General features: G+C 54.7%; 54 protein-coding genes, 1 tRNA gene and 1 riboswitch (1 of these 56 running past the window's edge). Of the genes, 38 read left to right on the top strand and 17 right to left on the bottom strand.

Annotation, left to right across the window (positions count from 1 at the left end; all coding sequences use genetic code 11):
- Positions 1 to 982, top strand: the 3' portion of a protein-coding gene (locus tag AC01ZF_RS01160; protein ID WP_428110999.1) for a hybrid sensor histidine kinase/response regulator. Its footprint begins 197 nt before the window's first position; the window shows 982 of its 1,179 coding nt (coding positions 198-1,179); its start codon lies off the left edge, out of view; its stop codon occupies positions 980 to 982.
- Positions 983 to 992: 10 nt separating this feature from the next.
- Here AC01ZF_RS01160 and AC01ZF_RS01155 read toward each other — a convergent pair whose 3' ends face one another.
- On the bottom strand, positions 993 to 2,771 hold the full coding sequence (locus AC01ZF_RS01155) for an ABC transporter ATP-binding protein (protein ID WP_428111001.1): 1,779 nt from the start codon (positions 2,769 to 2,771) through the stop codon (positions 993 to 995).
- A gap of 47 nt (positions 2,772 to 2,818) precedes the next feature.
- The gene (locus tag AC01ZF_RS01150) at positions 2,819 to 4,570 is read right to left on the bottom strand and encodes an ABC transporter ATP-binding protein (RefSeq protein WP_428111003.1); all 1,752 of its coding nucleotides are present in this window, start codon (positions 4,568 to 4,570) and stop codon (positions 2,819 to 2,821) included.
- A 302-nt stretch (positions 4,571 to 4,872) separates the two neighbouring features.
- On the opposite strand from AC01ZF_RS01150, the gene pufB reads away from it, so the two are divergent.
- The 5 genes from pufB (at position 4,873) to AC01ZF_RS01125 (ending at position 9,114) form a co-directional block, all read left to right on the top strand.
- The gene (gene pufB, locus AC01ZF_RS01145; RefSeq protein WP_012257957.1) at positions 4,873 to 5,034 is read left to right on the top strand and encodes a light-harvesting antenna LH1, beta subunit; all 162 of its coding nucleotides are present in this window, start codon (positions 4,873 to 4,875) and stop codon (positions 5,032 to 5,034) included.
- A 27-nt stretch (positions 5,035 to 5,061) separates the two neighbouring features.
- Positions 5,062 to 5,232, top strand: coding sequence for a light-harvesting protein (gene pufA / locus AC01ZF_RS01140; protein WP_015941356.1), 171 nt, complete (start codon positions 5,062 to 5,064; stop codon positions 5,230 to 5,232).
- 249 nt (positions 5,233 to 5,481) lie between these two features.
- Positions 5,482 to 6,726 carry a cytochrome c-554 Puf2C gene (gene puf2C, locus AC01ZF_RS01135; protein ID WP_476575045.1) on the top strand — a complete coding sequence of 415 codons (1,245 nt, stop codon included), beginning with the start codon at positions 5,482 to 5,484 and terminating at the stop codon, positions 6,724 to 6,726.
- 159 nt (positions 6,727 to 6,885) lie between these two features.
- Positions 6,886 to 7,818 (top strand): chlorophyll synthase ChlG, encoded by a 933-nt coding sequence (gene chlG, locus AC01ZF_RS01130; protein ID WP_428111008.1) that lies wholly within the window; start codon positions 6,886 to 6,888, stop codon positions 7,816 to 7,818.
- Between the two features lie 30 nt (positions 7,819 to 7,848).
- A complete protein-coding gene (locus AC01ZF_RS01125; RefSeq protein ID WP_476575044.1) occupies positions 7,849 to 9,114 on the top strand; it encodes a geranylgeranyl diphosphate reductase in 1,266 nt (421 codons plus the stop codon).
- 408 nt (positions 9,115 to 9,522) lie between these two features.
- Here the strand turns inward: AC01ZF_RS01125 and AC01ZF_RS01120 are convergent, their stop codons facing one another.
- The 3 genes from AC01ZF_RS01120 to nifJ form a co-directional block, all read right to left on the bottom strand.
- Positions 9,523 to 9,945: a cupredoxin domain-containing protein gene (locus AC01ZF_RS01120; protein WP_424675794.1), complete on the bottom strand. Its 423-nt coding sequence runs from the start codon at positions 9,943 to 9,945 to the stop codon at positions 9,523 to 9,525.
- A 325-nt stretch (positions 9,946 to 10,270) separates the two neighbouring features.
- On the bottom strand, positions 10,271 to 11,338 hold the full coding sequence (locus AC01ZF_RS01115; protein ID WP_424675795.1) for a dihydroorotate dehydrogenase-like protein: 1,068 nt from the start codon (positions 11,336 to 11,338) through the stop codon (positions 10,271 to 10,273).
- Complete coding sequence (nifJ, locus tag AC01ZF_RS01110; RefSeq protein ID WP_476575043.1) at positions 11,335 to 14,913, bottom strand: pyruvate:ferredoxin (flavodoxin) oxidoreductase; 3,579 nt, start codon at positions 14,911 to 14,913, stop codon at positions 11,335 to 11,337. The genes AC01ZF_RS01115 and nifJ overlap by 4 nt, the downstream gene beginning before the upstream one ends.
- 239 nt (positions 14,914 to 15,152) lie before the next feature.
- Between nifJ and AC01ZF_RS01105 the strand changes: the two genes are divergently transcribed.
- Complete coding sequence (locus AC01ZF_RS01105; protein ID WP_424675797.1) at positions 15,153 to 15,704, top strand: DUF2064 domain-containing protein; 552 nt, start codon at positions 15,153 to 15,155, stop codon at positions 15,702 to 15,704.
- Between the two features lie 8 nt (positions 15,705 to 15,712).
- On the opposite strand, the gene AC01ZF_RS01100 is transcribed toward AC01ZF_RS01105, so the two are convergent.
- Positions 15,713 to 16,816, bottom strand: coding sequence for a glycosyltransferase (locus AC01ZF_RS01100; protein ID WP_428111017.1), 1,104 nt, complete (start codon positions 16,814 to 16,816; stop codon positions 15,713 to 15,715).
- Between the two features lie 68 nt (positions 16,817 to 16,884).
- Positions 16,885 to 17,047, top strand: a riboswitch (FMN riboswitch).
- A gap of 173 nt (positions 17,048 to 17,220) precedes the next feature.
- On the opposite strand from AC01ZF_RS01100, the gene ribD reads away from it, so the two are divergent.
- The 6 genes from ribD to AC01ZF_RS01070 all read left to right on the top strand — a co-directional run bounded on the left by ribD (position 17,221) and on the right by AC01ZF_RS01070 (position 22,459).
- Entirely contained in the window at positions 17,221 to 18,450 is a 1,230-nt protein-coding gene (gene ribD / locus AC01ZF_RS01095; protein WP_424675799.1) for a bifunctional diaminohydroxyphosphoribosylaminopyrimidine deaminase/5-amino-6-(5-phosphoribosylamino)uracil reductase RibD, read from the top strand.
- Positions 18,378 to 18,989: a riboflavin synthase gene (locus AC01ZF_RS01090; RefSeq protein WP_424675800.1), complete on the top strand. Its 612-nt coding sequence runs from the start codon at positions 18,378 to 18,380 to the stop codon at positions 18,987 to 18,989. The genes ribD and AC01ZF_RS01090 overlap by 73 nt, the downstream gene beginning before the upstream one ends.
- Positions 18,970 to 19,614, top strand: a complete 645-nt coding sequence (gene ribB / locus AC01ZF_RS01085; RefSeq protein WP_424675801.1) for a 3,4-dihydroxy-2-butanone-4-phosphate synthase — start codon at positions 18,970 to 18,972, stop codon at positions 19,612 to 19,614. The genes AC01ZF_RS01090 and ribB overlap by 20 nt, the downstream gene beginning before the upstream one ends.
- Positions 19,615 to 19,623: 9 nt before the next feature.
- Positions 19,624 to 20,121 (top strand): 6,7-dimethyl-8-ribityllumazine synthase, encoded by a 498-nt coding sequence (gene ribH / locus AC01ZF_RS01080; RefSeq protein ID WP_424675802.1) that lies wholly within the window; start codon positions 19,624 to 19,626, stop codon positions 20,119 to 20,121.
- Positions 20,122 to 20,257: 136 nt separating this feature from the next.
- Positions 20,258 to 21,382, top strand: coding sequence for a glutamine-hydrolyzing carbamoyl-phosphate synthase small subunit (carA, locus tag AC01ZF_RS01075; RefSeq protein WP_424675803.1), 1,125 nt, complete (start codon positions 20,258 to 20,260; stop codon positions 21,380 to 21,382).
- Between the two features lie 363 nt (positions 21,383 to 21,745).
- Positions 21,746 to 22,459: a hypothetical protein gene (locus AC01ZF_RS01070; RefSeq protein ID WP_424675804.1), complete on the top strand. Its 714-nt coding sequence runs from the start codon at positions 21,746 to 21,748 to the stop codon at positions 22,457 to 22,459.
- Positions 22,460 to 22,548: 89 nt separating this feature from the next.
- Here the strand turns inward: AC01ZF_RS01070 and menC are convergent, their stop codons facing one another.
- The 3 genes from menC to AC01ZF_RS01055 form a co-directional block, all read right to left on the bottom strand.
- Positions 22,549 to 23,658, bottom strand: coding sequence for an o-succinylbenzoate synthase (menC, locus tag AC01ZF_RS01065; protein WP_424675823.1), 1,110 nt, complete (start codon positions 23,656 to 23,658; stop codon positions 22,549 to 22,551).
- Complete coding sequence (locus AC01ZF_RS01060; protein ID WP_424675805.1) at positions 23,658 to 24,371, bottom strand: FKBP-type peptidyl-prolyl cis-trans isomerase; 714 nt, start codon at positions 24,369 to 24,371, stop codon at positions 23,658 to 23,660. The genes menC and AC01ZF_RS01060 overlap by 1 nt, the downstream gene beginning before the upstream one ends.
- A 115-nt stretch (positions 24,372 to 24,486) precedes the next feature.
- Positions 24,487 to 25,464 (bottom strand): glutaminyl-peptide cyclotransferase, encoded by a 978-nt coding sequence (locus tag AC01ZF_RS01055; RefSeq protein ID WP_424675806.1) that lies wholly within the window; start codon positions 25,462 to 25,464, stop codon positions 24,487 to 24,489.
- Positions 25,465 to 25,742: 278 nt separating this feature from the next.
- Here AC01ZF_RS01055 and AC01ZF_RS01050 point away from each other — a divergent pair, with 278 nt between their 5' ends.
- The 8 genes from AC01ZF_RS01050 (at position 25,743) to AC01ZF_RS01015 (ending at position 33,755) form a co-directional block, all read left to right on the top strand.
- Entirely contained in the window at positions 25,743 to 26,207 is a 465-nt protein-coding gene (locus tag AC01ZF_RS01050) for a CBS domain-containing protein (protein ID WP_424675807.1), read from the top strand.
- Positions 26,208 to 26,569: 362 nt separating this feature from the next.
- Entirely contained in the window at positions 26,570 to 28,531 is a 1,962-nt protein-coding gene (locus AC01ZF_RS01045; RefSeq protein ID WP_476575042.1) for a PAS domain S-box protein, read from the top strand.
- Between the two features lie 327 nt (positions 28,532 to 28,858).
- Complete coding sequence (locus AC01ZF_RS01040) at positions 28,859 to 29,866, top strand: CheR family methyltransferase (protein WP_424675810.1); 1,008 nt, start codon at positions 28,859 to 28,861, stop codon at positions 29,864 to 29,866.
- Positions 29,867 to 30,036: 170 nt separating this feature from the next.
- Positions 30,037 to 30,411, top strand: a complete 375-nt coding sequence (locus AC01ZF_RS01035) for a 2Fe-2S iron-sulfur cluster-binding protein (protein ID WP_424675811.1) — start codon at positions 30,037 to 30,039, stop codon at positions 30,409 to 30,411.
- Positions 30,412 to 30,529: 118 nt separating this feature from the next.
- Positions 30,530 to 31,099 (top strand): hypothetical protein, encoded by a 570-nt coding sequence (locus AC01ZF_RS01030; protein WP_424675812.1) that lies wholly within the window; start codon positions 30,530 to 30,532, stop codon positions 31,097 to 31,099.
- A 104-nt stretch (positions 31,100 to 31,203) separates the two neighbouring features.
- Positions 31,204 to 31,638, top strand: a complete 435-nt coding sequence (locus AC01ZF_RS01025; RefSeq protein WP_476575041.1) for a c-type cytochrome — start codon at positions 31,204 to 31,206, stop codon at positions 31,636 to 31,638.
- A gap of 66 nt (positions 31,639 to 31,704) precedes the next feature.
- On the top strand, positions 31,705 to 32,136 hold the full coding sequence (locus AC01ZF_RS01020; protein WP_428132495.1) for a hypothetical protein: 432 nt from the start codon (positions 31,705 to 31,707) through the stop codon (positions 32,134 to 32,136).
- A 194-nt stretch (positions 32,137 to 32,330) separates the two neighbouring features.
- A complete protein-coding gene (locus AC01ZF_RS01015) occupies positions 32,331 to 33,755 on the top strand; it encodes a glutamine synthetase family protein (protein ID WP_424675815.1) in 1,425 nt (474 codons plus the stop codon).
- Positions 33,756 to 33,866: 111 nt separating this feature from the next.
- On the opposite strand, the gene AC01ZF_RS01010 is transcribed toward AC01ZF_RS01015, so the two are convergent.
- Positions 33,867 to 34,247 carry a UbiA family prenyltransferase gene (locus tag AC01ZF_RS01010; RefSeq protein WP_476575055.1) on the bottom strand — a complete coding sequence of 127 codons (381 nt, stop codon included), beginning with the start codon at positions 34,245 to 34,247 and terminating at the stop codon, positions 33,867 to 33,869.
- Between the two features lie 3 nt (positions 34,248 to 34,250).
- Positions 34,251 to 34,718: a UbiA family prenyltransferase gene (locus AC01ZF_RS01005; protein WP_476575040.1), complete on the bottom strand. Its 468-nt coding sequence runs from the start codon at positions 34,716 to 34,718 to the stop codon at positions 34,251 to 34,253.
- Between the two features lie 399 nt (positions 34,719 to 35,117).
- Between AC01ZF_RS01005 and AC01ZF_RS01000 the strand changes: the two genes are divergently transcribed.
- From AC01ZF_RS01000 to ftsH, 7 genes are all read left to right on the top strand, one after another.
- Entirely contained in the window at positions 35,118 to 36,146 is a 1,029-nt protein-coding gene (locus AC01ZF_RS01000; RefSeq protein ID WP_428111027.1) for an STAS domain-containing protein, read from the top strand.
- 67 nt (positions 36,147 to 36,213) lie between these two features.
- Positions 36,214 to 37,293, top strand: coding sequence for an STAS domain-containing protein (locus AC01ZF_RS00995; protein WP_476575039.1), 1,080 nt, complete (start codon positions 36,214 to 36,216; stop codon positions 37,291 to 37,293).
- 44 nt (positions 37,294 to 37,337) lie between these two features.
- The gene (locus tag AC01ZF_RS00990) at positions 37,338 to 38,879 is read left to right on the top strand and encodes a hypothetical protein (protein ID WP_424675819.1); all 1,542 of its coding nucleotides are present in this window, start codon (positions 37,338 to 37,340) and stop codon (positions 38,877 to 38,879) included.
- 35 nt (positions 38,880 to 38,914) lie between these two features.
- Positions 38,915 to 38,989: transfer RNA gene (locus AC01ZF_RS00985), tRNA-Met, on the top strand.
- A gap of 59 nt (positions 38,990 to 39,048) precedes the next feature.
- Entirely contained in the window at positions 39,049 to 40,464 is a 1,416-nt protein-coding gene (tilS, locus tag AC01ZF_RS00980; protein WP_476575038.1) for a tRNA lysidine(34) synthetase TilS, read from the top strand.
- 12 nt (positions 40,465 to 40,476) lie between these two features.
- Positions 40,477 to 41,019 carry a hypoxanthine phosphoribosyltransferase gene (gene hpt, locus AC01ZF_RS00975; RefSeq protein WP_424675821.1) on the top strand — a complete coding sequence of 181 codons (543 nt, stop codon included), beginning with the start codon at positions 40,477 to 40,479 and terminating at the stop codon, positions 41,017 to 41,019.
- A gap of 353 nt (positions 41,020 to 41,372) precedes the next feature.
- Complete coding sequence (gene ftsH / locus AC01ZF_RS00970; protein WP_428111030.1) at positions 41,373 to 43,343, top strand: ATP-dependent zinc metalloprotease FtsH; 1,971 nt, start codon at positions 41,373 to 41,375, stop codon at positions 43,341 to 43,343.
- 71 nt (positions 43,344 to 43,414) lie between these two features.
- Here the strand turns inward: ftsH and AC01ZF_RS00965 are convergent, their stop codons facing one another.
- Genes AC01ZF_RS00965 through AC01ZF_RS00955 form a run of 3 tightly spaced genes read right to left on the bottom strand, consistent with a single transcriptional unit; the run spans position 43,415 to position 48,429 of the window.
- On the bottom strand, positions 43,415 to 43,954 hold the full coding sequence (locus AC01ZF_RS00965) for a hypothetical protein (protein WP_424677298.1): 540 nt from the start codon (positions 43,952 to 43,954) through the stop codon (positions 43,415 to 43,417).
- Between the two features lie 27 nt (positions 43,955 to 43,981).
- On the bottom strand, positions 43,982 to 46,429 hold the full coding sequence (locus AC01ZF_RS00960; RefSeq protein ID WP_424677299.1) for a hypothetical protein: 2,448 nt from the start codon (positions 46,427 to 46,429) through the stop codon (positions 43,982 to 43,984).
- 38 nt (positions 46,430 to 46,467) lie between these two features.
- Positions 46,468 to 48,429: a PAS domain S-box protein gene (locus AC01ZF_RS00955; RefSeq protein WP_476575037.1), complete on the bottom strand. Its 1,962-nt coding sequence runs from the start codon at positions 48,427 to 48,429 to the stop codon at positions 46,468 to 46,470.
- Between the two features lie 615 nt (positions 48,430 to 49,044).
- On the opposite strand from AC01ZF_RS00955, the gene AC01ZF_RS00950 reads away from it, so the two are divergent.
- The 10 genes from AC01ZF_RS00950 to rimM all read left to right on the top strand — a co-directional run bounded on the left by AC01ZF_RS00950 (position 49,045) and on the right by rimM (position 54,792).
- Positions 49,045 to 49,251: a helix-turn-helix domain-containing protein gene (locus AC01ZF_RS00950; protein ID WP_424677301.1), complete on the top strand. Its 207-nt coding sequence runs from the start codon at positions 49,045 to 49,047 to the stop codon at positions 49,249 to 49,251.
- Positions 49,252 to 49,460: 209 nt separating this feature from the next.
- Positions 49,461 to 49,823 (top strand): hypothetical protein, encoded by a 363-nt coding sequence (locus AC01ZF_RS00945; protein WP_424677302.1) that lies wholly within the window; start codon positions 49,461 to 49,463, stop codon positions 49,821 to 49,823.
- On the top strand, positions 49,792 to 50,505 hold the full coding sequence (locus tag AC01ZF_RS00940) for a hypothetical protein (RefSeq protein ID WP_476575036.1): 714 nt from the start codon (positions 49,792 to 49,794) through the stop codon (positions 50,503 to 50,505). Before AC01ZF_RS00945 ends, AC01ZF_RS00940 begins: the two co-directional genes overlap by 32 nt.
- On the top strand, positions 50,471 to 50,854 hold the full coding sequence (locus tag AC01ZF_RS00935; protein WP_428111039.1) for a hypothetical protein: 384 nt from the start codon (positions 50,471 to 50,473) through the stop codon (positions 50,852 to 50,854). The genes AC01ZF_RS00940 and AC01ZF_RS00935 overlap by 35 nt, the downstream gene beginning before the upstream one ends.
- Before the next feature lie 97 nt (positions 50,855 to 50,951).
- A complete protein-coding gene (locus tag AC01ZF_RS00930; RefSeq protein ID WP_424677303.1) occupies positions 50,952 to 51,749 on the top strand; it encodes a hypothetical protein in 798 nt (265 codons plus the stop codon).
- Positions 51,750 to 51,761: 12 nt separating this feature from the next.
- A complete protein-coding gene (locus tag AC01ZF_RS00925; protein WP_424677304.1) occupies positions 51,762 to 52,067 on the top strand; it encodes a hypothetical protein in 306 nt (101 codons plus the stop codon).
- Between the two features lie 78 nt (positions 52,068 to 52,145).
- Positions 52,146 to 53,498 carry a signal recognition particle protein gene (gene ffh / locus AC01ZF_RS00920; RefSeq protein WP_424677305.1) on the top strand — a complete coding sequence of 451 codons (1,353 nt, stop codon included), beginning with the start codon at positions 52,146 to 52,148 and terminating at the stop codon, positions 53,496 to 53,498.
- A 145-nt stretch (positions 53,499 to 53,643) separates the two neighbouring features.
- Complete coding sequence (rpsP, locus tag AC01ZF_RS00915) at positions 53,644 to 53,913, top strand: 30S ribosomal protein S16 (protein ID WP_287905384.1); 270 nt, start codon at positions 53,644 to 53,646, stop codon at positions 53,911 to 53,913.
- A 22-nt stretch (positions 53,914 to 53,935) separates the two neighbouring features.
- Positions 53,936 to 54,163: a KH domain-containing protein gene (locus AC01ZF_RS00910; protein ID WP_015941398.1), complete on the top strand. Its 228-nt coding sequence runs from the start codon at positions 53,936 to 53,938 to the stop codon at positions 54,161 to 54,163.
- A gap of 119 nt (positions 54,164 to 54,282) precedes the next feature.
- A complete protein-coding gene (rimM, locus tag AC01ZF_RS00905; RefSeq protein ID WP_424677306.1) occupies positions 54,283 to 54,792 on the top strand; it encodes a ribosome maturation factor RimM in 510 nt (169 codons plus the stop codon).
- A 25-nt stretch (positions 54,793 to 54,817) separates the two neighbouring features.
- Here rimM and AC01ZF_RS00900 read toward each other — a convergent pair whose 3' ends face one another.
- The 3 genes from AC01ZF_RS00900 to AC01ZF_RS00890 form a co-directional block, all read right to left on the bottom strand.
- Complete coding sequence (locus AC01ZF_RS00900) at positions 54,818 to 56,818, bottom strand: response regulator (protein WP_424677307.1); 2,001 nt, start codon at positions 56,816 to 56,818, stop codon at positions 54,818 to 54,820.
- 25 nt (positions 56,819 to 56,843) lie between these two features.
- Entirely contained in the window at positions 56,844 to 57,461 is a 618-nt protein-coding gene (gene hisIE, locus AC01ZF_RS00895; protein WP_424677308.1) for a bifunctional phosphoribosyl-AMP cyclohydrolase/phosphoribosyl-ATP diphosphatase HisIE, read from the bottom strand.
- 27 nt (positions 57,462 to 57,488) lie between these two features.
- On the bottom strand, positions 57,489 to 57,671 hold a 183-nt coding region (locus AC01ZF_RS00890), incomplete at its 5' end, for a hypothetical protein (RefSeq protein WP_476575035.1).

Below are 57,671 nucleotides of genomic sequence, written 5' to 3'. Positions count from 1 at the left end.
AACGACCCGTCTCCGTTCATTACCGCATATGCATGGGGTACCGATCATTGCCCTAACTGCCGATGCTTCGCCGGGTTCGCGTGAACGAGCGCTTGTTGCCGGATGTGATGGTTATCTCAGTAAACCGATTGACGCCCGCGCGTTACCGGCCCAGATCGCCGAGTTTATCGATGGACGGCGTGAGCGGTTGCCCGCTACCATGGAGACGGAGCTGCTGCGGTCGTACAACCAGAAGTTGGTTGAGCGGCTCGAGGCGCGGGTGCGTGAGCTGACCATTGCCAACGCCCAGTTGCAAGACCTCGACCGCATGAAGGACCAGTTCCTTGCTACCCTCTCGCACGAGCTGCGTACCCCGCTCACCTCGCTGCTTGGCTATCTCGAATTGTTTGACCGTGGGATGCTCGGTCCGCTCAATCCCCAGCAAGAAGAGGCTATTCGGGTGATGCGGCGCAGCGGCGAGATTTTGGCCCGTCAGTTGAACAATCTGCTCTATTTTCAGGAAGTTCGTAGCCGTTCATTGAGTTTTGTTCAGTTACAGCCACTCGATATTTTGCGTCCGCTGATCGCAGCGGCTCGTGAACGGGCTGCCCAGGCCCAATTGCAATTTGACGTGGTTCTGTCGGAGATAAAGCCGATTGAAATCGACCGCTCGGCGTTTGAACAGATGGTACGGAACTTGCTTGATAATGCGTTCCAGTACACACCACCGGGTGGGCGGGTGCGTTTGATTGTGCGTGATGAGCCGACGCGGTTGATTATCCGGATTGAAGATACCGGCATCGGGATTGCTCCTGCCGAGCACGAAAAAATCTTCCTCCCCTTCTACCAAGTCGATCATTCGCTCGCCCGTAGCTATTCCGGTAGCGGATTGGGGTTGGCGATTGTGCGCCATATCGTCGATGCCCATGGAGGGCATATTGCGTTGCGCAGCGCCCTCGGTGAAGGGAGTGCATTCACCGTAGCGCTGCCCCGCCGATTGTGACGATACGATGTTAGGCCTCGGTAAACTGCAATTGATATAGTCGGTAGTAGTAACCACGTCGGGCCAGCAGATCCTCGTGAGTGCCGTCTTCGACCACTCGCCCCTTGTGTAACACGATAATCCGATCAACATGCCGTATCGTGCTCAACCGATGGGCAATGATGATGCTGGTACGACCACGCATCAAGCGGGTGAGTGCCTCTTGGATCAGGGTCTCGGTTTCGGTATCAACGCTACTGGTTGCTTCGTCGAGAATGAGCAATACCTCTGGATTGAAGGCAATAGCGCGTGCGAACGCAAGCAATTGGCGTTGGCCGATCGAGAGATTGGCGCCACGCTCACGTACCTCGTACTCGTAACCGCCGGGGAGGCGCTCGATGAAACGGTGTGCGCCGACCAGTTCGGCAGCGGCTCGAACCTGATCATCACTAATTGCCGTATTGTGGAGGCGAATATTACTGGCAATCGTGCCGCTAAAGCAGACCGGGTCTTGAGGGACGGCAGCAATATGGCGGCGTAGTTCAGCTTGGGCTACTTCGCGAATGTCGATGCCGTCGAGTGTAATCTGACCGGATTGCACATCGTAAAAGCGGGCGAGTAATCCGACCAACGAACTCTTGCCGGCACCGGTTGCCCCGACAATCGCCACCGACTGCCCGGCGGGAATGTGCAGCGTAATACCGCGTAGGACCGGTTCTGCCGGATCGTAGCCGAAGACGACATTGTGTAGCGCGATTTCGCCACGTACCGGTTGCGGGAGTGGACGGGGTCGATCCGGATCGCGCACTTCGGCTTGGGTGTCGAGTACGGTGAAGATGCGCTCGGCAGAGGCCATGGCCGATTGCAGGACAGTGTAGCGTTCGGCGAGGTTGCGGATGGGTTGGAAGGCGCGTTCGAGATATTGGATAAACGCGGCGAGTGTGCCGAGCGAGGCCCAGCCGGCCAGTACGCCATTACCTCCGCCCCAGAGTAACCCGGCGGTGCCAATGGTAGCGAGGAGGTTGACCGACGGAATGAAAATGGCAAAGATTAGCACCGAACGAATGTTAGCCTGCATATATTCGTCACTGAGACGCTCAAAATGTGCGCGGCTGCGATCTTCGCCGTTGAACAACTGAGTTACGAGGATACCGCTAATTTGCTCACTGAGAAAGGCGTTGATCCGGGCTAAGCGCTGCCGCACAAGCCGATAGGTCGTGCGCATAAACCGCTGGTAAATCGCCACAATCAGGGCCAATATCGGCAATATCGCCACACTAATCAGGGCCAGTCGCCAATTGAGAACGAACATGACAACGATAATCCCGATCAGGGTGAGCAGATCGGCGATGATCATCACCACGCCCTGCGTCAAAAACTCGTTGAGGGCATCGACATCGTTGGTAATCCGGGTAATCAAGCGTCCGACCGGATTGCGGTTAAAGAAGGAGAGACTCAGTGACAGAATATGGCGAAAGATTGCCACGCGCAGATCCTTCATGACCTGCTGCCCGACGCTGTTGATGAAATAGGAGTGACTATAACGAAACGCAAAGTTGGTCAGCAACGCACCGAGAAACGCCACAAAATAAGGCCAGACCCCATCGACGGCGCCGGCACTGATCGGGCCATCGATAGCTTGTTGGATGAGCAACGGTGGTAGCAGATCGGTCAGAATTGCCCCAAGCAGTAATCCAATGGCCAAACTCAACCGACCCCAATATGGGATGACATAACCGGCCAAGCGGCGCACCAGCCGGCCATCGTAAGCTTTTCCCAGAATAGTATCGTCATCAAACCCGTGTGACATTCATCGCTCCCTGCTGTCAGATTAACGCACACACCATATGATTCGGCTTAGTTGTCCTCTTCCTGTTCCAGTTCGGCAGTGAGCAACTCCCGACGATACATCGCGGCGTAGCGACCGTTGAGGGCAAGTAACGTCTGATGTGACCCCTGCTCAACGACCTGACCATCTTCAAGTACGATTATTTGATCGGCATCGCGTACTGTTGCGATGCGTTGCGCGATAATGATCGTTGTTCGTCCACGCATCTCAGTCTGCAAACTGGTCAGGATCTGGGCTGCGGTGTGAGTATCGACGCTACTCAACGCATCATCGAGAATCAGAATGCGTGGATCGCGCATAAGCGCACGAGCGATTGCCACACGCTGCTTCTGCCCGCCCGACAGCGTCACCCCGCGTTCACCGACCATCGTCGCGAGGCCGCCGGGAAACTGGTCGAGATCGTTTACCAACCGTGATACCTCGATGACACGCTTCAGGCGTAGTGGATCGATGTCGGAAACACCAAACCCAATATTTTCTTGCAGCGGTAGACTGAACAGAAAACTCTCTTGTGGCACATACCCGATCATCCGGCGGAGAGCGGCCAAATCGAGGGCGCGCACATCAACTCCATCGATAAGCACCTGCCCTTCATCGGGGTCACACACTCGCCCGATCAAGTTAACCAGCGTCGTTTTACCGGCGCCAGTCGCACCAACAATTGCCAGCGAGCTACCGGCGGGAACGGTAAACGACAGATTGCGTAGCAACCAGCGGTCATTACTATCGGCGCGTAAACCGACACCACGAAATTCGATGGCCCCATGACCGGTCGGTAGCCGTGGGGTTGGCGGTGAGGTAATGGTGGGTTGGCAGCGCAGGATCTCGTTCAACCGTTCGAGTGACGCAGTAGCTTGTTGATATAAATTGACCATCCATCCTAAAATAATCATGGGGAACGCAAGTAAGGCCAAATAGGCGTTAAACTGAACCAACTCACCGATGGTCAACGTACCGGCAGCAACCATTTGCCCGCCGAAGAGCAAGATCAACGCCGAGATCAGACCGAGGCAGAGGGTCATTGCTGGCCAGAGCGCGCCTGACAACAACACATAGCGCAGATTCAGGTCGCGGTAGCGTTCGTTATCGTTTGTAAAGACGGCGATCTCAGCTTCTTCCTGGGCAAATGCCTTAATCGTGCGAATACCGGCAAAACTCTCTTGGGCACGGGTTGACAGGACACCGAACTGATCTTGCACTCGGTGAAAAATCTGGCGCATACGGCTACCGATCACTACAAAGATGACGGTCGCCATTGGTAACAAGAGCACGACTAACAGGGCAAGTAACGGCTGGGTCACGACCATCAGCACGGCGGCCGCCAAAAAGGTAAGCAATGCAGTCGCTGCACCGTTGAGACCGGGACCGAGGAACTGGCGCACGGCGCTCAGGTCATTGGTCAGGCGGGCCATCAGATCGCCGGTGTAGTGGTGCTGGTAAAACGCCTGATCGAGGCTGAGCAAACGGTCAAACAGATCGGTGCGCATATCTTTCTCGATCCGGTAGGAAGTGACGGCAATCAGCATCCGTTGCGCAAACTTGAGTGTCCCATCGAGGATGGTCAACCCAATCAACACACCACCAAAGATAAGTAATTGGCGTGGGTTGATCACACCACCGTTCAGACTATCAACGGCGAAGCGCAACACCAGTGGGCCGAGTGCGCTGACGGTGGCACCGAGCGCGGCGGCCAAACAGCCGAGGAGCAGACGACGCTGGTAGCGGCGTAAGTATGGAAATAAGACACGCAGGTGATGCATAGCAACTCCTGACAAATCAAATATCGTCAGAGTAGTATACTTGATTTGCGATGGCACAACGTCGGTCGTAAGATGGAAGTAACGCGAGGCATGCGGAGAGAATCGCAACCTACAATTGTCTTTTTTCTTAAAAGCAACGGATTGACATTTTTCATTGACTTCTATATAATTTAATCAACACACCAACGCTGTCCAGTCTTCGTAGCAGACCGCTGAAGGGCAAATAGCGAGCGGCATTGTGTGCGAAAGGCTGGCTGGGTGTCGCAAGAAGGTTCAAGCGATAGCAGAGTGGAGGTTCGCCCATGCGCGACGATGACGATCTGGTACCACCGAAATGGCGCCCGTTGTTTAACAATCAGGACTGGCTGCTCCACGACATCGTCGTGAAGTCATTCTATGGCTTCGGTGTCATTGCAGCGATTGCACACCTGCTGGTTTATCTGTGGAAACCGTGGCTTCCCTAAGCAATTGAGTGTGAGGAGGGATAATTCATGCAGCCTCGCAGCCCGGTACGAACAAATATCGTCATTTTTACCATTCTTGGTTTTGTCGTGGCGTTGCTTATTCACTTCATTGTCCTAAGCAGCCCGGAGTACAACTGGCTATCGGATTCTGGTGGCGCACTGTTGCTCAGCACAGCACGTGCATTGTTTGGAATCTGATGAATGGCGGGCCGGCCACGGCTCGCGTGAGACGGCGACCGCCAGCAGCGCCTCTGCTGGCGGTTATTGTTCGCAAGGACGATGGTTACGCTGCTCTTTTTGCACATAGATAAAAAATTGACCTTTCAAAACAATTCGTGTATACTAGAGCGAGAGAGTTGTTAGTGGCGGCGTAGCCCTTCCGCCGCGCTCACATGGTTACATCGGCGCCGGTATTGTCAGGCAGCCGATCTGGAGCAGGAGAGACCCATGCAATCGTCACGACCAAGTGATCGACAACTGGCGATCGTTGTTTCGGTGGCGGTGGGAATTATTGTCGCGGTCATAACCACTGCAACCTTCTGGTGGGTCTACGATCTGACATTGGGCCGCGCACAACGGGCGGCAGCACAGACGGCCGGCGCGCGTTGGAGCCCAAGTGACGGTATCAAGGTAATCACTGAGTCGCAACCGATCACGCCCACGGATGGCCGGCAGAATTGGTTGGGCCAGCAAGCTTGGAATGAAGGTGTCCAAGCCGGGCAAGCGTGGGTACAGCAGTTTCCGAATACCGTTAACGTGCAAGTGCTCGTTGGGATGAGTTCGGCCCAGATCTGGACGTACATGCAGCAGTACGTCTCCGGTGGGTTGGGGGTTGGCTGTCAGTATTGCCATAATATCAACAATTTCGCCAGCGATGAGTATCCTCAGAAGATCGCAGCGCGTAATATGTTGCGCCTCGTGCGTGATATTAACGCGCAATTTATCGTGAACCTGCCGGCGTGGAAAGGGAATTACGTCCAGTGCGCGACCTGTCATAACAATGCACCGGTGAATATGGAGGCGGTTGGCGCGCAGTTTATCAATTCGGTGCCACCAATTAAGGTGACCGTCGATCCGCTCGATGCCAACGGGCAGCCGATACTCGATCCGGCCCAGAAGCCGGAAGAGATCCGCGGGCAGGTACTGCTCAAGGATGCTATCTTGTACTATGTCTACAACTATCAGGTCTGGAAACCGTTCGATCCGACCGACCCGGAAAGTGGGCGTGGTTCGCTGGCACTGACCTACGAGGGTGGACGCACGCAAGATCAGGTGACGATCAATCAGAATGTGATGAATTATCAGTCGTGGTCGCTTGGGGTCGGTTGCACCTTCTGCCACAACTCGCGTAACTTTGTTGCCTATGAGCTGAACCCTGCTGGTGACAATGTGCTCAATCCGGCGTATGCCTACAATAAGTTGAAGGCACAACGGATGTTGTTACTGACAACGTGGCTGGCCGAGAATTGGCCGCGCTACGGTGCGATTGGTAAGGCAGAAGTGCCAACCGGTAAGAATGTGGCAAGCCCTTACTCGTATCGCCGCCTCGGTGATGGGCAAGTGTACAACATCCCCGGTTGCTATACGTGTCACCGTGGTAATAATATCCCGCTCGCCTCGATTAATCAGGCCAATATCCCGGCCGGTGATGCCGGTGTTGTAGTGTTGCCGCCGCAAATTCGTGGGAATTAGCGACACGACAGTTGTTTCATAGAGGGGCTAGGGGTACTAGCCCCTCCCGTTTCTACCGTATCAACGGATTGCCCCGTTTAGGCGATAGCCAATCTGGACGCTTGCCCATTTATTGTGGAGCGTCAGGTAACGATCTTGCTGAGCTAGAGAGTACGCGCTATGAGCGACATGAGCGACCGCACCAGCGTAACTGTACCTTCGCCACTGTCGGCAACCGATCGATCCCAATCACGCTGGTCGTGGCTTCGTAACTCGATCCAATTAATGAAACCGGTAACGTGGTTCGCACCGACGTGGGCGTTTATGTGTGGCGCTATCGCGAGCGGTGCTGTCGGCTGGAACGAGTCGATCGGTCGCTTGTTGCTCGGTATGTTTATGGCCGGGCCGATTTTATGTGGGTTGTCGCAGGTGGTGAATGATTACGCCGACCGTGAGGTTGATGCGATTAACGAACCCCACCGCTTGATCCCATCCGGTCAGGTCTCGCTACGCCATGTCTATATTCTAACCGCAGTGCTGACGTGGATCGGCACGAGTATTGCGCTGTTCCTGGGTCGTGAAGTGGCGTTCTTCGTCGCTTTGGGGCTGTTGTTTGCGTTGGCGTATAGCTTGCGTCCGATCCGCGGTAAACGCAACGGGTGGATTGGGAATGCGTTGGTAGCGATCTCTTACGAGGGATTGGCGTGGATGGCCGGGCATGCCGCGTTTGCGCCACTGACCGGTGAGAGTTTGACGATTGCCCTGCTCTATTCGCTCGGTGCGCACGGTATTATGACCGTCAATGATTTCAAGAGCATAAAGGGCGATACGCTCATGGGTATCCGTTCGATCCCGGTGCAGTATGGTAAGGTTATGGCCGCACGAATGGTCGTCATTACCATGGGTGTCGCTCAGATCGCCGTGATCGGTTTACTTTACCATTGGGGACATCCCGTAGCGGCAACGGTGGTCTTTCTGTTGCTTGCGGCACAGAGCATTCCAAATGCTCACTTCATCCGTGACCCCGAACACAATGAAGTATTCTTCAATGCCACGGCAATTATGCTCTATGTCTGGGGTATGCTGGCAGCAGCAATTGGTTTGGCAGCATGATGGGCAGTTGCCCCTAGAAGTGTGATGGTAATGGCTCCACGAGTTCTGGTTGTTGGCGCATCGGTGGGCGGGGCGACCGCAGCAATTACGCTGCGGTCGTTCGGTATCGAGACGATTATGATCGAGAAGGAGCTGGTCAAGGCAAAGCCATGCGGTGGTGCAGTGCCGCCGGCCGCGTTTCGCGAGTTTGATTTGCCGACGAGTTTGATCGATCGTAAGGTGCGCCAGTGTCTGATCGTGTCGCCTTCCGGCCAAGAGACCCGTGTCCCGGTGGCGGGTACGGTTCCGAGTGAGGATGATTATGTGGCAATGGTGCGGCGCGAAGTGTTCGATAGCTTCTTGCGCCAGCGCGCTCAAGAGCGTGGTGCTGAGCTGATCCATGCCCAACTGATCGGCCTGCGAGTTGATCGGCGTGGTGTTGAGGCGACGTACCGCACGCCCTCCGGCCATGAAGGGTCTGTGTGGGCCGATGTAGTGATCGGAGCTGATGGAGCCTATTCGCCGACGGCTAAGTTTCTCGGTTTGCCGAATCTGCCTCGCGCAGTGGCAATACAAGAGCGGATTAAACTGCCACCCGGTAAGATGGCTCGCTGGGAAGAGACGGCCGATCTGTATCTTGGGCACGAAGTCAGCCCTGATTTGTACGCATGGGCCTTCCCCAAACGTGACCACATTGCCGTCGGGATCGGTGCTGGCCCCGGCCATGGCTCGGCTGCTAGGCAGTTGCTAAACAATCTCAAGCGGCGGCTCGGTTCGGCCCTCGATGGTGGACAAGTTATCTTGCGGGAAGCCCATGCCTTGCCGATGGAGCCACGTCCGCATTTAGCCTTCGATCGGGCGATGTTCATCGGTGATGCCGCCGGCTTAGTGGTGCATACCTCCGGTGAGGGGATTTATTGGGCGATGAAGAGTGGGCAAATGGCTGCACAAACACTGGCTGAGTATCTCGATGTGCCGAGTGCGGCCAACCTACGCACCTACGAGCGACGGTGGTGGAAGCAGTACGGCACGATGTACCGTTTTCTCCGCTTTTTGCAGGTCTGGGGGTATGGTAATGAGCGGCAGATGGAGGTATTTACCGAGATGTGCCGCAACTACGATGTGCAACGTCTAACGTTCGATAGCTACATGCACAAGCAAATGGCACCGGCGCCATGGTTAGCTCAGTTGCGGATGACTGCCGAAATCATCGCCAGCGAAGTTCGTAACTATGCTCGCCCACGAACACCGCTCCGTGAGCAACTCGGTTTGACGGTAGTCGAGAAGCAAAGGCAGCGGGTTGCAGCAGCAGATTAGGTAACGATGGTGGGTATTGCGGGAGGCAGCCATATCGGCTGCCTCTTCGTTGTGCTCCGGTTGTAAGATGCGCTTCTGGCTGTTATACAGATGTGATACCGTTGTCGTTGCTAACGATGCCTGAATCGGTTTCGTCCGACGGTTTGGGAAAGAACGGCCATCTCTCACTTCAGTACAGAGCAATAATGAAGTGCAGCACGCAGACCGTCTCGCTATTGCAAGAATCCTTAATCAAGGTGGCGAACCTTTCGCTCCCCGTTGCCCACATCATTGCGTAATCGTGTTCCATCAAGTGATCGGTATTTTAAGTGTAGACGATCTGCTGGCTTGTTGTCAAGTCAAACCGCAACATAAAAATATGCGAACCGCATCTGAGGCAGCTCACAGCACGGACAATTGGGGCACCGATTAGCGCTGGGCAACGGTTTCGACAATCGTCAGCGTGCCATGCATCCCGGCGGTGAAATGACCCTCGATGCCACAGACAAACTGGTACTGACCGGCTACGTCAGGTGACGTAAACGTTACTGTGGTACTTTCACCGGGTTTCACTTCGATTTCCCAATAGATATTCTCTTCATCTTCAGCGCCAAAACTATCACCGACAGTAGTTCCGTATTTCATAATCACCAGCTCGTGTTCGATGGCGCCTTTATTGGTCAGGTGCAGCGTAATCTCTTGACCGGGCGGAATAATGAGTTTATCCGGTTCAAACTTATAGTCGGTCAACACAACGTTAAGCTCTGTAGAAGCAGTTGGTTGGCGGCTACACGCACTCAGTGCTGCGAGTGCCAATACGAACCCGAACACCAGCATCCACCTTCGTCGCATAGACTTCCTCATTACTTTGATTTGGTTAAACGTATCATCCGGTAGCGCAATGGTATTGGGAAGAAGGCAAATATACATCAACCATGCCTCGTCAATGAAAAAGGCGCGATAAGCTTCTACCCACGTGCAGTTTTTGCACGCTGTAATTATGCTTGAAAAGACTGATACCAATGCCTGAAATATACTCCTTATTTGCTTATTTGTCAAGAGATATGTATAAATATTTGAATATTATCCATGTTACTAAGACTGTGGAGGGTACGTGCATGTATCGTCTGCTTCCCCGCTTCTTTACGCGAGAAGCGGGGAAGAGTGTCGTGTTGTCTTATCCTTCATCAGCGAGGAACGGATACAACATCCGTCCGGTCAGATCGGTATGGCTCCCAAGGGCGTAAGGCGGACGATAATCATCGAGGACCCGAATGTAGTTAGCGCGCTCAAAGGCGGCCGGTTCGGCGACGGCGCGCTGGCTCATACTGCCGTGCAGTTGTGCTACCGATTCGTATTCGTGTTCGGTAAGCCACAACTCCATGTCGTGCAAGATAGTGCGGAGGACATCGGGGGCGCGACCGCGTAATAATGCCGATGCTATCATCGTTACGTTGGCCCCGGCCATCAGGCCCTTGAGTACGTCGATAGCGTTGTGAACACCGCTGCTCAGGGCAAACTCTAACGGGATGCGTCCGTAGAGGAGGGCGATCCAACGCAATGGTAGCCGCAATTCTGCCGAAGTGCTCAGTTGCAAATTGGGCCGCACCGAGAGCTGTTCGAGATCGAAATCAGGTTGGTAGAAGCGGTTGAACAACACCAATGCATTCGCCCCCGCTTCCATCAGTCGCCATGCGAAGTTGGGGAGGGCGGTGAAGTAGGGTCCGATCTTCACCGCCAGTGGGATGCTGATCTCGGCACGCACTGCTTTAACCAAATCAACATAGATGTCTTCAAGCTCGGAGCTGGTGATGTTGGTATCGATTGGTACAAAGTAGATGTTGAGTTCGAGCGCATCAGCACCGGCTTCTTGGATCAAGCGTGCGTAATGCACCCAACCCCCCCTTGAGACGCCGTTGAGGCTACCGATGACCGGAATGCTCAGGGCCTGTTTCAGGGCTGCTACATGCTCGAGGTAGCGTTCGGGGCCGGTGCTATACGTTCCGTGTTCGGGCAGATAACTGAGGGCTTCGGCAAAGCTCTCGGCCCCATGGCTTAGCATACGGTCCAGTTCGAGGCTCTGCTGGATGATCTGCTCTTCAAAGAGTGAGTACATCACCACTGCCCCTAGTCCGGCCTCTTCCAGTTGGCGGACAAGTTCGACGTTGCGGCTGATGGGTGAGGCTGCGACCACGATTGGTGTACGCAGCTTCATGCCCAGATAGGTGGTACTAAAGTCGATCATCGCAGCCCCTCCTTCGTCTCAGCGACCAGCTCGTTGGCCATCCACTGCAAATGTGCCCACTTGAGCGCCACTTGGCGACGCAAGCTATTCAGCAACTGCTCGTAGCGCGCTGGATTCGCCTGTTGCAACATTTGGAAGCGTCCTTCACGACGTAGGTAGACTTCGGGATCGAGGCTCGGCGCTTTCGAGTCGATGGTTAATGGTGAGCCTTCGTGGATGGAAGGGTTGTAGCGGTACAGCGGCCAGATACCGGTTTCAACCGCGAGCCGTTGCTGCTCAAGACCGCGACGTAGGTCGTAGCCGTGGGCGATACAGTGGCTGTAGGCAATAATGAGTGAAACGCCGGGATAGGCCTCAGCCTCTTGGAAGGCGCGTAAGGTTTGAACATCGTCGGCGCCGAAGGCAACGCGCGCTACGTAGACATCACCGTAAGTTATCGCGATTTGGGCCAGATCTTTCTTAACTCCGCCTTTACCGCTTGCAGCGAACTTGGCAACGGCGCCGGTTGGAGTAGATTTGCTCGCCTGCCCGCCGGTATTGGAGTAGACTTCGGTGTCGAGCACGAGGATATTGACATCGCGCCCTGAGGCGAAGACGTGATCGAGACCGCCAAAGCCAATGTCGTAGGCCCAGCCATCGCCACCAACAATCCAGATGCTGCGTTTGATCAGCACATCGGCTAGTGCCAGCAGTTCACGCATCGCGTTCACCTCTGGCGGGTTGCTGTCGATCAGTTCACGGAGCCGCTGCTTGAGGATGGCTACTCGTTCACGCTGTTCGCGAATACCAACTTCGGTGTGCTGATCGGCGTTGAGCAGGTCTTCGACAAACTCAGCACCAAGGATAGGGCGGAGTTGGTTGAGGAGCATGCGGGCATGGGCAAGTTGCTGGTCGATGCTTAGCCGCATACCAAGACCAAATTCGGCATTATCTTCAAATAGTGAATTGCACCATGCCGGCCCACGCCCCTCGGCGTTGGTCGTCCACGGGGTGGTCGGTAGGTTGCCACCATAAATGGACGAACAGCCGGTGGCGTTGGCAATGATCGCACGGTCGCCAAACAGTTGGCTGAGCAGCTTGAGGTAGGGTGTTTCGCCGCACCCGGCGCATGCGCCCGAAAATTCCATCAGCGGCACGTACAACTGCGTATGTTTAACACTACCGGATGGGATGAGCGTGCGGTCTACGTCGGGTAGGCTTAAGAAGAAGTCCCAGTACGCGGTTTCACGAGCGCGGATGGGGGCTTGCGGTTGCAGATTGATCGCCTTGCGTCCGACTGCACGCTTATCTTTGACCGGGCACGCCTCGACACACAAGCCACAGCCGGTGCAGTCTTCCGGTGCGACTTGCAGTGTATAGCGTTGGCCTGGGAATTCTTTGAAGCGGGCCGGTGCGCTCTGGAAACCTTCGGGAGCGCCGGCGAGCGCCTCTTCAGGGTAGACTTTCGCCCGGATGGTTGCGTGCGGACAGACAAACACACACTTGTTGCATTGAATGCAGATGTTCGGATCCCACACTGGAATCTCGATTGCGATATTACGCTTCTCCCACTTGGTGGTGCCGGTGGGGAAGGAGCCATCAATGGGAATAGCACTGACTGGCAGTTCATCGCCGCGCCCGGCAATCATCGGGCCGAGCACCTCACGCACGAACTGCGGTGCATGCTCAGGCACCGGAGGACGCATCGGTAAGCCGTTATCTTCACTTGGCGGCGGAATAGGTACTTCGTAGAGGCGATCAAGGGTGCGATCGACGGCAGTCCAATTCTGCTTCACGACAGCCTCACCACGCCGACCGTAAGTCTTCTTGATCGATTGCTTAATGGCGGCAATGGCGTCTTCGCGCGGTAACACGCCACTGATGGCGAAGAAGCAGGTTTGCATAACGGTGTTAATGCGACCACGCATACCGACTTCGTTCGCTACTGCCGTTGCATCAATCACATAGAAGCGCAGGTTTAGATCGCGAATCTTGCGCTGGACGACGGTCGGCAATTGGTGCCAGACCTGATCGGGACCGTAAGGACTGTTGAGTAGGAAGACCCCGTTGGGAGCAGCGTATTGCAAGACATCAAACCGCTCGAGGAAACTAAAGTTATGACAAGCGACGAATTGGGCTTGGCCCTTGCCGATAAGGTAGGGGGTTGCCAGTGGCGAGGGGCCAAAGCGCAAATGCGAGATGGTCACCGACCCTGACTTCTTCGAGTCGTAGACGAAATACCCTTGAGCGTAGCGTTCGGCCTCACCTTCACTGCTATCGCCGATGATCTTAATACTGTTCTTGTTCGCTCCGACCGTGCCGTCTGAGCCGAGTCCCCAGAATACACAACGTACCGTGCCGGGGGGATCGATGCAGAGATCGGGATCGTAGCTCAAACTGCTATGACTGACATCATCGTTGATCCCGACGGTGAAGTGCTCTTTGGGATGGGGTTTTGCCAACTCGGCAAAGACGGCTGCCGCCATACCGGGTGTAAACTCTTTGGACGAGAGGCCGTAGCGTCCCCCGATAATCGTGATCGGCTGATCGCGTAATGCGCTTACCACATCGAGGAAGAGCGGCTCTCCAGAAGCGCCTGGCTCTTTGGTGCGGTCGAGGACGGCAATGGCTTTTACGGTTGGCGGAAGGACGGCGCGGAATGCCTCGGCGGCAAAGGGCCGGAATAGGCGCACCATCACCACCCCGACCTTCTCACCCTGCCGATGAAGGTAGAATGCCGTCTCACGGGCGGTCTCACCACCCGATCCCATTATCACAATCACCCGTTCGGCATCGGGTGCGCCAAAGTAGTCGAAGAGATGATAATGGCGACCGGTGATGGCCGCGAAACGATCCATCTGCTCCTGCACGACGTTGGGAAAGGCATCGAGAATGGGTTGGATGCGCTCACGAGCTTGAAATGCGACATCTGGATTCTGCGCCGTACCGCGAATCACCGGATGTTCGGGGGAGAGGGCGTGAGCACGCTGATCGTAGACCCACTCGTCCTTGATCATAGCCCGAATCTCCTCCGGTTCGAGCTGAATAATCGTATTCACCTCGTGCGAGGTGCGAAATCCGTCGAAGAAGTGGATCACCGGTAGCTTACCGGCCAGTGAACTGGCGTGGGCAATGAGGGCTAGATCCTGCGCCTCTTGAACCGACGCTGACGCGATCATGCCAACACCGGTGGTACGGGCGGCCATCACATCAGATTGATCGCCGAAGATCGATAACGCTTGGGTTGCCACAGCGCGCGCCGCAACGTGGAACACACCGGGCGTCATCTCGGCGGCCATCTTGAACATGTTGGGGATCATCAACAGCAGTCCTTGCGAGGCGGTGAAGGTAGTGGTCAAAGCGCCGGTCTGCATAGCACCGTGTAATGCACCGGCAGCTCCACCCTCAGACTGCATTTCATACACGGTTGGTACGACACCCCACAGGTTTGGCTTACCGGCGGCCGCATACGCATCGGCAAGCTCACCCATCGGAGTGGAAGGGGTTATCGGATAGATTGCGATCACTTCACTCAGTTGATAGGCAACGTTAGCAACTGCTTCATTGCCATCCAGCGTTACATGCCGTGATCCCATAGCTGCCTCCTTGGCTGTATGCAGGAAACGCGCTGCCTGCTTTCATCAGTATAGAAGCAGTGTGGGAAAGCGTCAGATGAAACTCAGGCAACTCTCGGTGATGATAAATTCATTCTGTAACTATTTCGACCAGCAAAGATTCATCTATTTTTTAACTATTGAACCCGTTTCCTGATCAGGGGGCGATTACGACGTTCTATAATAGGGAACGATCTCACGCGACAAAGATGGAGCGTTGCATGCAGCGCACAACTCTCATTTTCGACCGTACCGCCATGTTACGCGAGTCATTCGGTATTGAAGCGAGCTGGTGGTCGAGTGCCTTTATCGCCGATTTGCAAACGTTGACGATGCGTGTCACCGGAGTGACGGCTATCGTGACAAGTGCGGTACACATTGCTGCCGAGTCGGTTGATGGACCACTGGTGGTAATCAGTGGTGATACTCCGCATCTGCCGGAGACGCGCCTCCGCGATGCTTTTACGCTATTAGAGGCGGGAGCCGATCTGGTGCTGGGACCGTGTGACCGGGGTGGGTGGTATGTGCTGGGGATACGTTCCTCATCTTTGGCTGCGTATCTTCCCTCTACGTCAGTACTATCGTGGCTGGAGCAGATACGCCACCAGAGGCTGCGTGTAGAGCAATTGCCGTTCTGGTTTCGGGTTACCTTACCATCCGATCTCACAACGCTAGCTGCCGCTTTGCGGACTATGCCGGCTACCTACGCCCCGGCAACGCGCCGTCTACTCGGCAACAACGATGGTATGCTGGCGCGAGAGTGGGGCGCCTGAGGTAACGGTCATGAGTCTACAACCTCGCGATACACCTGCTCAATGCGCTCCACCATCTGAGAAAGGCGGAATTCGGTCATTGCTCGTTCTCTCCCGGCCAGCCCAAGCGCGCGTGCTCGGTTAGGGTTGTTAAAGAGGCTTGCTAACGCTTGTGCCAGTGCCGATGGATCGGCGGGCGGAACCACCAACCCAGTTCGTCCGTGTTGGGTCACGAAACTGGTCCCGGTACCTAGTTCGGTACAGATCACCGGTAGGCCGGCCAATTGCGCCTCGATTTGGACAATACCGAAGGCTTCGCTGCGTGCCACCGACGGTAATACAAACACATCGGCGAGCGCGTAGAGCGCGCGTAACGTCATCTGATCAACTTCCCCTAACACATGCACCCGGTACTCAACGCCTAACGCGGCGGCGAGCCTCACGAGATCGTAACCACGCACCGTTGCATCCCCACCGGCGATAATGGCATGACCACGCGGTAATCGTGCGATAGCCTGGATCAGGTACTCCACGCCTTTGTAGTAGCGTAGCCGTCCGACGAACAATGCATTAGGACCGGGAAAGCGCCGGTGTAGTGCAGCCACTAACGTTGGATTGGGTAACGGCAATGGAGGAAGGCCGAAGGGGATAATCTGTATCCGTTCCCGATGGCGCCGTAGCCACGGTGATGTCGCGGCTAATTGTGGGCTGGCGGCAATCACGCAGGCGGCACGGTGGAGGGTGTGATTGATCAAGGGAGCCGTCAAGCGGCCCAGCATGCGCTGACGCACAATATCGCTGTGGTAGGTTATCACGAATGGGGCCCGCGTGACGAGGAGCGCCAGATCGCCAAAAGGGTATGGATGATGCGCGTGGATCACGTCGGGGCGTAAGCGTGCCGCATACCAGAGCAGGGCTGGGCTTAATGGGGTGCGAGCCAGGGTAACCAGGCGCGGCACACCGATTAGTTCGACCCCGTTGCGCCACGTATGACAACCACGCCGGTCGGGTGCGACGTAGAGCACCGTTACCCGATGACCGCGTGCTACTAACCCTTCACTGAGTAGTTGCACGTGGCCTTCGATACCGCCTTTCACCGGTGGGTAGTCTTTGTAGAGTTGCAGAATGTGCATACGATCTATGATAATCGAATGACTACCCTGAGACAACCGTTCTCGTGTATAATAGAAAAGACAACTTAGCAAACCTTCGGGGCAGGGTGAGTCTGGAATTGAGTTTCAACTCAAGACCGGGCAATTCCCGATCGGTGGTATAGCCCACGAGCGGGTGGTCACATCCGACACCTCGCACGATCCGGTGAAACTCCGGAGCCGACCGTACAGTCGGGATGAAAGAAGGTTGAGCATACCGTGCTGTCCTCGTGACGACGAGGATTGTCTTGGTTTGCTTACCTACCCCGAACAATTCACTGTTCGGGGTTTTTGTATGAGCGCGGCAATTGGTAGATGGTCGAGCGCTTGCGATCGCTTTGCCCCGAAGGAACAGTATTGGTACTACGTTCCTTTGGGGTTTTTGTATGTGTCAGCATCCTGATCCCGAAACGTACATGCGTCGCGCATTGGTGCTTGCTCAACAGGCTACCGGTCGCACCAGTCCCAACCCAATGGTCGGCGCCGTGATCGTCAAAGATGGTCGGATCGTCGGTGAAGGCTATCACCGGCGGGCCGGTGAGCCGCATGCCGAAGTCGAGGCGTTGCGTGTGGCCGGAGAAGCGGCTCGCGGCGCAACGATGTATGTCACCCTCGAACCCTGTGCGCATGTTGGACGTACACCACCGTGTACCGATGCGATTATCGCTGCCGGTATTGCCGAGGTGTATTACGCCATTGCCGATCCCAATCCACTCGTCTCCGGCAAGGGGCATGCGCAGCTCGCCGCTGCCGGGATTCGGGTCCAGTCCGGTGTGTGCGAAGCGGAAGCCTTTGAACTTAATCGCCCCTTCTTCAAGCACATCACCACCGGACGTCCCTTTGTCACGGCCAAGTTCGCGATGAGCCTCGATGGAAAAATTGCGACTGTTACCGGTCAGTCGCGCTGGATCAGTAATGCTGCTGCTCGCCGGCGTGTTCACCACTTACGCAACCGTACCGATGCGGTGCTCGTTGGAGCGGGTACCGTCATTGCAGACGATCCGAGTCTCACTACTCGCCTACCCGATCTGTCGCCTGATAGCATCCGTCACCCCCTGCGGATTGTGGCTGACAGCCGCGGACGGGTCCCGTTATCGGCCAAGGTGTTCGATCCGGACTTACCCGGTCAGACAGTTGTGGCAGCAACAGAGCTGATCCCTGCCGATCATCGGCGTGCGCTGGTCGAACGTGGTGTGGATGTCTGGCTCTTGCCTGCCAACGACGACGGTCGAGTGAGACTGTCAGCCCTCTTCGATGAACTCGGTCGGCGCGGGATACTCACGGTACTGGTGGAAGGGGGGAGTGAATTGCTGGGCGCATGTTTTCGCGAACGCTTGATCGACCGGGTGTGGGTTTTTATTGCACCACTGATTATCGGTGGTCAACAGGCCCCTTGCCCAGTTGGGGGGAGCGGATATACCCTCTTATCGCACGCAGCCCGTTTAGGTCGGATACATGTTGAACTCATTCCGGCTGACGATGATGAATCGGCGGCCCCCGATATGTGGATACAAGCCGATGTATCTTATCCAGAGGAAGAGGTATGTTCACCGGTATTATCGAGGAAATTGGTACAGTCGAATCACTTGCTGAAATCGATGGCGGATGGTCGTTAACCATTCAGGCAACAACCGTGTTACAAGGTACGGAACAAGGACACAGTATTGCGGTAAACGGTGCGTGTCTAACGGTGACGGCGCTGACCAACTCCACCTTTACGGTTGGTCTTTCACCCGAAACCCTTCGTCGCACCAATCTGGGCGATCTGCGAGTTGGGGATGGGGTGAACCTTGAGCGTTCACTGGCCGTCAATGGGCGCATCGGCGGGCATTTTGTGCAGGGTCATGTTGATGGGACCGGGGTCATCACAGCGTTTCACCCTGAAGGCGATTCGCTGTGGGTGACGGTAGCGACTACCCCCGACTTGTTACGCTACATCGTGCCAAAGGGATACATCGCCGTTGACGGAACGAGCCTGACGGTGGTTGAGGTACTGCCTGATGCATTCACATTTATGTTAATTGCTTACACGCAACAGCATATCACGTTGCCACGTAAGCCGGTTGGCAGTCGCGTCAATCTCGAAGTTGATGTGTTAGCAAAGTATGTTGAAAAGTTCATCGGAGAGATGCCATATGCCGTTCGCCAGCGTTGAAACCGCAATTGCCGATTTTCGTGCCGGTAAGTTTGTGATTATCGTCGATGCTGCCGACCGTGAAAACGAAGGCGATTTAGCGATTGCCGCCGAGTTTGTCACACCGGCGGCGATCACCTTTATGGCGCGCGAAGGGTGTGGCCTGATCTGTGTCGCGATGACCGGTGAGCGGCTTGATGAGCTACAGCTACCGCTCATGGTCCCACCCACCAATAACACGAACCATTTTGGCACTGCGTTCACCGTTTCGGTTGAAGCACGCTACGGAGTCACGACCGGTATTTCGGCCTTTGATCGAGCGACGACTATTCGGACATTGATCGATCCGGCAACTCGTCCTGAAGATCTCGTGCGGCCCGGTCATGTCTTTCCATTACGGGCCAGAGACGGCGGCGTGCTCGTCCGACCCGGTCAAACCGAAGCATCGCTCGATCTGGCCCGCTTGGCCGGTCTCTATCCGGCGGCGGTTATCTGCGAGATTATGAATCCTGATGGTACGATGGCACGTTTACCCGATCTGGAGCGATTTGCTACTCGTCATGGACTCACCCTGCTATCGATTGCCGATCTCATCGCGTACCGCCGGCGCATCGAGCAGGTTGAGCCGATGATAGTAACTGCATAGGAGCGAGCAATGGGGCAAACCTTTGAAGGTCAACTGGTCGGCGCCGGTTTAGTCTGTGGGATTGTCATCTCGCGCTTCAACGATACGATTGGGCGTGAGCTGTTGCGTGGTGCAATCGATACTTTGACGCGGCACGGTGTTGCCACTGATGATATTGATATTGCGTGGGTGCCAGGTGCGTTTGAGATCCCGTTGGTCGCCAAACGCATGGCCGAGCGCAAACGTGCTGCCGATGATCGCCCGTATTACGACGCCATCATCTGCTTAGGGGTCGTGATTCGAGGAGCAACCAGCCATTTCGATTACGTCGCCGGGCAGGCGGCAAACGGCATTGCGTCCAGTGCCTTAGCCACCGGCGTACCGATCATTTTTGGGGTACTCACGACCGATACAATTGAACAAGCTATCGAGCGCGCCGGGACAAAAGCCGGTAATCGTGGGAGTGACGCCGCATTAGCCGCAATTGAAATGGCTACTCTGCTGCGGTCGTTTGCGTGGAACAGGTAGTATCGGTAGTTGACATAATAAAACTATCATCAGCGCGTCGGTTCTCCACCACCGGCGCGAACGCTTATGATACAATACCGCAAATGACTCGGCAGGCAATGGCTATTGGCCCAAGCCCCACCACGAGAACATGACAATGGATGCAATACTTGTGCTTGAAGATGGTCGTGTGTTTCCCGGTCGTTCGTTTGGTGCTCCCGGTGAGCGGATCGGTGAGGTGGTGTTTCACACCGGCATGACCGGCTACCAAGAGATTCTGACCGATCCTTCCTACTGTGGTCAACTTGTCACGATGACTGCGTCGCATATTGGAAATACCGGCGTCAACGATTTTGACCCTGAATCGATCCAGCCGCAAGTAGCGGGCTTTATCGTGCGCAGTTATAGCGAACACTATAGTTCGTGGCGGGCCAGAGGGAGCCTATCCCAATTGTTGCGTGACTACGGGATTGTCGCGATTAGCGAGGTCGATACACGGGCCTTGACGCGCCATATTCGTACTGCCGGTGCGATGCGCGGGATTATCTCAACCACCGGCGAGTCGATTGAAACCCTGTTAGCAAAGTGTCGAGCTGCACCACCGATGGAAGGCCAAGACCTAACGCAGGTGGTGACTTGTCCCGAACCGTACCATTGGACAACGAACAGCGAGCCGTTTACCCCGCCCTACCCCAACGGCCCCGCCAAAGAGCTTACGTACCATGTGGTGGCTTACGATTTTGGGATCAAGCGCACCATCTTACGGCGCTTAGTCGATCATGGTTGCCGGGTGACCGTCGTTCCGGCGACGACATCACCGGCTGAGGCGTTGGCGCTCCAACCTGATGGCATCTTCTTCTCAAACGGGCCGGGTGATCCGGCGGCGGCGACCTATGCGGTGGCGACGTTGCGCGCGTTGCTGGGTAAATTGCCGATCTTTGGTATCTGCCTCGGTCACCAACTGATGGGGCTGGCATTAGGTGGACGCACGTACAAGTTGCCGTTTGGTCATCACGGGGCGAACCATCCGGTACGCTATCTGCCAACGGGGCGGGTGGAGATTACCTCGCAAAATCACGGCTTTGCAGTTGATCCGGATTCGTTACCGGCAGGCGTTGAATTGACCCACATCAACCTGAACGATCAGACGTTGGAAGGGTTTAGCTATCCAGAACTGCATTGCTTCAGTGTACAGTATCACCCTGAAGCCGGGCCTGGTCCACACGATGCGACCTATCTCTTTGCCCAGTTTACCGCGATGATGGCTGCTGCGAAGCGGTAGGATGCACTCGATCTGCTGCTCGTCTTGCTCTAGACGAAGCGGGGGATACAGAATAACGGTTTCAATTCTCTAACCGAATTCCATGCTAGGCGGAGCTACCTGGTTGGCTGTGTGCCAACTTGCTCCTGTTCAAGCATGGATTTCTTGTTTTGATATGACAGACCGCTTTTTGTTCAGTTTTTTGTAATGGATGGTATCGAATATTGATATACAATAGTACGATATTGTGAAAGTAACGGTTTAAGAGAAGTATCAATACGTATAAATTTTTCTCTCATCGTTGTAAAAGTACTAACTGTTACTAGGAATAAAGGGTGATTGTGACTTTCTTCTACGGCTCTCTATACTAGTTGGCATATCCATATGAGTAGTACAGGGGTTAGCGCCATGCTAAAAGGGATTATCCTCCTCGTGGAGCATGAGCCTGACCGCCGCAACCGCTTAACCCAGCTACTTAACCGATTGGATTGGGCAGTAGTGGCAGTCAGTGATGTTCGTTCAGCCTATGATGATGTGAACCAGATGGCGTTTGATTATCTGATTATCGATCGGATCAATGCCTCACTTCGCGATTACGCACTGATTGCCAGTCGAATCCCTCGTATTTTCAATAGTCACTGGCTTGATAACCACCACGATCAACTGGTCAAGCTTGTCCCGACATGTTCTGCCGAGCGGTTTTCGTGTCTGTGGCAGCGGTCGACGAAACCTGCACACATCTCCCCCGACATCGCAACGAAACCCTCCCCTCATCCTCAAGCGCTGGTCGTAGATACATCGTCGTGGCCAACCTTGATGGTAAATGCAGCCGTAGCACGGGCCTTGTTCAACAATCGCGAGATTCCGCTTAATCAATGCGAGCTTGAAGTTATTCACTATCTGTCGCAATTACCGAGTCAGATAGCTTCGTTTGAGTCATTGGCCGATCTGATTTACAAGCGAAAAATGCAATATTGTGAAGCACGTGAACTGGTGAAAGCCCGACTCGCTCGATTGCGCCGGAAGCTGCCTGGCATTATTCAGCCGGTGCGTGGGTATGGGTTTTTGCTCGGAGCACGGTTACTATCTGAACAGTAACGACGGTGTCGGTGCTATAAGCAGAAGAGGTAGATGTAACATCTACCTCTTCATTCAGTAACCGCTCGTAGGTAGTCGGCTGCGTCAGATTAGATCCGTAACATTACGTAATCGATAGTTACCGCTTGTAATCGTTCGAGATCGACTTCAGCTCCGTTACCCGGCCCGGTTGGCACCGTGAGGGTGCTGTCGGGATTAAGGGTAAAGGGGTTGGTAACAATGTCTTGGTGGAAGTAGCGGTCGTTGGCGCTGATGTCACCGGGCAAGCTGAAGTTGGGTAGACTGGCCAAGCCAACGTTAGCGGCGCGTCCGATCCCGGTTTCCAGCATACCACCACACCAGACCGGAATACCGGCAGCTTGGGCCAGATCGTGGATTTGGCGCGCCGCGTGAAGCCCACCGACCCGTGACGGTTTGATGTTAATCACTCCGCAAGCGCGTAACTCGATAGCCCAACGCGCATGAGCGGGTGATACGATACTCTCGTCAAGACAGATAGGGGTACGCAGTTGACGTTGCAGTTTCGCGTGATCGATGATGTCGTCGTGAGCGAGCGGTTGCTCGATCAGCAGCAGATCAAACTCATCGAGTTTGGCAAGTTGGGCAGCCTGATCAAGGGTGTAAATGCTGTTGGCATCGACCTGTAGGCGTAAATCCGGCCAACGCTCGCGCACAGCACGGGTTGGTTCAACGTCCCAGCCTGGTTTAATCTTTAGTTTCACCCGTTGATAACCTGCACTGACGTACCCTTCAACCACTTCAAGAAGTGCTTCGATGGAAGGTTGTACACCAACGCTCACGCCAACCTCGACGCGCTGCCGAGTACCACCGAGCATCGCACTCAGACTCTGCCTACTTGCCCGTCCGAACAAATCCCAAGCAGCGAATTCAAGCCCAGCCCGTGCCATACGATTGCCGCGGACACGGGCGAATATCGTATCGACCTCCTCAGGGTAGCTGAGATCACGGCCGAGAAGCAGTGGGGCCAAAATCTCACGCATCATCACCCACGCCGTTGTCTGCGTCTCTTCATTGTACCATGGTCCAGCACCGACCGGGGCTTCGCCCCAGCCAACTGCCCCTTCGCTATGCAACGTAACGATCACCGAGTGATTCGCCTCTTCGCGCCAGCCGCTCGTCTCGAACGGTGACCGGTATGGTAGCCGGATCCGGCGCAGTTCAATCGCTTCGATCCGCATCAAACAACCTCCAGCAACTCCACTTCAAAGATCAGGGTCGCTCCCGGTGGTATGACATCACCGGCGCCACGATTACCGTAGGCCAGCGCTGCCGGAATGATCAACTGACGTCGTCCGCCAACCCGCATTCCGGCGACACCCTCATCCCAGCCTCGTATGACCCGTCCGGCGCCAAGCGGGAAGATAAACGGTTCACCACGGAGGAGGGAACTGTCGAACATACTGCCGTCGGTCAACCAACCGGTGTAGTGAACGGTGACGGTATGGCCAGCTTTGGCCACGGTACCATCGCCTACGGTCAGATCGACAAACTTGAGACCGCTGGGATTGGTGGTATAGCGGTCGGCCGGCAAGTCTTGTGGTGCTTCCGGTGGTCCGGGTAAAATCTCAACCAACTCGACATCGAACGTCAAGGTAGCGTTCGGCGGGATCACCGGTGGATAGCCGAGTTCTCCGTAAGCCAGATGGGGTGGAATGATAAGCCGCGCCTTACCGCCTACTCGCATCATCCCGATTCCCTCATCCCAACCCGGAATCACCATACCGACACCAAGTGGAAAGCTGATCGGCTCACCGCGCTCATACGAACTATCGAATACCGAACCATCGGCGAGCATACCGCGGTAGTGGACTGAAACGATAGCGCCGGGTTGCGGCTGCTCGCCGTAGCCGGGCTGGACTTCAACATACTGTAGGCCGCTGGATGTGGTCATAAGAAACTCCTGTCTGATAAGCCTATGGTTAGGCGCAGATATTGTGTTTCCCAAAAAAGTATGCCGCTGAGTAGTGTAGTTGAGGCATACCTTTTGAAAAACGCCGGTAATTGTGCTACTGATCGTCACGGTTGGAGATCAGCGGCAGGTAAACTTGCTGATCAAGTGTGATCGCAAAGAGACGCGGCCAGTATTTCCCGGTGACGAAGATGTGTCTGCTGGCCGGATCATACGCGATCCCGTTCAGGACATCGGCGGTCGCCCGTTCTTGAGGTGACAATAGTCCACTCATATCGAGTACGCCCACAACGCGGCCATCGGTCGGATTGATCAGGACAATCTGATCGCTATACCAGACATTGGCAAAGATCAGACCGTCAATATACTCTAATTCGTTCAATCGGTCACGCGGCTGGTCACCAATCGTGACCGTGACTGTGCGAACAATGTTCAATTGCCCGGTGGCAACCGTCTGTTCGGGATCGATGAAATAGAGGGTGGCGGTGCCATCGCTCATGATCAAGTGGGTACCATCGTAGGTGAGGCCCCATCCTTCACGGGGCATCGTTGCCGGTGGGGTTGGATACGTGAATGTTCCAGTTCGTTCAAATGTTGCAGCATTGTAGATAAAACCGCGCCCGTTTTGCCATGTAAGCTGAAAAATTCGGTCACCAACTTGGGCAATGCCTTCGCCGTAGAGAGCTGGATCGCCAAGCGAGACGCTGCGGAGCACGTCACCGGTGACGAGATCAACTTCTCGTAGTGATGAATTGGCGTAATCGCCGGTTCCTTCGTAGAGCCGTCCTGGCCCGGCGACGATCAGGCCTTGCGTCCACGCCTGTGCATCGTGTGGGTAGGTCGCTACAATTCGATACGGGAGCGATGGTAGTGATTGTGGTGCAGGTAATGTCGGTGTCGTCTCGGCAGCACTGACAAGTGGTAAGGATACGATGATCGGGGTTGCAGTTGGCACCGGCGTCAGGGCAACGGGTATGATGTTCGTTGGGGTGACGGTTGGACGACTCTGGGTCAGGCTATTGCACGCAATTAACCCCAGGAGTACGGTCAGTATCAATCCTCTTCGCCACTGCATTGCCCACCTCGTCTTTCGCCGGTAGCGGTATTGTACCACTTTCGCGAGTAATGGTGTGAGGACATAACTACTCCTTTGGGGCTGGTGCGCCTGTACGGGCTTTCGCGGCCTCAGGCATAGGATGTTGCTCACGCTGCCGTCCCGTGATGATGAGCCTGTGGTACAACCCGGTTGTCGGATAATCACTACAATCCTGCAACTTTTTACAGCGATCCTGCTAAGTTCCTGTTACGATCATAATAACCATAGCATGTTGTATGAGCGCAAGGAGGCGCATTATGACGAACAAATCTAAACCGGTTGTGCCGGCCGAGCAGGAGATTCGCTATTGGATGCGCACCCCAGCCATTACCGTGAATCTCGCGGCACCACTTAGCGAAGCCTTAGCCCTGATGCGCGAGCATGATATTCGCCGTTTGCCGGTGGTTGTTGATACCGGTGAATTGCGGGGCATCATTACCCAAGGCGATATTCGTGGTGCTGATGTGATGCGGGTTGCCGGGTTGGATCCGGTCGATATTGCGCAGGCATTGCGTAATGTTAAGGTGTATGAAGTGATGACCGACAATCCGATTGCAGTGACGCCGGAGACCGGTTTGCGCGAAGCGGCGCTGTTGATGATCGAGAACAAGATCGGTGGCTTACCGGTCATTGATGAGCACAAACGGGTGATTGGAATTATCACCGAGAGCGATCTGTTCGAGGCGTTGGTACAGCAGCTTGAGTCACACCCCCATTTCTAGGCGTATCTATGCTCGGTAGATGGCTTGGGAATGCTGATGGCACCCCGATAAGCGAGAACGTTGCGCCCGCTTATCGGGGATGCCTATCGTTGGTGTCACTTCATCGTAAGCGAGGCTGATTGTCGGAGCTCATCTGTGTTGTTTTTGTAGTTCACACCGGTTTTCCCAGAAAAACTTTCCGATTGACCGACACTACCTTCTCTACATGCTCGCTACTCTTGTTTCCACCGCACCAGCCTATGTGCCACTACCTTCCCTTAGCTTGTACAATGGTTTAATAATCTGAACTTAATATTCGCTTCATAGTTTTAGGTTATAATTATTTATGAAAGTTGTTCAACTGTGCGTTAGAGAGGCAACTAATGCATCCCGATCCCTCATCGATGTCCGGCAGTAGTCAGCTTTCCGAGCACCTGCTCGCGACGATGGAACGTGCATCACTCCTCGTTACTGAAGCTGATGCACAAGGTGTGATCACCTTCGTTAACCCGACGGCCCAACGCTTTTTCGGATATGATCCTGCCGAATGTATCGGCAAAACGGTGCTCGAATTGACTCATCCTGATGACCGTGATCGTTTGCAGCAAGCAGTGATCGAGTGGGTGCGGGATGGTCGGCGCGCAGCTGAGATTGAGAGCCGGATACTGCATCGCGATGGCTCGGTGTTTCATTTCCTGTGGTCAGTAGTGCTCCACTATAACGAGCAAGGGACTATTATCAGTTTTACCTCGATTGGGCACGATATATCGGCCCTACACCATCTGCGTAGCGAGCTGTACGAGAAGCGCGAGATGTTGTATACGGTCATCGATCATTTACCGCTCGGTGTGTTTTGGAAGGATAAAGAATCGCGCTTTCTTGGCTGCAACCGACGTGTTCTAGAAGATTCGGGTCTGAGCAGCTTTAAAGACATTATCGGCAAGACCGACTTTGAGTTGCCGTGGCGTCGACAAGCAGCCCACTATCAGTACAGTGACCGCGTGGTGATGGCCTCTGGTCCGCAGACGAATATTGAAGAGTCTCTCATCCGCGGTGACGGGACGCAAATCTGGATCCGCACGACTAAGCTACCCTTGCGTCGTCAGGGTGAGGTGATCGGTGTACTCGGGTTTTATGAAGATATTACTGAACAACGTCAACAAACCGAATATCTGCGCACACTCCGGTTGCTGATGGAAAATGCTCCCGACGGGATTGGTATCGTTGATCCGGACTTGCAGTTGACCTACACCAACTCTGCTTTTCTTGAGCTGCTCGGTTATGAGCAATTGGTCGGCATAGCGTGGCCCAATCTGGTTTACCCGGATGATCGAGAAAACCTTACCTCTATGGTACGACAGGCGACAACCGAGGCGGCTGCGCACGGTACCTTGCGCTACCTCCGCAGCGATGGTTCACTCTTGACGGTGCAAGTAGCGCTTCCGGTGTTACGCGACCGTACCGACAAACTGATGGGTTTTGGTATCATCAATCACGATCTGACCGAGCAACTCGAAGCGGTGGCCCGTTTGCAGGCGAGCGAACAGCAGCAGCGAGCGTTGTTGCAAGCTTTGCCCGATCTGATGTTTCTGCTCAGTCGCGACGGGATATTTTTGCAGTACAAAGCCGATAGCAGTGATGAACTAGCTGCGCCGCCAGAAGTCTTTCTCCATCGCCGTTTTGACGAAGTATTACCACCCGTACTCGCTGAGCTGACGCGACACCATCTTAAGATCGTGAATCAAACCGGTCAGCCGCAGCGCTACGAATATCAATTGGAGATAGGTGGCGAGTTGCGCGATTATGAAGCGCGTATGCACCCAAGTGGCGAGAATGTGCTGGTGCTGGTACGTGATATAACCGAGCAGCGTCGCGCCGAACGCGAGCGGCAGACGTTGGTATTGCAAGAGCAGATTATTCAAGCCCAACATGCGGTGCTGCGTGAGTTGAGCACACCGCTGCTGCCGATTGCCAATGGTGTGGTCGTGATACCGCTGATCGGAACCATTGACTCATCACGCGCGCAGCAGGTGATGGAAACCTTACTCGATGGAGTTAATCGGTATCATGCAACGGTAGCCATCATTGATATTACCGGCGTGAGGGTCGTTGATACGCAAGTTGCCGGTGCTCTGATCCGAACTGCACAGGCGGCGTCCTTGTTAGGTGCGCAGGTGGTGTTGAGTGGGATTAACCCGGAGATTGCGCAGACGTTAGTGCAGCTTGGTATCGATCTCACCGGTATCGTAACCAAGGCGACGTTGCAGGATGGTATTGCGTATGCCTTGAGCAGGCAGCAGTCACGCATCAGACCTGCTTCGACGATCATGAAGATGGCACGGTAGGGTCTGTCATAGCTACTCTCTGTTGGCTGAGCTGTAAACACGTTGTGCTGCTATCAGACAATCGCTTTTGGTTAGCGGAGTAGTGGTTGTCGGTACAAAAAGATGTCGTCCGGTAGACGACGGTACGGTTGGTGCGGCGAGTGGTCACAGGAGGTAAAAACGGACGGATTCCTATTCTTAACTTAAGGTTGCTTGAATATCGGTAGCGGCGCAATTACTCGATCTCCTTGAGCATTCACCGGTGGCGTGGAATGAGTTGGTGAATGAGCTAACGATTGGGAGACGTACTTTTTTCGCAATGCTGCTCAGTTTGCTGCCCTACGCGATGTGATCGTACCAGATTTGCTTCAGCGTCGTCATCTGATTCGTTATCTGCGGGTGTGGAGTGCCGGCTGTGCAACCGGCGAAGAACCGTATTCGTTGGCGATTGCGCTGCGTGAAGCGTTACCAACCGATCCGCCATGGCAGTTCAACATCCTCGCTACCGATATTAATCGGCGTTTTCTCGAACGGGTACGTGAAGCTGTGTACGGGAATTGGTCGTTTCGCGAAATGCCGCCCGCTGTGCGGGATCGCTACTTCATTCCTGAAAACGGTCGTTGGCGTTTGCATGATGAGGTGAAACATGATGTGATCTTCGCCCAACTGAATCTGGTCGAACCGACCTACCCTTCACCACAGTTAGGAATTCTTGCATTTGACTTGATTTTTTGTCGTAATGTTCTGATCTATTTCGATGATCGAACGATGCAACAGATCGTGCAACGGTTCTACGATGCCTTGACGCCCGGTGGTTGGCTCGTGGTCGGTCATGCTGAGCCCCATATCGAACGGTTTCGCCAATTTGAAACGTATAACGCTCCGGGTACCGTGTTGTACCTCAAGCCGTTGCAGGCGCCTCCCTTTGTGATGCCTTCCACCAATTTCCCCGCTTTACCCTTACCACCTCCCCAATCTTCACCGGTGCTCACCGTGCAACTGTCAGCACAGGCGCCGGTACCGGCACCAACACCATCGCCGGAAGAACGTCTCCGCCAGGCGCGAGTGGCAGCAGATCATGGTGATTGGAACGCGGCCCAAACCTATGTTCAACAGGTGTTGGAAATCAATCCGCTCTATGCGCCGGCGTATTACCTCCTTGCCCAGATTGCCGAACATCATGGCCGTTTGGAAGAGGCTTTGGCTAATTATCGGTGTAGCCTCTATCTCGACTCGCATTTTGTCATAGGGCTGATTGAGATGGCAGGCGTAGCGATACGCCTCAACCAGATGGACACCGTCCGTCACTCGCTCAAACAAGCTCAGCCGGTTGCTAGCGCAATGTGCGAACGATGACGTTGTCGATCCGTTGAGTGGTGGTACAGCCGGCGATCTACGCAGCTATGTCGCGTTGCTGTGGCAGCAGGTCAACCGCTGAATCGTTTACCATTGACGACATTGTGCAAGGTGTGGTAGTTTGAATATGTACTCCTATTATTCTTTTCTGGGCATCCTACGGAGGACATATGCCGACTGTTACCGTTGGTGAACGCTCAATTACGGTTGAAGCAGGGACCCGTTTGGTATTGGCAATTGAACAAGCCGGTATTGCGATTGGTCACCGTTGTGGCGGTTATGCCCGCTGCACAACGTGTCGGGTGAAATTTGCCGAGGGCGAGCCAGACGTGATGACTGCGCCAGAATATGCCAAGTTGAAAGAGCGTGGTCTACTAGGCGAATATCGGCTAGCGTGCCAGATCGTGTGCGATCACGATATGGTGATTGCCGAGGTACCGTTTACCCTTGAAAGTCAAGGCTGGACGGACACCGGCCCGACTCCTGAACCGACGGTAACTCCCGATCCGATGATGCATCCACGCGCCGAACTTGAATCGGCCTAGATGACCACGTTGCGCCGACAAGGGTAGACTTTGTCTTTGTCAACCTGCTGCGCTCCCTTCCCCACACCACAATGGATAAACCGCTTCACAGTTACACGCCCAGCTTGTCGGTGGAAAGTTGCAAAGCGGTTGCCAAGCCGGTACGATAACCACCAGCTTGGCAATTGTTCCTTACCATCCGTTTGCCCTGTATCCAAGTCTTGCCCGCCTCTTGCGCAGCTTCATCCTCTTGACAGGAGTTATCCTGCACGATACTATAAGTGTTGTGAAAAACGGCACAATCTTTTGTCATAGCCGGCTTAGCCGGCAAGTTAATAGTTGTGGTCGGTGGATAGTACGTTTCCTCACTATCCTTGTCGCCCTTGAGCTAGGTGTACTCAGCCCGCTCAGTTGTGTATTGCACTGTCTCATCCACGATTGGTTACGGCAAGACGCAACCCAGAACTTCTTCCTCTGTGATGTGTCTCGTGGTGATGAGGGTGTGCAACCGATGCCTGATACACCGGCGCCGCTGGCCGGAATCCAGCCGCGTGCAGTCTATGAAATGTTGCCACCACTGCTGCTCGCGGTCCTATTCGTTGTGCCGTTGATAACCGTATTGCCGGGCATCCGCTTTCCTCTACCGGTTACCTTTTCACTTCCACCACCCACACCGCCACCTCGCCTTTACTCCTTGTGCTTGGCCTAGACGTTTGTCGACACAGGACGGTGAATCTGGGTCATTATCACCGAATCGTCCGACTACTTTACCATTGACCGGTCACGAGATTTTGATGCACAAGGAGTGGAGCGATGAACCGCACTATTGCGTGGACGTTTACTCTGCTGTTGATCGGGCTGTTGACCGCCTGTGGCGGTAACCAACAAACCTCCTCATCGATGTCGGTAGCCGAATTGCCGGCGGCGTTGGCCGATACGTCACTTTCATCGAAGGGTGATCCTAAGCACGGAAAGGAACTGTTTGGTCCCTGTGCGGCTTGTCATACCACTTCTAAAGAAGTGCTTGTCGGTCCCGGTTTAGCCGGTCTGTTTAGCGCCTCTGGGCCGGTGTTGCCGAAGGGTGTAGATTATAAGGGGATGTTGCCCAATGGCAAAGAGCGCAGCGAAGCGAATATTGCCGAGTGGATTCGTACCGGTGGCACCGGTCGGATCGGTTATATGCCCCCACATAATCTGACCGATCAGGAGATGGCTGATTTGATGGCGTATCTGCGCACCTTGAAATAACGCAGCGCACAGGTAGGTGGTAACAACGCCACCTGCCTTGCCTATCGGCAAGCGTGGAGAAAAACTATGCGCTCGTTGTTGTTCGGGTGTTTATGTTGTCTGACGAGTCTGGTTGTTGGTCTGGGGCTAGGTCACACCTGGCCATCGCTGCGTGAATCGGTTGCTACCCTAACTCGTCCCTACCGCGAACCGACCTTCATCATCCGCGAGTTGCTTGATGCGGTCGAGCACGATCCACAAACTGCCGTTGTCGCCTTTGCCGGCCATATGCAGCGACCGGCATCGCTTCATCTGCTACTGGCGGAATGGCAGCACGCGGATCACCCGCCAAGCTTTGTGTTAGGACCGTACCGTCGACCGACTGACTGGCCGATCTTCGGTATGGAGCTGGTGATTCCATTGCGGTTTGCCTGTCATCGTGGTCAGATTCGGTTAGATGTTGTGGTTGTGTTTACGCCGTTGGGCTGGCAGGTGTACGAGATTCGGTCGTCACAGTGAAGAGGTGGGAAGACCAACCTAACCATTGTTCGGTATGCTGCGCCGTTGCTTCCTGTATCACGGCAACGGCGCACGTATGTTTGGCACATAGCTTGCCGTAGGCTCGTCACGCAACAGCGTTAACAGAGAATGTTATGCTTCAGAGTATAATATGCTTCAACAATTGCACACTCCGCAGTGAAAAGGAAAAAACCATGAGCGAATTGCGCGACTTTCTCGAAATCCCCTACGAGCAATTAGAAGAGCTGAACTTAAGTGTGAAGCGTCAGCGCTTGGCGCGGGTCGCGCCGGATGTCATGCGCGAGGAACGGATGCGTTATCTAACCGACGAGCGTCGGATCAAAGCGGTCACGGTTTGCTTTACCGATCTCGAAGGTCGCCTGCACATGCTCGATTACGACAAGAAGTTTCTGTTATCCTCCGCCGATAATCTCACCTTTGACGGCTCATCGGTGCGGGGCTTTTCGGTGCAGGCCGAGTCGGATCTCCGTCTCGCCATCGACTGGTCGGCTTTTTATTGGCTTCCGGCCGACATCTTTGGGCCCGGTAAGGTGTTGGTGTTTGGGTATGTGCTGAACCAAGACGGGACCCCTTATGAAGCTGATATGCGAGGTCGGCTGCACCGGTATGTGAATGAACTGTATCAGCGCGATGGCTTGACGTGCAATGTTGCTACCGAGATCGAAGGCTTTCTTTTCAAAGGACGGAATGCTGAACAGCGCTACCGCGAGACTGGTGAATTTACGATGGTCAGCACCGGCGGCTATTATCACTCGCTGCCGGGCGATCCACTGCGCCAGTTCATCGATATGGCTGCCGAAGCACAGCGCGCGATGGGATTTGAGAACGAGAAGGATCACCCCGAAGTCGCACCCTCGCAGTTCGAGATGAACTATAGCTACACCGAGGCAACGATTGCTACCGATCAAATCCTCCTCTATAAGCTGATCTGCCGCCAAGTTGCCAGTAAACTCGATATGACAGCGAGTTTTCTGCCAAAACCGATTACCGGCGTGAACGGTAATGGGATGCATACCAACATCTCGCTGTCGCGGCAAGGGGTAAATCTGTTCTACGATGCCAACGGCCCCGAACGGCTCTCGGAACTGGCGTGGAGTTTCATTGACCGCATTCTCAATAGTGCGCAGGATCTGTGCCTCATTCTGAACTCGAGTGTGAATGCCTACCGGCGGCTTGATCCGCACTTTGAGGCACCCAACCAGATTAAAGTTTCACCGACCGACCGTGGCTCGATGATCCGAATCCCCATCGGAAATGCACGTTCAGCGCGGATCGAGGTACGTTCAATCGCGCCCGATGCCAATCCCTATTTGGCTATCTATGCCCTGCTGCGTACCGGTCTTGAAGGGCCGTTGCCCACAACCGATGTACGGAATAGTACAGCGCTATTGCCGGATAATATCTACGACGCGATTGCTAACTTCCGTCAAAGCGCCTTTATGGCCCAAATCATGGGTGAGAGCGTGCATGCCCGCTTTGCCGATCTGAAGACGACGGTAGCCGACCGCTGCCCGCGCCGGCTCGGTACCTTGATCAAGCGGGCTGAAGTCCAGTTTCACCATGAGGTGACGAATCAGTATTTGTGGAGCCGATTCTAATCGGTATATGCGCAAGGTAAGCCGAGGTACGCTCCAGCGTACCTCGGATCTGCATGGTGTAGAAGTCTGAATAATGTCTACCGTTGATCGATACAGACCTCTGATCAATCGTTACAGTACGACAATGGCAGCCGCGAGCAGGAAGCTGTACCAGTAAGTATACATTATATACGACACATGATCGGCGGCAGGTGTGCGAAAGAAGAGCACTCGCCCGGCGATGACCAAACAAATACCGGCCTGTATTCCATCAAGCAAGAGGGTACCGGTATTGAGACCGGCAGGTACGAACAAAGCGAAGTGGGTAAGTAAAGCAACACATCCGAATGCAATAGCGACAAAGATGCGCGTAAATGTTTCACCAAATACGATTGGCATCGTGCGGCGACCGTTCATTCGATCACCGTCAATATCGCGTAAATCTTGGAGTGAGGCATTCGAGAGCAGCGTAATGCTAGGTACCAGCAACCATACCCACGCTGCTGGCGTAATCGGTCATACCATCTGCCAAGCTGCGGCCAATTGGGCAATCGCGCCAAAAACCATCGAGAGGTTCTTACCCCAATAGTGGCCCGCAAAACGTCCAAAATTGTGGAGGGTAAGCGTTATTTGCCAAAGGAGTGTCCATTCAAGCACACCTAAGTACCAACCTACCAGTGCGAAGAGGGCCATAAAGATAATCCAGCGGACCATCGCACCCTGACGTGAAACCAGTCCACTGATTAAGGGGCGATCTGGTTTGTTAAGACGATCCTCCGATTCGCCGGCCAATTGGTTGGAAATACAAAAACAGACGGAATAAAGCCAAAAGTACACTACTCCCCACCCGATAAGACCGGGTAAAGCAGCCCAGTTGGGTTGGCCTTGGTGCCATGCCGCTAAAGCGAATGCCACCCCCGGAATAACTGTCGCTGAAATATCGTAACGGGTGAAGCGCCAGTAGAGATGGATTTCATGCTTCAAAACGCGAAACCAGTTTGCGACGGGGATTGATCGTAGAGTAGTAGTGGAGAGATGCATGGGTTATTCTCCTGAAGTGCAATCCTACGACGATGTATCGTACATTATATATAAACCCCGCTTCATGTTCAAAATTAATGTTAGAACGACTCACATCGGTTCTCACGACACACCGTAGCATAATCGGTTATTTCGAAAGTTGGCCGGCTGATGCGAGAGCGAAAAAGATTACTGGTCTCACGACACACCGTGGCATAATCGGTTATTTCGAAGTCTTTGACCACCCGTAGGTGCGCTTGCAAAATATAATTCACACGTGCCAGTCAAAATCGAGTGTAGTGTGGTATTGTTAAACGTATATGAGTGCGGGTGGTCGGTGTTATCCATACTTAGGAGGTGGTGATGAGTACGTCACAAGCGTTTCTTGATCGGTTCTATCGCCGCATCATCCGTAATATCGCGCTTAGCACTCTCATCATTGCTGCTGTTGCTATACTATTAACGCTGATCGTGTATGTACTTACAACACATCTCGTTATCGGTCTGGTTATTGTCGTTGCTCTGGTTACCGGTTTGGGTTGTCTGGCGACGTTATGGTTGTTAACTCACGAATGTCCCATCTGGCAAGTTATTCTTCCCTTTAGCTTGGCTGTCATCGTCAATGAGATGGTCATTGCCGTTTGGATGCCCGAATTGCGGCTGGCTGTTGCTCCGTTTCTGGCTGTCGTCATTTTGTTGGCCGGATTACATGGACGGCGTGCGTTTACGATTGGAGTGATGATCACATGCGCGCTCTTGATTGTAGCGATTGTTATCCTTGGGCCAACGACTGAACAACAATCGATTCCGCTCGAATTACTGCGCTTTTTACAGGCGAGTAGTCTAGCTGCCCTGATGATCGCGATTTGGGCCTTTCTCGATCAGATTGTTGTGGCCCAGGTGCAAGCTCTCGATCTTGCCGATCAACGTGCGGCTGAAGCTGAGGCTGCCCGACAGGTTGCTGAAACTGCCCGGTGTGAGATTGCACAGCGGGCGGAAGAACAGCAGCGTCTGCTCGAGTTGGTTGCTGCCCTCGAGTTGCCGGTGCTCAAGATTGACGATCAGGTATTGTTGGTTCCGCTCGTTGGTAATCTCGATAGCCGTCGGGCCGAACAGTTGCGCCGTCGCATTCTCGATTTGGTCGCTGAACAACGTGCTCATACCGTGATTATTGATATTACCGGCATTACCATCATTGATACTGCCGTCGCTAAGGCCCTGATCGATACGGCTGCTGCGATTCGCTTGCTGGGTGCACGCACTATTATCAGCGGCATTCGTCCTGCTGTGGCTCAGACACTCGTTCATCTCAATAGTGGTTTGACCGATATTACAACTGCTCCTAACCCCCAAATGGCGCTCATGCTGAGTCGTCGCTTGGCTACCATATGATTCTATCGTGTCTCCCAATCGGTTTTCTACGGTATATAATATCCCAACCATTTGGGAGGTTAAACTGATGATAAAATATCTTGCACCCCTCATCACTATGCAAGCTCGGACACCTGACGAACAGCGTCGTGGTCAGATTCTCGTTACGTTGTCGTTAGGTACTGTCGTGATTTTACTGACGATTGGGATCTTGCTGACACTCTTCCAACCAACCCCCGGTCGTTTTATCAATCTTGGTTTGGCTACTTTGGTCTTTGCCACCGCCGCATGGCTCGGTCGCAAGGGGTTTGTCACCGCCGGCTCATATGTTCTGATTTTGGTGAGCGGTATCGGTGCGCTGAGTGGGATGTTTCTCAATCCTAACTCGCCCTTTAATCTCTTCTACTTGCTGCTAAGCATCTTGCTCGCCAGCGTACTTCTGCGACCAAATCAGATCTGGGTTGTGCTCGGTTTGGCGCTCGCGGCTCTTGGTGGTGTTATCCTCAGCTTGCCATCTAGCCAGCGTGCCATAATTTCGCTTGATCTGGCCGCTGCTCATTTAACAGTCTTACTGACCGTCAGTGCGTTGATTACGTTCATCGGCGCGCGTAGTTTGGCAACAGCCCTCGAGGAGGCGCGTCAGCTACGTCAGCAAGCTGAAGCGGCTAATCGCCGGCTGGCCGAACTAAATGCCGATCTCGAGCGGCGGGTTATCGAACGCACTGCTGCCTTAGAGCGATTGACTGCCGAGCAGCAGGCGACGATGGCACAATTGCAAGCGGCACTCGCGGCTCAACAACAACTTAACCAGCAGATTATCAATCTCTCGGCGCCGATGATTCCGATTAACGATGAGACCCTGGTGACACCGATCATCGGTCAACTTGATCAAACGCGGATCCAGCAGTTGCTGCAAGCAGCCCTCACCGCCATTGAGCAGACGAATGCCCGCGTGCTGGTGATCGATGTGACCGGAGTGGCGATCATCGACTCCCACGCTGCCGCCGGTTTGCTTCAGGTTGCTCAAGCGGCACGTTTAATGGGAACGGTAACGGTTTTAGCCGGCGTTCGCCCCGAAGTCGCACAGACGCTTGTGAGTCTTGGCGCCGATCTCTCTGCGATTCGTACTGCGGCGACGTTGCAAGCAGCGTTGGCGATGCGTTCGTAGAGCGTCGACCGGCGATATGCGTTGGCAATATATGCGGGAGTGATATGCGTGATCTGAGCTTGCAGGCAGTACAGGTAGCAGAGGGATTGCAGTTCGTTGCCGGACCCGATGGAAAGCGTAGCTCGACCCAATCTAATCGGGCGATTATCAGGGCCGCGTTGAGTGGAATTGATGCACAGACGGTGGCAGCTCTTAACCAAGAACCCAACTGGCGCCGTGCCTATCCGCGGTATTTTCGCGCATTAACGGCGGCTACCATCACCGATCCGACGCAGGCATTGACTATTGCTACCGATGGGATCGCTGCGGCTTGGCAGCAGGTCGAGTGGGTGCGTGATGGTATGGCGATGCCGTTGATCGAGGCGATGCGGCATCCACGTCCGGCAACCCTCTTTACAGCAATGCTACGCGGTAGGGGGCCTGATACTATCGCCCCTTTTGCTATCCCTTATCGCGGCCAATGGCTTCATGGTGCAGCTCTGCACGCACAGATTGCCCATTGGGAAAGTACTGGGATTATCGAACCCGGTTGCGCTCGGGCCTTGATCGAGGTAATGGAACACCCAGAATGGCTCGATCTCTCCGACCGCACACTAGTCTTGCTCGGCGCCGGTTCGGAAGCCGGACCGTTGGCGGCGCTGGCCCGGTGGCGAGCTAATATCATTGCAGTCGATGTTCCCGATCCGCCTCGCTGGCAACGGATCATCGAGCTGGTTTCAGCCGGTAATGCAAAGCTATTTGTACCGGTTTCGCAACCGGTTTCCGCCGACGCTCCACCTGAACAGTGGCTTTCGATAGCCGGGGTTGATCTGCTCACCCACGCGCCGGAGGTTGCAGCATGGTTGCTGTCGTTGATGCGGCCACTCGATATTGCGACGCTTGCCTACCTCGACGGTGAGCGTCATGTACGTGTAGTTTTAGCGATGGATGTTATCGTTGCGACGGTGAGTGCGGCCTATCCCAATACAACGCTCATGACAATGGCTACCCCAACCGATGTCTTTGCCGTACCGGAAGCTACCGCGCTAGCAGCGATGGCCAATGCTGCTGCGGCCCGTCCACTTGGAAAGCTACCTGCCACGATCTTACGTGTCCTGAGTGCCGGGCAGTTGTTACAGCCGCATATCCGTGAACTGATCACCAGTATCAATGGCAAACGGTACGGGATTGTTGATTGTCTCTTTCTTGAACAAGGTCCCAACTACGCCCTTGCCAAGCGGATTCAGCAGTGGCGTGCCATCATCGCGCGGGCTAGCGGTCAGCGGGTTTCGATCAATGTCGCACCTTCCACGATGACACGCTCGGTGATCAAGAATCCTGCGCTGAGAGCCGGTTACAATGGTGCACACCTCTTCGGCGTCGAGATTTTCGCTCCTGAAACGACCGGTGCGTTGATGGCAGCGTTGTGGGTTCACGATCTACGCTGTCGCAACTGTTTTGCCGATCCTGGGGTGGCAATTGATCATCCACTCGAGTTGCTCTGTACACAAGCAAACCATGGCGGTCTGTGGCGCAACGGTTTCTTGCCGCGTACCGCGCTCCCGCTGGCAGCGTTGGCTGGATTCATCCGACCGGCGAAACCTTGACTAATCGCCGGTTCAGTGGTACACTGTGGAGCTGTGCCGGGGTAGCTCAGCGGTAGAGCAAACGGCTCATAATCGTTAGGTCGCGGGTTCGAATCCCGCCTCCGGCACCAATAGCCGGTGAGCAATGCTCACCGGCTTTGCATTCCTTGCTTCCACAATAGGGATGTCGATGATCAACTACCTACGCCAGTTCTTACTCGCTGAAGGGGTCGGGAAGGCTACTGCTCGCTTGCTGGTCGCTGTCTCTGGGGGTAGCGATTCGCTCGCCCTGCTGCATATGCTCACTACCCTACAAGCCGAGGGTGGTCCTGTTCCGATTGTGGCCCATCTCGATCATGGCCTGCGCGGGGCCGAATCGGCAGCAGATGCGGCGTTTGTCGCCTCGCTCGCGGCTGAATGGGGCTTGCGCGCAGTTATTGAGCAGGCGCACTTACCACTCGGTACGACTTCAGCCACTGCGCGGATGGTTCGCTATACCTTCCTTGCGCGAACTGCCATCGCCGAGGGTGTTGATGCTGTCCTGGTTGCGCATCAGGCCGATGATCAAGCAGAGACGGTGCTGATGCATCTTCTGCGTGGTGCCGGGCCGGTTGGATTACGCGGGATGCGTGAGCGGGTTGTGTGGTCGGAATGGGCTGCGCCGGCGATTGCTGCCGGCGTAGTACCCTCTTCTGGGCCGCCACTGCTCCGTCCATTGCTGACGATTCGCCGCACGACGCTGGCCGACTACTGTAAGCTGCACGCCCTGACCCCACGCGACGATCCGACCAACCGTAATCTCCACTATCTACGTGCTCGCATCCGTCATCAGCTTCTACCACAACTTGCTACCGAAAACCCACAAATCTACGCTGCGCTGAACCGCACCGCTCGTATTTGTGCCGAAGATTACGATTACATCCAGCAGATGCTCGCAGTGCAGTGGCCGACGCTGATCGCCGAACGGCGGCGCGAACTCATTGCCTTCGACCGCGCCGCGCTGCGGGTACTGCATCCGGCATTACAGCGCTATGCGCTTCGACGCGCAATCGCCGAACTCGGCGCAGAAGAACCAAGCTTGGCCCAGATCAACGCTGCCCTACAGATGCTCAAAGGGCAGGCAGGTCGGCAGATGCGGCTGACGCCACAACTCGTTCTAACCTGCGATCAATTGACGGTGACCGTTGCCTTGCCTGATGCTGAACCGCCACTAGCACCTCAAGTCTATGAACCGATGTTGTTACCGACAAGCGGCAAGGTTTTTCTGCCTAACGGGTGGTATTGCGTGGTGCAGGTCGATCCGCCAACGATGCCGGACCATTGGTGGTTGCCACTCGCCCATCCACCCGTTGGTCCGCTCACCCTTCGTTCGCGTCGTCCCGGCGACCGGATGCGTCCGGCAGGTGCCCCCGGTAGTCGTCGCTTGCAGGATATCTTCGTTGACCTCCATCTACCGCGCGTGCTGCGCGATCATTGGCCGGTGCTGGTAGACGCGACCGATCGGATCTTGTGGTTAGTCGGATTGCGGGTCGCGACCGGTGTTGCCGCAGCCGACCCGAATCAGGCTACAATGTGGATCGGAATGGTTGGCCCCAAACGTAACTGACCAGGAGTAAGTATGCGCCAAGATATTGACTATATCTTAATTAGCGAAGAGCAGATCAAACAGCGCGTTGCCGAACTTGGTACCGCTATCACCAACGACTATCGTGCAATCGGTGATCTGTTGCTGGTTGGGGTCCTGAAGGGATGCGCGATGTTTATGGTCGATCTCGCTCGAGCCATCGATCTTCCCCTTGCGATAGATTTTATCGCCGTCGCCAGTTATGGGGCCAGTACCGAGTCATCAGGTGTGGTGCGTCTGATGAAAGATCTCGACACCGACATCTCGCACCGCCATGTGCTAATCGTCGAAGATATTATCGACAGTGGATTGACCCTGGCGTACCTGCGTGCCCAATTGTTGCGCCGCAACCCGGCTAGTTTACGCATCTGCACCCTGCTCAACAAGCCCGAACGTCGCACTGCTGACGTGCCGGTTGATTATGTCGGTTTTGACATTCCCAATGCGTTTGTTGTCGGCTATGGCCTCGACTATGCCGAGCGCTACCGCAATCTGCCGTTTATCGGTGTCCTCCGCCCTGAAGTCTACCTATCGTAAACCGCCGCAAACTGTAGCGCCGAACGGCTACGGCTCCTGTCGTAAAGCGCCAGAATATCTAAACTGTAGCGCCGCACAGCCATGCGGCTCCTGATAACGGAACACGTTTGTTCACCAACCGGGCTGCGCATCCGTAGGCATGTGATCCAGATCACATTTTGACTGTGATCTGTTCCCTTGCCTCTGCCGATCGGCTGATGCTATAATTCCAATACGGCAAGCATGCACATGGGCATGCTGCCATTTTGTAATCGGAGCCTCCTTGATAGTCGGGGCACTGTTCCTCTGCATCGGTTGATTTCGTTATCACACCAAGATGCAATCGTGAGGCAACCCCTCTAGAAAGAAGATGTATGGGTGATAACCGTTGGTTAAAAAATAGTTTTGTCTATCTGATCATTCTGGTTGCGGCTCTTGCGCTCTTTTTCCAATACCTTGGTCCAGGGGCCAGCCAGACGGAAGAGAAAGGCATCGCCGATGTGATTGCCGATGCCCAAGCCGGCTTGGTGCGCGAGATTCAGGCGCAAGCCGGTGACGAGCAGATTATCGTTACCTACAATGACGGCAAGAAATATCGCTCCCGGCTTGAGTCGGCCGATAGCGTGATGCGGTTGTTGGCCGATTACGGTGTGCCGCTGCGCAACGAACAAGGGCAGCGCACGATTAACGTTATTGTGCAGCCAGCGCCGGCGTGGGGCGGTTTGCTGAGTATCTTTACGATCCTCTTGCCAACCCTATTGCTGATCGGCTTTTTTGTCTTCTTTATGCGCCAAGCCCAAGGAAGCAACAATCAGGCGATGTCGTTCGGTAAAAGCCGCGCACGCATGTTCGCCGGCGATAAGCCGACCATTACGTTTGCCGATGTTGCCGGTCAGGAAGAGGCTAAGCAAGACTTGGCCGAGATCGTTGAGTTTCTCAAGTTCCCGGATAAGTTCGCCGCTCTTGGCGCCCGCATTCCGCGCGGTGTACTGATGGTTGGCCCGCCCGGTACCGGTAAAACGCTGCTCTCGCGAGCGGTTGCCGGTGAGGCCGGTGTACCTTTCTTCAGCATCTCCGGCTCCGAGTTTGTCGAGATGTTCGTCGGTGTTGGTGCTTCTCGCGTTCGCGATCTATTCGATCAGGCTAAGCGTAACGCACCTTGTATCGTTTTCATTGATGAGATCGATGCTGTCGGTCGTCAGCGTGGTGCCGGTCTCGGTGGGTCACACGACGAACGTGAACAGACACTCAACCAGATTCTGGTTGAGATGGATGGGTTCGATACCAATACCAACGTGATCGTGATTGCTGCCACGAACCGACCTGATGTGCTCGATCCGGCGCTCGTTCGCCCCGGCCGCTTTGACCGCCAAGTAGTGCTCGATGCGCCCGATGTGCGTGGGCGGATCGAGATCCTGAAGGTTCACGTTAAGGGTAAGCCACTGGCCGAGGATGTGAATCTAGAGATTCTCGCCCGCCAGACCCCCGGTTTCTCTGGTGCTGACCTGATGAATGTGGTGAATGAAGCGGCAATTCTGGCAGCACGTCGCTCGAAGCGCAAGATTAGCATGGCCGAGTTCCAAGATGCGGTCGAGCGGGTGGCTATCGGTGGTCCTGAGCGTCGCTCGCGGGTGATGACCGATCGCCAGAAGCTGGTGGTGGCGTACCACGAGTCTGGACATGCAATTGTCGGTGCTGCTTTGCCCAAAGCCGATAAGGTGCAAAAAGTGACAATTATCCCGCGTGGTCAGGCAGGTGGCTATACACTTTTCTTGCCTGACGAGGATAGCCTCAATTTGCGCACTGTTTCGCAATTTAAAGCGCGACTAGCTGTTTCATTGGGTGGACGAGTTGCTGAAGAGATTGTTTTCGGTAACGAAGAGGTGACAACCGGCGCCTCCGGTGATCTGGTTCAGGTGACCCGTATCGCTCGTGCGATGGTGACGCGCTACGGTATGAGCCAGCGTCTCGGCCCGATCGTCTTTGGTGAGAAGGAAGAGCTGATCTTCCTTGGTCGCGAGATTAGCGAGCAGCGCAACTATGGTGATGAGGTTGCCCGCCAAATCGATGAAGAGGTGCATGCGATCGTAAGCGAAGCCTACGAAACGGCGCAGCAGATCCTACTCCAGAACCGGGCAGTACTCGATGATATGGCGAATGCCTTGATTGAGTATGAGACGCTTGACGGTGAGCAGCTCGAAGAGTTGATTCGGCGGGTGAAGCCGCTAACTCTCGATCTGAGTAAGAGCGGTAATGCGATACCGAACGGCCGTACCGAGGATCGACCGGTACAGCCGGATACACCGCAGATGGGTTTGAGCGGTCCAAGCCCGTTGCCGGCGTAATGTGCATCGCTATCGTTGGTAGGGGCGGGGTTCGATCCCGCCCCTTCTGCATTGGAATGAATGTACGTTTGTTATCCCGCCTCGGTTAAATACCAGCGTCCATCGACCCGAATGACCGGCAACCCACTCGCTTCACGTCCGATCAGTTGGAGCAAGGCACCACTGCGTTCAAGAACCACATTACCGTCGTTATCGCGCCAACGCACGGTCATAATTGCATTGACGACGTCGACCAATGCCGTATTCTCCCTTATTTGCAACACGCGCGTGCGGTCGTAGGTGATGACTACTTCGGCCCGGCTGCCACGTGCCGGCTGGGTGTTTGCACGTGCAAATCCATCGAGCATTTCCTGCATAACGAGGCGCTGATCGGCGCGCTCGCCGGGCGCAAAATAGCTTGCCAGCCGATTGGCCCACACGTTTCGTGCCATCGCCTCGCTGAGCAATGGATCGGTAAGAGCCGCATTTACGTCTTCGAGAAAGCTCTCGACGACAGCTTCCGGCGTTACACCACCCAAGCCAATATCTTCCTCCAAAGCTGCGGCTCCACATCCGACCAGCAGCCAGAGGAGGACTGACCATATGATGAAAAGATAATGAAACGTTTTCATACGCATCGGTCGGCGTTCGTATCGAGTCTACGGTGTCGACGCCTCACGGAAACTACGTGGTGGTGAGGGTAGTTCTGCTCGCACAATACTGTTGCCACCGGCGAAATAGAGCATCGGGCGGCTACCGCTTGTATCAATGCTCAGCGCACTCAGTTGACCGAGATCGACTCCCGTTCCATCGCGCACGTGGATTTGCTGAATCAAGGCACCGGTACGCTTATCCAATTGCAAAATCCGTTCATTAGCCGGTTCGAGCATAAAGATGAAGCCGGCGTCAGGTGGACCGGTGATGATAAACCGCGTCACTTCGGCAATTGGTGGTGAGACATTATCCGGCTTGATTTGACCAACCAATTGACCAAAACTAAAAACGAGGACTGTCCCGTCGGGTTGGAGCAAGTAAATACTGCCGTCTACTGCCATATCAATGGCCGACAACACCGTTGCATCGCGGGTCACACCGGGGTTGAGCCAAAATTCCGGTGTGTCACCGTAGCGGCCCGAAGCAAATTTCAGTACCTCGCCGGGCTCAGCTCCCCATACGTAGAGGTTACCGGCGTACTCCTCCACATCAAGACGTTCTGGAGTTATCCAGATCTCCGAACTACCCAATTTTGAATAGTTCCATGTATTGTTTTGGCGAAAATAGTAACCAAAACCGTTGAGTGCCTGATCGATGGCAACTACCTGATCGATCCGCCAGAGAGCAGCCCGGAGTGGACCAACAATCGCCGAACCTATGATCTGGCCCGGTTCGAGATACGGTTCTGGTATGCCGCCATCGCGGGGGATGCGATAGAGCCGGCCTGCTTCACGATTGCCGTCGAGCGCATAGATGTAACGGAGCATTTCAAGCTGATCGGGGTCGGTCACACCACTCATTGCCGGTGGGACGATGATAGTTGTGAAGATACCATTGGGTAACGGATGGCTCGCCAATACGGTTGGCTCGATAAACGAGATACGGTCAATCGCTGCAAGCAACCGCTCATACTCCCGTTCGAGTTCATTGTAACGCAGCCATAACCCTGGGTTGGTGGTCGTTATTTCAGGGCTAGTCCGGACTATCTCGATAGCTTGTTGGGCACTTTGTAAGGCTTCGCGCGCAGCCGTTTCATCGGGTGCAGTACGTACTGCGGCAACACGCTCTTCGGCAGCCGTCAGATACTCAAGCGCGAGTTGGACTTCATTGCTGCGCGTAAGATTCATGCCGTAGAGGATAACACCACTCACCACCAGCACGGTGATAAGTATCAGCGGCCATGGAAAGGGGGGATTGGTGCGGCGGTAGGTCAGCCCGCGTCCTCGTGGTACATAACTACTGACTGTTAGCGCTTTACGGCGTAAGTTTCGTTCGCGTTGCCATTCACGGACCCAATCACTCAGTATCTGCCATGGCCAGGCCAATCGTTCGTACCAATGTTGTTCGTAGCGCGGACGTAACCGATAGCGTACCCCATACGGATACGCAGCAGGGATAGGATCGCCAAGATCGATAGGCGGTGATGGTGGTGGGTCTTCACCGAGCGTGCTTGAAGGTGGCAAGGGTGTCGGTTGGCGAACAACCCGCTCGGCAAGTGGCTCGCCAAGATCGATCGGCGCCGGTCGTGGTATTGGATTCGGGGAAAGCGCCGGTTGCGGTGGCGGGGTGAAAATCCGTTCGGGGTCCGGTTCGGTTGGGCGGGGTGGTGGTGGCTCACGGTGGAACCAAGGCAACAAACGGTGTGTCGGTGTAGGTGAAGGCACGGCAATCGGTTTAGGAGAAGGTGCATGCACCGTCAACGCCAGTAATTCAATCGACGATACGTCGGTGGCCCGTTCCTGAGCGGTAGCCAATATCGTGCTGACATCGGCCTGAGCGAGCAACGCAGTCATTGTTGGCGGATCGAACCGCGTCACTAACGTACTACTGCTTAGGAGGAGCGCATCTCCCGGTTGCAAGACGGCGCGGAAAAACTCCGGCTCGACAAAGAGGCTTGCTCCCAAAGAACCGGTAAGGGCAACTTGGGCTACATTCACTTGTGCAGGATCCCAGCTTGGATGGGTTGGGATAGCGCGTAATTTGCCGCCACAGCGTAAAAAAAGCTGTGTTGGTTGCATTTGGACGATGAAGAGGTCGTTACCGAGCAAGACAAGGGCCGTAATACCGACAGTGATACGTTGGGCCGGCGCACACCGCATATTGTCTTGGTACAAGGCTTTGTTGGCGGCAATGATCGCCAGGCGCAGGGCTGAAGCAGCACTCGTTGCTTCACACTCATAAAACGTCTGTCGGATCGCTTTAGTAACAACCTGGCAAGCGTGTTCGCTGCGGTCAACCGGACCAACCGGTTCACACAACACGAACAACTGCCCGCGGTTCATCGCCTCAGGTTGGTGAAGGGCGGGCGTGACGATGAGCGTCCGTGTGCTGTTTGAATAGGTTGTCCCGGCTACTGTTACCTGCACGCCGGTATGAATCTCTAGCGGTTGCATACTATAGGGATTATACCAGAAGCGAGATGGATGCTTGTTCAGCGCCGGACTGCCACCTGTCGCTTCAAAGCGTAATCAATCCCCTCTTGCAACGTTGCTTTCGTCACCAGATCACGCAGTTCAGCCCCAATATAGACCAAGGTTTGCGCTATTTCAGGACTAATACCGGTCAAAAGCACCTGTGCTCCCAACATTCGCGCCGCTTGGGCGGCGCGCATTAATGCCCCGGCGACTTGCGTATCAACCACCTTCACGCCGGTGATGTCAATGATTGCTACCTGTGCCCGATGTTCGGCAACCCCATACAGCAGCGTCTCCATAATCTGCTGCGCCCGTGTTGTGTCAATCACACCGATCAATGGCATCACTACCACGCCGTTGGCAATCGGCATCAACGGTGTACTCAATTCGCGCAGTGTCGCCTGTTGGGCGGCGATGATCTGCTCTTGCATCGCAGTGCGCTCACGTTCTATCCGGCGCTGTTCAGTAACGTTACGGGAAAGGATGAGGGTATCATTGTTGCTTAGTACCATGCGCGCTTCATACTCTTCAACCTGATCGCCAAGATCAAGCTGGTACTCGAACTGCTGCATCTCACCGGTCAGACGCAACTGTTCAATGTGGTACACGACCCGTTCGGCCAAGTATGGTGGCAATACCTCGGCTACGTGCCGACCCAGAAAGGCTTCAGGTGGGAGCATTAGCCGCCCACTACGGTCGACTTTGTAATCGAGGAACACACCGTCAGTGCTAAGTACAAACATCAGATCGGGCATTGCTTCAAGGAGAGCGCGGTTCCGGCGCTCACTACGGCGCAACTCCTCTTCGGCTTGCAGTTGTTCAGTAATATCGCGGTTGATCGACGCATAGCCGGTCAAATTACCGTGACGATCACGGAGGGCTAGTGCCGAAGCTTGCACCGTGATCAAACTGCCGTCACGATTGACATAACGCACGGTCTCGCGCGGTGTCAGCCCCTGCATCACCTGTTCAGCGATCCGCTCCAATAGCGGGAGATCGGGTTGATAAAAGATGTCGTACACGGTCATGCCAACCAACGTCTCGTATCCTAGCATTGCCGCCAGCGCCGGGTTGGTATACTGCAACTTCAATTGAGGGTCGGCAATCGCAATCCCATCAGGTGCATTTTCAACCAGCAATTTAAAAGTACGCAGCTCTTCTTCTTGCTGTTTGAGCGCAGTTACATCTTCATAGATACCCAACACCCCGATCACGTCACCGTTGCGACGCAGCGGTATCTTACTGGTCCGGAGCCAGATCGGCGTTCCGTCATGCCGATTGAGCGGTTCCTCAAGATAGTATTTCGGCCCACTCTGCATGACCGCCAGATCGTCGGTACGGTAAGCCGCGGCCTGTTCGTGCCAAGGCATATCAAAATCAGTACGACCAACAACCTCTGCTGTCGATGACAAGCCGGCATCGATAAGAAACCGGTGATTACAGCCAAGAAAACGACCGTCTCGATCCTTCCAAAAGACAGCTTGCGGTAAGTTGTCGATCACCAATTGCAACATTGTGCGACTTTCGGTCAGCTCAAAGCGTAAACGCTGGATGCTCGTAATATCTGAGGCAATCGAGGTGGCACTGACAAACTGGCCCTGCTCATCGTAATGAATCGTGATTGTCCAGAGCATCGGAATCATCTGCCCCGACCGATGCACGATCCGATTCTCAATTGTCAGCATGCGTTCATGACGCTGCACACACTCGATGAGCGCTTGTCGTGCCGGCGCTTGATCCTCGGGATGCAGAAATTCAAGTGATAATCGGCCTAAACAAGCTTCCGGTGGCATACCAAAATAGTGTTTGGCTGCCGCGTTCACGTAGGTAAAGCGACCAGCAGCATCGACTTCGGTCATTAGTTGATCGGTATCCTCAACTATACGCTGAAAGCGCTGCAATTGGCTTTGCAGATCGGCTACTTGAGCACGCAATTGTTCACACTCAGCTTGTAGCATCGCCAGATCGGGCGTAGTCATACTATCGGCTCCTATGATAGGGTGAGAATACGATCGGTTTGTTGACGAGGATGATGGTACTACGGAAATGCGACGGGGCGAAACTGCGTAGGCGGGGCAGTATTTAGGCAAGTGTAGCATAGATAACACCACAATTCAAGGAAAAAGATCGTTACAAACGTAAAAATATCTGATCACGTTCAGACCAATAGTGCATAGGTTGGGGATGGCTGCCCAAGGTGCGACGGATGACACAGCCCGGCGGCCCCTCCGGTCATTGCGAGCGCAGCGAGCAATCTGACAAGTCGGCGTGTCCGCTTGGCATGATGAGGTCCGACCCAGCGGTGACGATGGCTCGTTTCGCTCAGCATGAGGAAGATGGCTCGTTTCGATCGACATGACAAGGAGCGGAGGATGGCGTGCTCCGCTTGCGATGACACGGAGCGGAGGATGGCGCGCAGCGTTTGCTCTGTCACCGCCGGCGGCCCCTCTGGTCATTGCGAGCGCAGCGAGCAATCCGGCGGTAAGCCAGCGTGCGACGCTTGCTATGACAAGTATAGAAGGTGTGGCAAACCAAAGGGATCGGTTGTGAGGCTTCTCAAGTTGTAGCAAAATAGTTTACAGATCTTAACCAAATTGCGAGAAGATCTTCAACAACAAGTTCTCGAACTGGCTACCGCACCGGTTGAACAACAATTGGCCCACGCGCTGCGTAGACTAGCCGACCAATACCATTGTGTATCACAAGCAGATGGATGGATTACCATTCCGATCATACAACGTGATCTGGCCGACTTGATCGGGGTCAGTCACTATACGATCAGTCGCTTGCTCCATCAATAGCAACAACAGGGTCTTGTCGCCTTCCCATCGGCCCACCTAACTCATGGTTGATTGGGCGGCGATCACCGCTCGGTTCGATGCATAACGTTCCTCACCACGCATTGCTACCGCTTCTGAGAGAAATGTTGCGCTAGCGCAACGTATGTATCACCCTCCTGGACGTATACTCGATCTAGGTTGTTCGTGATGTTTGTCACGAAGGAGGATGTATGTGTCCGATTTGGGAAGGTCGCTTCATCCACTCGGCGATGTACATGGCGATTGTTTCAGCTTTCCACGTACTAGCTTCCCACCTGACAGTCGCAGCGGCATGGTTTAATCTCTACCTTAAACGACGGGCGGTATACGAACAGCGACCAGAATTGTACGTGTACCTGAAGCACAGTGCGCTTGGCTTGCTCGTGTTTGCCTACGTGTTTGGCGCGATGGCCGGGATGGGTATTTGGCAAACCACGACGGCGGCTAACCCACGTGGTATCTCGGCCTTGATCCACAATTTTGTCTTCTACTGGGGTGCAGAATGGTCCATGTTCCTGATCGATGTTGTGGGAATTATCGCCTACTACTATTGATCGGGTTAGTCCACGTACCCATTTACGGCTGGCGTGGATCTTAGCACTTGGCGGAACCGGTACCCTCACGATTATCGTTGGTATCCTCTCATTTAAATTAACACCGGGTCTGTGGCTAGAAACCGGTAACAGCCTCAACGGTTTTTTCAATCCTACATTCTGGCCTCAAATTTTACTCCGCTTCTCATTGATGTTTACCATCACTGCTGCCTGGGCATTACTCATTTCGACCGGCTTGCCGAAAGGATACTTTGCCCGTGAATACATTATCCGCCGGGCAGCAGCAATGGGTTTAGGCGGTTTGGGTGTCGCGTTCGGCATCTGGTTCTTCTGGTTTGAGCCGGTCTTGCCAGAACATGCGAAGATCATCCTGCGTTCACCGGCGATTCCCGCGATTACCTACACGGTAATTGGCGGTGGATTGATAGCTACGTTTGCCGGCCTCCTCTTTGCATTGTGGTTGCCACGCCGTCAACATCAATTGATCGCCCTTGGTGCGATGCTGGTACTCTTTGGTGCTATCTTCGGTGCCGAACGTACCCGGGAAGTCATGCGTAAACCCGATATTATCGCCGGTTATACTGGTCTTCGCCGATCTCCTGGCCCGTGGCATTCAACGCGAAGAACAAGGGCTGAACGAACGTGGTATGCTGGGTTCATTACCGTTTTTGCCGAAACCTGACGCGGTTGCGGTACTACCGATCACAACCGGTTTACCTTCACGTGAAGTTGCCATCGGGCGAACATTGGTTATTCAACAGTGTGCCTCGTGCCATAACGTGAGCCATCAAACGGCGATCACCGTTTTTAATCAGCGGCTAGCGTTGCGTTCCTTGGTTAATTTGCTTGAGCGGCGTAACCTAACGACGGCTGACAAGATCGAGAACTACTTGAAAGCAATCGGTGGCTTCCCGTATATGCATCCGGTCGTCGGTACCGATGAGGAACGTGCCTCTATGGCACTCTATCTCGAGTATTTTTATCAGCAACAGCAACGTAATCCACAAACTGCCGCTTATAGTGCCAAATAATGAGGAGGTTGATATGAACGTCGGTGACATAATACGGATGATGCGTGATCCGTAAGGGGCACCATTCTTTCCACCGGTGTTGCAGGTATTGCTAGTCGTGACGTGGGTGTTGCACATCTTTTTCGTCACGTTGGCTCTCGATTCGAGTAGCTTGTCGATCTGGGGCTTCCTCTTTCCGACTCCGAACCGGCTCCGGCTGGCCCGGGTCGCGGCTCGTCTGACACCTAATGCAGTTGGTCTGGGGATCGTGACCGGGATTGCACCGTTACTCTTTGTCCAGACCATTTACGATCCGAGCTGGTACGCTGCCAATACCCTCACCGGTTTCTGGTCGGTGCTCTTTATCTTTGTCGTGATGGGTGGCTATAGCCTTGCGTATTTGTTTTATCTTAAAGGCAGCCCTGACGGGAAGCTGCTTTGGTCGGCAATTGGGTCGTTCATCCTTCTCTTTTTTGCCGGTTGGGTGATGCACGTGCTGGCTGCCGTTTCGATTCGCCCGGAGCGTTGGCTAGAATGGTATGCTCCGAACGGCATTGTCGACACACGCGGGATAGTGTTTCACGCTTATAACTTGCCCCGGCTGTTCTTCTTACTGCCGTTGCAAGCCGGACTCAGTTTGGCTGTTGTGCTGATGCTTTTTGGCTGGTACTTCCGCCACCATGAAGCCGATACCGCGTTTATGCAATGGGTCGCCGAACTTGTCCGGCGACTCGGGTTAGTGATTAGCCCGCTTTATGCAATTGCCGGGCTACTTTGGGCTATGACTGAAGGCAGAGCTTTTGGCATCGGTCTTATGCTGGGGATTATTCTACCGGCCCTTGGCACAGGCCTAACCGCCTACTTCTTCGTGCTCAAACAGCCGTTGCGGCACGCGCCTCGCTCACTCTTGGTGTAGATTGGAACCCTCTTGAGTGTTGGTGTGATTCGCGAAGTGATCCGCGCCGTTTCCTTGGCAAGGTTTGGCTATTCAGTCGCTGAGTATCCCTACCGCATCGATTGGGGTTCAGTCGTGATTTTTAGCGTTACCACGGTGGTAGGTGTGATGGTGATAAGCTACCTTGTCCTCGTTCTTTACCGGTCAGGTGGTGGCAACGGCGATACCCAACCGTCGCCACGAGTAGAGCGGTTTGGTGCAATCGCAACCGGTATGCTAGGTGCGTGGTTTGGTTTCTTCTTACTGGTTGGTCTCTACGCAACCTTCTTTTTGAAATAGTCACAATTGACGTTCTCGTTCTTCACTCGTACAATGCAAATAGCGTTGTACAGGTAAAGAGCGAAACGAGCATCGGCTATGTTTGAAAGTCTTTCCGATCGGTTACAGGCAGTATTCCAGAAACTCGGCAGCAAAGGTGTTCTCACCGAAGATGACGTGCGCGAGGCGATGAAGCAGGTGCGCTTAGCCCTGCTCGAAGCCGACGTTAACTTTCGAGTGGTGAAAGATTTTGTGGCGAAAGTTACCGAAAAAGCCATTGGCGAAGAGGTAACGAAGAGCCTGACTCCACATCAACAGGTGATCAAGATTGTCCATCAAGAGCTGATCAACCTGTTGGGGACCGAACATGTTCCTTTACAAGAAGCGCATCCCGGCCCAACGGTGATTATGCTGGTCGGTTTGCAAGGTACCGGTAAGACGACGTTGGCGGCAAAACTGGCCCTGCACCTGCGCAAGAAGGGCAAGCGCGTTCTGTTAGTCGCCGCCGACGTGTATCGTCCGGCAGCAATTACGCAGTTACAGGCCCTTGGTCGCCAGTTGAATATTCCGGTCTACAGTGAGGGCACGCAGGCTAGCCCGCCCGACATCGCCGAGCACGCTCTTGAACATGCGCGTAAAGAGCTGTTCAATGTGGTGATTATTGATACCGCCGGTCGGTTACAAATTGACGAACCACTCATGCAAGAGTTGGAGCAGATCGAGATGCGTGTGCATCCAACCGAACGCTTGTTGGTGGTTGACGCCATGACCGGCCAAGAAGCAGTGCGCGTCGCCGAAACGTTCAACCAGCGGGTTAAGCTGACCGGTGTGGTGATGACCAAGATGGACGGCGACGCCCGTGGTGGTGCGGCCTTGTCGGTGCGCGCCGTGACAGGGGTGCCGATCAAGTTTCTCTCCACCGGCGAGAAGGTGGACGGCAATACGCTGGAGGTTTTCCACCCCGACCGGTTGGCGTCGCGCATCCTTGGCATGGGCGATGTACTCTCGTTGATCGAGCGAGCCGAGCAGCTTTACGACGCCGAGCAGGCGAAGAAGATGCAGAAGCGGCTGAGCAAGGGCGAGTTCGATTTTGAAGACTTCCTCACTTCGCTCCATCAGATGCGCAAGTTGGGGCCGTTGCAACAGATTATTGCGATGATCCCCGGCCTTAACCAATTGGCCCGCAACGAAGAATTGCTCGATGAGCGGCATGTCAAGCGGGTCGAGGCGATCATCTACTCGATGACGCCGGAAGAACGGCGCCGTCCGGAAATTATCAAGGGTAGCCGGCGCAAGCGGATTGCGCGCGGTAGCGGCACTTCCGAAGAAGAAGTAAGCCAGTTGATCAAGCAGTTCCAACAGACGCAGCGCATGATGAAGCAGATCGCTGGCAAAGCCGGCAAGGGGCGTGGTGGTATCGATCCGAATGAGTTGCTCCGACGCTTGCGTTAGCGTTGGTTGTGTGTAGGATGGAGTTTGGAGGGCGGGTGGAGGGTACTCCTCGCTCAGCTTTGCAATTGCAACGTCAACGCCAATTTGTGTTATACTATGTGGCTAGTGTGTAAGATTGGTCTGAGTGTGAGGAATACTACGATCTATGGTTAAAATTCGTCTGCGCCGCACCGGCAAGACCAAGCAGCCCAGCTATCGTATCGTCGTTGCCGATTCGCGTTCGCCGCGCGATGGTAAGTTTATTGAGACGATTGGCTATTACCTGCCGACCCGCCAACCCAAGGTGTTGGAGGTAAAGGCCGATCGTGCCCGCTATTGGCTCGGTGTCGGTGCTCAGCCGACCGATGTCGTGGTGAAGCTGCTCAAGCGGGTTAATATTCTCGACGAGCAGGGCAAGGTTGTTGCCGAGTCGTAAGCCAAGTTTGGGAGGGAGCTTGATGAAAGCGCTCCTCGAATATATCGCCCGTAATCTGGTTGATAAACCGGAAGCCGTTCGCATCAAAGAGCGCACCGGTCGTTTTACCACTACGTACCATTTGAGCGTTGCTCCTCACGAGACCGGTAAGATCATCGGTCGCAACGGGCGGGTCGCGAAGGCGATCCGTGATTTGATGGGAGTGGCTGCGGCGCGCCAGAAGAAACGGGTGCACGTCGATATCGAATAGTTGTCGGGTTTGCAACCGGCTGGTCGATGGTCCGGCCGGTTGCTTTATCATGGGCTGATATTGCTGCGCTGACTGTTGCGCGCTTTGTGGTTTGACAACGTTCAATATGCAACGAATCAATGGATGATCTGCTCTACATAGGTGTACTCGGTGCGCCATTTGGCGTTCGGGGTCAAATTAAACTACACTCGATCTCAAGTCATCCCGAACACCTGATCCGTCATTTGCGCACGGTATTTATCGGCCCCAAGCGCATTCCGCATCAGGTGACACGCCTCTTTTTGCATAAACCGGGGTTGCTGATTATCCAGTTGCAGAGCGTGACCGACCGTGATGCGGCGTCCAATCTGCGGGGGGCTGAGGTCTATATTGCTGCGGCCGATGCCGCGCCACTCGGTGAAGATGAGTTTTTCTATCACGATCTCATCGGGTTGGCTGCTGTTACCGATACCGGTGATCTGATTGGCGAGGTACGCGATGTGCTAGAAACCGGTGCCGGTGAAATCGCTGTGATTGCACGTCGTGGTCACGCTGATGCGTTGGTGCCGATGGTGCGTGACTTTATCGTCGCAATCGATCTGGTCGAGCGTCGGTTGGTGATTCGGCCAATTGATGGTCTGCTTGACTAACGCTCGCGAATGCACCGATACGGTACTACTGAGCAGTGGGTAAGATGACCCGGAATGTCGTTCCCTGATCGGGTTGAGAACGGACCCACAATTCCCCACCGTGAAAGTCCACAATACTGTAGCACAGTGGAAGCCCGAGACCCAAGCCGTCGAAACGGGTGGAGTAAAAGGGTTCAAAGATTTTGGGAACATCCTCTTGAGCAATGCCAATCCCGGTATCGCTGATCTCCAACACCACTGCCGGATCGGGGAGAGGTTGGTGTGATCCACCACCGGCTCGCCAAAAGAGCGCTCGATCCGGCTCCCCATCGGGTGGTCGCAGATAGGTGCGAATATGGAGAGTGCCACCGTGTGGCATTGCCTCAATCGCATTCTGTACGAGCGTTTGGCAGACCTGCTTGAGATGTCCGATGACCGCCGTCACCCATGGTAAGCTTGACGTAAAATCTCCAACATAATGGATGTTCCGCGCTGTCAATGTTGACCGGAAGTTCGCAATAACGTCGTTGATAACTTGATTCAGATCAACGGGTCGGCGGCCGTCGAGATTGGGGCGCGAGAGATCGAGAATGCGTTGGACACGGTGGATCAGGCCATCAAGTTCAAGAGCGGCCTTAGAGAGGTAGAGGTCGCGGCGTTCTGATGGCAGATCAGGATTACGCAACAACCGTATGGTATTCGAGAGGGCTTGGAGCGGGTTGTTAATCTCGTGCGCCATCGAGGCCGACAAGCGGCCAATTGCGGCTAACTTTTCGGCTTGAGCCAACTCACGGGCCATCCGCTGACGTTCGCTAATATCACGGGCAATGACGAGAAAGAGGTGCTGATCGCCATCGGGTACGACACTCACACTCACTGCTACTGCCGTCTCATGACCGGAAGCGGTACAGAGAATGGTTTCAATCTCACTCTGCTCGTGGCGTCCGTTCACTGCCGTAGCCAAGAGTTGGCTGAGCGCCGGTAGGAGTTGGTTTGGGTCAAGCTGTAACAGTTGCTCGTTCGAATACCCCGATAAACGACCTAAAGCGAGATTGGCATCCAGTACCATCGTCCCGGTACTATCGAGCAACAGTACTGCATCGTTGGCATGGCGCAACAAGGCACGGTAGCGTGCTTCCGAACGCGATACTTTATCGTAGAGGCGAGCGTTTCCTAGGGCCACGGCCGCTTGTCCGGCCAGTAATTGCAGCAACTCTTGGTCAGCAATCGTAAAAGCTGCGTGCGGTGTGGCTTTTGCTGCATTGAGGACACCCAACACCCGCTCACCGGCCATAATCGGTACCGACAGAGCCGTTGTCAATTCGGAGGCCAGGAGATACTGACGAAGCTCGGCAAACCATGGCGATGCGATTACCTGATCATCGATCAGCAACGGCTGGCGGTGGCGGATGACCCATCCCGACAAGCTGTGAGCGACCGAGATAAGCGATCCGATCCCGACGGTGGTCGGCAAGCCGGTGCAGGCGACGATCCGCAGCGTTTGCTCATCAGGTTCGAGTAACATCAACGAGGCACGCTCGGCGCGCACTTCAACCCGTACCGTCTCAACAATTAAGGCGTACAGGCGGGTGAGATCAAGTTCGGTGAGCAGATGTTGACTAATCTGCAAGACAGGCCGCAGGGCTGCGACCCGGTCACGTACTTGAACTGCTTGCCGTTTCGCTACCAGTTCGCGGGCTATATCGGCAAGTTCTTGGGCACGGAACGGCTTGATCAACAGGCCGCGCGCACCGAGGCGCATCGCATAGGCGATCTGATCAACCGATGCTACACCGCTAACGATCAGGACCGGTACGCTAATATCGCGTAAACGGATTAACTCTAGCAGTTGTAGACCATCAATCTCCGGCATCGCCAGGTCGATCATGATAAGATCGAAAGGAGCGTGATCTAGTGCTGCGAGGGCTGATGTGGCATTAGCCGCCGTTGTGACAACAAACCCGGCCCGCGCTAGCGTCTGCCGGCACAGATCGCGCAACTGTGGATCATCGTCTACGACTAATACTCGCCCTGCCCAACTATTCATAGCGTTAGCCCGCAATCTCCGTTGATTACGAGGAAGCGTAGCGACGTGCCAATTCGGCCCACACTGCTTCGGCTGACATTCCTTGGTTTTCAAGCAGCACCAGACAATGATACATCAGATCGGCCAGCTCGTAGGCGACTTCAGCCGGATTTCCGTTCTTTGCAGCGATAATCACCTCGGCTGCTTCTTCCCCAATCTTTTTGCCGATCCGGTCGACGCCACCGTGCAATAGCTTTGCCGTGTATGACTCGGCCGGATCGGTATCACGACGGGCACGAATCCGGTCGGCAAGTCGGGCCAAGATGGCGACTGGCGGTACAGGGTTGACCATTTCGGTACCATCGAGATCGCGGAAAAAACAACTAGGCCGACCCGTATGGCATGTCGGACCGGCCGGTTCTGCAAGGATCAATAAAGCGTCACCATCACAATCTTGGCGTAATTCGACGACGCGGAGAGTGTGGCCGCTCGTTTCGCCTTTGCGCCATAACCATTGGCGCGAGCGGCTGTAGAAGGTTACGAAACCACTCTCGCGGGTCAGGATGAGGGCTTCCTCGTTCATATAGCCGAGCATCAGTACCTCGCTACTACGTGCGTGTTGTACGATGACCGGTAGTAATTTTTGTTCGTTTGTCTGTGCCATATTAGGTTGCTGTCCTTGTGTGTCGTGTTATGGTGTCGCTGTACGATGATTGTAAACGTGTGACCGACCCTGTTGATATGCGTGGCAGTACGCCTTGCTGTTGATGCGCCCGGCAGTGCGCTGTGCCGGGCGGGTGCGCTGTGCCGGGCGGGTGCGCTGTGCCGGGCGGGTGCGCTGTGCCGGGCGGGTGCGCTGTGCCGGGCGGGTGCG

The organism is Chloroflexus sp. (genome assembly GCF_056331925.1).
The sequence above is the reverse complement of the archived record's forward strand: the minus strand, read 5'-3'. Positions and strand labels throughout refer to the sequence as shown.

Excerpts from the sequence above, each read along its gene's own strand:
- AC01ZF_RS01155 (WP_428111001.1), bottom strand. The coding sequence starts at position 2,771 with ATGTCACACGGGTTTGATGACGATACTATTCTGGGAAAAGCTTACGAT.
- AC01ZF_RS01150 (WP_428111003.1), bottom strand. The coding sequence starts at position 4,570 with ATGCATCACCTGCGTGTCTTATTTCCATACTTACGCCGCTACCAGCGT.
- pufB (WP_012257957.1), top strand. The coding sequence starts at position 4,873 with ATGCGCGACGATGACGATCTGGTACCACCGAAATGGCGCCCGTTGTTT.
- pufA (WP_015941356.1), top strand. The coding sequence starts at position 5,062 with ATGCAGCCTCGCAGCCCGGTACGAACAAATATCGTCATTTTTACCATT.
- puf2C (WP_476575045.1), top strand. The coding sequence starts at position 5,482 with ATGCAATCGTCACGACCAAGTGATCGACAACTGGCGATCGTTGTTTCG.
- chlG (WP_428111008.1), top strand. The coding sequence starts at position 6,886 with ATGAGCGACATGAGCGACCGCACCAGCGTAACTGTACCTTCGCCACTG.
- AC01ZF_RS01125 (WP_476575044.1), top strand. The coding sequence starts at position 7,849 with ATGGCTCCACGAGTTCTGGTTGTTGGCGCATCGGTGGGCGGGGCGACC.
- AC01ZF_RS01120 (WP_424675794.1), bottom strand. The coding sequence starts at position 9,945 with ATGCGACGAAGGTGGATGCTGGTGTTCGGGTTCGTATTGGCACTCGCA.
- AC01ZF_RS01115 (WP_424675795.1), bottom strand. The coding sequence starts at position 11,338 with ATGATCGACTTTAGTACCACCTATCTGGGCATGAAGCTGCGTACACCA.
- nifJ (WP_476575043.1), bottom strand. The coding sequence starts at position 14,913 with ATGGGATCACGGCATGTAACGCTGGATGGCAATGAAGCAGTTGCTAAC.
- AC01ZF_RS01105 (WP_424675797.1), top strand. The coding sequence starts at position 15,153 with ATGCAGCGCACAACTCTCATTTTCGACCGTACCGCCATGTTACGCGAG.
- AC01ZF_RS01100 (WP_428111017.1), bottom strand. The coding sequence starts at position 16,816 with ATGCACATTCTGCAACTCTACAAAGACTACCCACCGGTGAAAGGCGGT.
- ribD (WP_424675799.1), top strand. The coding sequence starts at position 17,221 with ATGTGTCAGCATCCTGATCCCGAAACGTACATGCGTCGCGCATTGGTG.
- AC01ZF_RS01090 (WP_424675800.1), top strand. The coding sequence starts at position 18,378 with ATGTTCACCGGTATTATCGAGGAAATTGGTACAGTCGAATCACTTGCT.
- ribB (WP_424675801.1), top strand. The coding sequence starts at position 18,970 with ATGCCGTTCGCCAGCGTTGAAACCGCAATTGCCGATTTTCGTGCCGGT.
- ribH (WP_424675802.1), top strand. The coding sequence starts at position 19,624 with ATGGGGCAAACCTTTGAAGGTCAACTGGTCGGCGCCGGTTTAGTCTGT.
- carA (WP_424675803.1), top strand. The coding sequence starts at position 20,258 with ATGGATGCAATACTTGTGCTTGAAGATGGTCGTGTGTTTCCCGGTCGT.
- AC01ZF_RS01070 (WP_424675804.1), top strand. The coding sequence starts at position 21,746 with ATGAGTAGTACAGGGGTTAGCGCCATGCTAAAAGGGATTATCCTCCTC.
- menC (WP_424675823.1), bottom strand. The coding sequence starts at position 23,658 with ATGCGGATCGAAGCGATTGAACTGCGCCGGATCCGGCTACCATACCGG.
- AC01ZF_RS01060 (WP_424675805.1), bottom strand. The coding sequence starts at position 24,371 with ATGACCACATCCAGCGGCCTACAGTATGTTGAAGTCCAGCCCGGCTAC.
- AC01ZF_RS01055 (WP_424675806.1), bottom strand. The coding sequence starts at position 25,464 with ATGCAGTGGCGAAGAGGATTGATACTGACCGTACTCCTGGGGTTAATT.
- AC01ZF_RS01050 (WP_424675807.1), top strand. The coding sequence starts at position 25,743 with ATGACGAACAAATCTAAACCGGTTGTGCCGGCCGAGCAGGAGATTCGC.
- AC01ZF_RS01045 (WP_476575042.1), top strand. The coding sequence starts at position 26,570 with ATGCATCCCGATCCCTCATCGATGTCCGGCAGTAGTCAGCTTTCCGAG.
- AC01ZF_RS01035 (WP_424675811.1), top strand. The coding sequence starts at position 30,037 with ATGCCGACTGTTACCGTTGGTGAACGCTCAATTACGGTTGAAGCAGGG.
- AC01ZF_RS01025 (WP_476575041.1), top strand. The coding sequence starts at position 31,204 with ATGAACCGCACTATTGCGTGGACGTTTACTCTGCTGTTGATCGGGCTG.
- AC01ZF_RS01020 (WP_428132495.1), top strand. The coding sequence starts at position 31,705 with ATGCGCTCGTTGTTGTTCGGGTGTTTATGTTGTCTGACGAGTCTGGTT.
- AC01ZF_RS01015 (WP_424675815.1), top strand. The coding sequence starts at position 32,331 with ATGAGCGAATTGCGCGACTTTCTCGAAATCCCCTACGAGCAATTAGAA.
- AC01ZF_RS01000 (WP_428111027.1), top strand. The coding sequence starts at position 35,118 with ATGAGTACGTCACAAGCGTTTCTTGATCGGTTCTATCGCCGCATCATC.
- AC01ZF_RS00995 (WP_476575039.1), top strand. The coding sequence starts at position 36,214 with ATGATAAAATATCTTGCACCCCTCATCACTATGCAAGCTCGGACACCT.
- AC01ZF_RS00990 (WP_424675819.1), top strand. The coding sequence starts at position 37,338 with ATGCGTGATCTGAGCTTGCAGGCAGTACAGGTAGCAGAGGGATTGCAG.
- tilS (WP_476575038.1), top strand. The coding sequence starts at position 39,049 with ATGATCAACTACCTACGCCAGTTCTTACTCGCTGAAGGGGTCGGGAAG.
- hpt (WP_424675821.1), top strand. The coding sequence starts at position 40,477 with ATGCGCCAAGATATTGACTATATCTTAATTAGCGAAGAGCAGATCAAA.
- ftsH (WP_428111030.1), top strand. The coding sequence starts at position 41,373 with ATGGGTGATAACCGTTGGTTAAAAAATAGTTTTGTCTATCTGATCATT.
- AC01ZF_RS00965 (WP_424677298.1), bottom strand. The coding sequence starts at position 43,954 with ATGAAAACGTTTCATTATCTTTTCATCATATGGTCAGTCCTCCTCTGG.
- AC01ZF_RS00960 (WP_424677299.1), bottom strand. The coding sequence starts at position 46,429 with ATGCAACCGCTAGAGATTCATACCGGCGTGCAGGTAACAGTAGCCGGG.
- AC01ZF_RS00955 (WP_476575037.1), bottom strand. The coding sequence starts at position 48,429 with ATGACTACGCCCGATCTGGCGATGCTACAAGCTGAGTGTGAACAATTG.
- AC01ZF_RS00945 (WP_424677302.1), top strand. The coding sequence starts at position 49,461 with ATGTGTCCGATTTGGGAAGGTCGCTTCATCCACTCGGCGATGTACATG.
- AC01ZF_RS00940 (WP_476575036.1), top strand. The coding sequence starts at position 49,792 with ATGTTGTGGGAATTATCGCCTACTACTATTGATCGGGTTAGTCCACGT.
- AC01ZF_RS00935 (WP_428111039.1), top strand. The coding sequence starts at position 50,471 with ATGCTGGGTTCATTACCGTTTTTGCCGAAACCTGACGCGGTTGCGGTA.
- ffh (WP_424677305.1), top strand. The coding sequence starts at position 52,146 with ATGTTTGAAAGTCTTTCCGATCGGTTACAGGCAGTATTCCAGAAACTC.
- rpsP (WP_287905384.1), top strand. The coding sequence starts at position 53,644 with ATGGTTAAAATTCGTCTGCGCCGCACCGGCAAGACCAAGCAGCCCAGC.
- AC01ZF_RS00910 (WP_015941398.1), top strand. The coding sequence starts at position 53,936 with ATGAAAGCGCTCCTCGAATATATCGCCCGTAATCTGGTTGATAAACCG.
- rimM (WP_424677306.1), top strand. The coding sequence starts at position 54,283 with ATGGATGATCTGCTCTACATAGGTGTACTCGGTGCGCCATTTGGCGTT.
- AC01ZF_RS00900 (WP_424677307.1), bottom strand. The coding sequence starts at position 56,818 with ATGAATAGTTGGGCAGGGCGAGTATTAGTCGTAGACGATGATCCACAG.
- hisIE (WP_424677308.1), bottom strand. The coding sequence starts at position 57,461 with ATGGCACAGACAAACGAACAAAAATTACTACCGGTCATCGTACAACAC.